The sequence below is a fragment of the Candidatus Accumulibacter contiguus genome, assembly GCF_012940005.1.
GTDB lineage: Bacteria > Pseudomonadota > Gammaproteobacteria > Burkholderiales > Rhodocyclaceae > Accumulibacter > Accumulibacter contiguus.
The window spans coordinates 1-46,420 of record NZ_SPMX01000058.1; the positions used below are offsets into that span (position 1 = coordinate 1).

Annotated in this window: 44 protein-coding genes and 2 pseudogenes; 15 read left to right on the forward strand and 31 right to left on the reverse strand. The window is 61.0% G+C overall.

Annotated elements, in window-relative coordinates; genetic code table 11:
* The first annotated feature begins 64 nt into the window (after positions 1-64).
* Positions 65-361: a DUF6399 domain-containing protein gene (locus tag E4Q08_RS24990; RefSeq protein ID WP_211203408.1), complete on the forward strand. Its 297-nt coding sequence runs from the start codon at positions 65-67 to the stop codon at positions 359-361.
* On the opposite strand, the gene E4Q08_RS17650 is transcribed toward E4Q08_RS24990, so the two are convergent.
* From E4Q08_RS17650 to E4Q08_RS17685, 9 genes are all read right to left on the reverse strand, one after another.
* A complete protein-coding gene (locus E4Q08_RS17650) occupies positions 341-1,030 on the reverse strand; it encodes an AAA family ATPase (protein WP_169071324.1) in 690 nt (229 codons plus the stop codon). The genes E4Q08_RS24990 and E4Q08_RS17650 overlap by 21 nt on opposite strands.
* A gap of 3 nt (positions 1,031-1,033) precedes the next feature.
* Positions 1,034-2,449, reverse strand: coding sequence for a restriction endonuclease subunit S (locus E4Q08_RS17655; RefSeq protein ID WP_169071325.1), 1,416 nt, complete (start codon positions 2,447-2,449; stop codon positions 1,034-1,036).
* On the reverse strand, positions 2,446-3,585 hold the full coding sequence (locus E4Q08_RS17660; RefSeq protein ID WP_169071326.1) for a PDDEXK nuclease domain-containing protein: 1,140 nt from the start codon (positions 3,583-3,585) through the stop codon (positions 2,446-2,448). The genes E4Q08_RS17655 and E4Q08_RS17660 overlap by 4 nt, the downstream gene beginning before the upstream one ends.
* Positions 3,582-5,885: a type I restriction-modification system subunit M gene (locus E4Q08_RS17665; protein ID WP_169071327.1), complete on the reverse strand. Its 2,304-nt coding sequence runs from the start codon at positions 5,883-5,885 to the stop codon at positions 3,582-3,584. The genes E4Q08_RS17660 and E4Q08_RS17665 overlap by 4 nt, the downstream gene beginning before the upstream one ends.
* Before the next feature lie 228 nt (positions 5,886-6,113).
* A complete protein-coding gene (locus E4Q08_RS25490; RefSeq protein ID WP_256436002.1) occupies positions 6,114-6,245 on the reverse strand; it encodes a hypothetical protein in 132 nt (43 codons plus the stop codon).
* Between the two features lie 86 nt (positions 6,246-6,331).
* A complete protein-coding gene (locus tag E4Q08_RS17670) occupies positions 6,332-6,661 on the reverse strand; it encodes a type II toxin-antitoxin system YafQ family toxin (protein ID WP_034915882.1) in 330 nt (109 codons plus the stop codon).
* Positions 6,633-6,911, reverse strand: coding sequence for a type II toxin-antitoxin system RelB/DinJ family antitoxin (locus tag E4Q08_RS17675; RefSeq protein WP_211203477.1), 279 nt, complete (start codon positions 6,909-6,911; stop codon positions 6,633-6,635). The genes E4Q08_RS17670 and E4Q08_RS17675 overlap by 29 nt, the downstream gene beginning before the upstream one ends.
* A gap of 59 nt (positions 6,912-6,970) precedes the next feature.
* On the reverse strand, positions 6,971-7,480 hold the full coding sequence (locus E4Q08_RS17680; protein ID WP_169071328.1) for a hypothetical protein: 510 nt from the start codon (positions 7,478-7,480) through the stop codon (positions 6,971-6,973).
* On the reverse strand, positions 7,477-8,028 hold the full coding sequence (locus E4Q08_RS17685; protein ID WP_169071329.1) for a nitrogen fixation protein NifQ: 552 nt from the start codon (positions 8,026-8,028) through the stop codon (positions 7,477-7,479). The genes E4Q08_RS17680 and E4Q08_RS17685 overlap by 4 nt, the downstream gene beginning before the upstream one ends.
* A 273-nt stretch (positions 8,029-8,301) precedes the next feature.
* Here E4Q08_RS17685 and nifE point away from each other — a divergent pair, with 273 nt between their 5' ends.
* Positions 8,302-9,522 (forward strand): nitrogenase iron-molybdenum cofactor biosynthesis protein NifE, encoded by a 1,221-nt coding sequence (nifE, locus tag E4Q08_RS17690; RefSeq protein ID WP_248594985.1) that lies wholly within the window; start codon positions 8,302-8,304, stop codon positions 9,520-9,522.
* On the opposite strand, the pseudogene E4Q08_RS17695 reads toward nifE, so the two are convergent.
* The 3 genes and pseudogenes from E4Q08_RS17695 to E4Q08_RS17705 all read right to left on the reverse strand — a co-directional run.
* Positions 9,414-9,758 (reverse strand): annotated as a pseudogene (locus E4Q08_RS17695) (type II toxin-antitoxin system VapC family toxin); the annotation flags it as partial. The gene nifE and the pseudogene E4Q08_RS17695 overlap by 109 nt on opposite strands.
* A 3-nt stretch (positions 9,759-9,761) precedes the next feature.
* Positions 9,762-9,995, reverse strand: coding sequence for a type II toxin-antitoxin system VapB family antitoxin (vapB, locus tag E4Q08_RS17700; RefSeq protein ID WP_169071330.1), 234 nt, complete (start codon positions 9,993-9,995; stop codon positions 9,762-9,764).
* 140 nt (positions 9,996-10,135) lie between these two features.
* A complete protein-coding gene (locus tag E4Q08_RS17705; protein WP_169071331.1) occupies positions 10,136-10,288 on the reverse strand; it encodes a hypothetical protein in 153 nt (50 codons plus the stop codon).
* A 2-nt stretch (positions 10,289-10,290) separates the two neighbouring features.
* Here E4Q08_RS17705 and E4Q08_RS17710 point away from each other — a divergent pair, with 2 nt between their 5' ends.
* On the forward strand, positions 10,291-11,085 hold the full coding sequence (locus E4Q08_RS17710) for a transposase (protein WP_169071332.1): 795 nt from the start codon (positions 10,291-10,293) through the stop codon (positions 11,083-11,085).
* A 315-nt stretch (positions 11,086-11,400) separates the two neighbouring features.
* Here the strand turns inward: E4Q08_RS17710 and E4Q08_RS17715 are convergent, their stop codons facing one another.
* From E4Q08_RS17715 to E4Q08_RS17725, 3 genes are all read right to left on the reverse strand, one after another.
* Positions 11,401-11,628: a hypothetical protein gene (locus tag E4Q08_RS17715; RefSeq protein WP_169071333.1), complete on the reverse strand. Its 228-nt coding sequence runs from the start codon at positions 11,626-11,628 to the stop codon at positions 11,401-11,403.
* Between the two features lie 187 nt (positions 11,629-11,815).
* Positions 11,816-12,220, reverse strand: coding sequence for a type II toxin-antitoxin system death-on-curing family toxin (locus E4Q08_RS17720; protein ID WP_034916807.1), 405 nt, complete (start codon positions 12,218-12,220; stop codon positions 11,816-11,818).
* Positions 12,217-12,444: an AbrB/MazE/SpoVT family DNA-binding domain-containing protein gene (locus tag E4Q08_RS17725; protein ID WP_034916808.1), complete on the reverse strand. Its 228-nt coding sequence runs from the start codon at positions 12,442-12,444 to the stop codon at positions 12,217-12,219. Before E4Q08_RS17725 ends, E4Q08_RS17720 begins: the two co-directional genes overlap by 4 nt.
* Positions 12,445-12,589: 145 nt before the next feature.
* Here E4Q08_RS17725 and E4Q08_RS17730 point away from each other — a divergent pair.
* Both E4Q08_RS17730 and E4Q08_RS17735 read left to right on the forward strand, forming a co-directional pair.
* Positions 12,590-12,886: pseudogene (locus E4Q08_RS17730) on the forward strand (DUF815 domain-containing protein); the annotation flags it as partial.
* 28 nt (positions 12,887-12,914) lie between these two features.
* Complete coding sequence (locus E4Q08_RS17735; protein ID WP_169071335.1) at positions 12,915-13,862, forward strand: Nudix family hydrolase; 948 nt, start codon at positions 12,915-12,917, stop codon at positions 13,860-13,862.
* A gap of 1 nt (position 13,863) precedes the next feature.
* On the opposite strand, the gene glgX is transcribed toward E4Q08_RS17735, so the two are convergent.
* The 5 genes from glgX to E4Q08_RS17760 all read right to left on the reverse strand — a co-directional run bounded on the left by glgX (position 13,864) and on the right by E4Q08_RS17760 (position 22,739).
* Positions 13,864-15,897 carry a glycogen debranching protein GlgX gene (gene glgX / locus E4Q08_RS17740; protein ID WP_372703793.1) on the reverse strand — a complete coding sequence of 678 codons (2,034 nt, stop codon included), beginning with the start codon at positions 15,895-15,897 and terminating at the stop codon, positions 13,864-13,866.
* On the reverse strand, positions 15,894-18,077 hold the full coding sequence (glgB, locus tag E4Q08_RS17745) for a 1,4-alpha-glucan branching protein GlgB (protein WP_169071337.1): 2,184 nt from the start codon (positions 18,075-18,077) through the stop codon (positions 15,894-15,896). The genes glgX and glgB overlap by 4 nt, the downstream gene beginning before the upstream one ends.
* 11 nt (positions 18,078-18,088) lie before the next feature.
* Entirely contained in the window at positions 18,089-20,539 is a 2,451-nt protein-coding gene (locus E4Q08_RS17750) for a glycogen/starch/alpha-glucan phosphorylase (protein ID WP_034912941.1), read from the reverse strand.
* 22 nt (positions 20,540-20,561) lie between these two features.
* A complete protein-coding gene (gene glk / locus E4Q08_RS17755; RefSeq protein ID WP_169071338.1) occupies positions 20,562-21,527 on the reverse strand; it encodes a glucokinase in 966 nt (321 codons plus the stop codon).
* Positions 21,528-21,971: 444 nt separating this feature from the next.
* Positions 21,972-22,739, reverse strand: a complete 768-nt coding sequence (locus E4Q08_RS17760) for a glycoside hydrolase family 19 protein (RefSeq protein WP_034912933.1) — start codon at positions 22,737-22,739, stop codon at positions 21,972-21,974.
* Between the two features lie 84 nt (positions 22,740-22,823).
* Between E4Q08_RS17760 and E4Q08_RS17765 the strand changes: the two genes are divergently transcribed.
* Positions 22,824-24,233: an FAD-binding oxidoreductase gene (locus tag E4Q08_RS17765; RefSeq protein WP_308240165.1), complete on the forward strand. Its 1,410-nt coding sequence runs from the start codon at positions 22,824-22,826 to the stop codon at positions 24,231-24,233.
* Between the two features lie 10 nt (positions 24,234-24,243).
* Here the strand turns inward: E4Q08_RS17765 and hslO are convergent, their stop codons facing one another.
* From hslO to E4Q08_RS17780, 3 genes are read right to left on the reverse strand one after another with little or no spacing between them, the layout of a single operon-like run.
* The gene (hslO, locus tag E4Q08_RS17770; RefSeq protein WP_034912931.1) at positions 24,244-25,113 is read right to left on the reverse strand and encodes an Hsp33 family molecular chaperone HslO; all 870 of its coding nucleotides are present in this window, start codon (positions 25,111-25,113) and stop codon (positions 24,244-24,246) included.
* Between the two features lie 16 nt (positions 25,114-25,129).
* Positions 25,130-26,227, reverse strand: coding sequence for a quinolinate synthase NadA (gene nadA, locus E4Q08_RS17775; protein WP_169071339.1), 1,098 nt, complete (start codon positions 26,225-26,227; stop codon positions 25,130-25,132).
* Between the two features lie 51 nt (positions 26,228-26,278).
* Positions 26,279-26,728, reverse strand: a complete 450-nt coding sequence (locus E4Q08_RS17780; protein WP_169071340.1) for a rhodanese-like domain-containing protein — start codon at positions 26,726-26,728, stop codon at positions 26,279-26,281.
* 302 nt (positions 26,729-27,030) lie between these two features.
* Here E4Q08_RS17780 and glnA point away from each other — a divergent pair, with 302 nt between their 5' ends.
* The 9 genes from glnA to E4Q08_RS17825 all read left to right on the forward strand — a co-directional run bounded on the left by glnA (position 27,031) and on the right by E4Q08_RS17825 (position 36,751).
* Positions 27,031-28,446, forward strand: coding sequence for a type I glutamate--ammonia ligase (gene glnA / locus E4Q08_RS17785; protein ID WP_169071341.1), 1,416 nt, complete (start codon positions 27,031-27,033; stop codon positions 28,444-28,446).
* Between the two features lie 172 nt (positions 28,447-28,618).
* On the forward strand, positions 28,619-29,110 hold the full coding sequence (locus tag E4Q08_RS17790; protein WP_034914681.1) for a DUF4124 domain-containing protein: 492 nt from the start codon (positions 28,619-28,621) through the stop codon (positions 29,108-29,110).
* 26 nt (positions 29,111-29,136) lie between these two features.
* The gene (glnL, locus tag E4Q08_RS17795; RefSeq protein WP_372703798.1) at positions 29,137-30,216 is read left to right on the forward strand and encodes a nitrogen regulation protein NR(II); all 1,080 of its coding nucleotides are present in this window, start codon (positions 29,137-29,139) and stop codon (positions 30,214-30,216) included.
* A 60-nt stretch (positions 30,217-30,276) separates the two neighbouring features.
* Positions 30,277-31,707, forward strand: coding sequence for a nitrogen regulation protein NR(I) (ntrC, locus tag E4Q08_RS17800; protein ID WP_169071342.1), 1,431 nt, complete (start codon positions 30,277-30,279; stop codon positions 31,705-31,707).
* A 38-nt stretch (positions 31,708-31,745) separates the two neighbouring features.
* The gene (locus E4Q08_RS17805; protein ID WP_169071343.1) at positions 31,746-32,561 is read left to right on the forward strand and encodes a biotin--[acetyl-CoA-carboxylase] ligase; all 816 of its coding nucleotides are present in this window, start codon (positions 31,746-31,748) and stop codon (positions 32,559-32,561) included.
* The gene (locus tag E4Q08_RS17810; protein WP_169071344.1) at positions 32,558-33,274 is read left to right on the forward strand and encodes a type III pantothenate kinase; all 717 of its coding nucleotides are present in this window, start codon (positions 32,558-32,560) and stop codon (positions 33,272-33,274) included. Before E4Q08_RS17805 ends, E4Q08_RS17810 begins: the two co-directional genes overlap by 4 nt.
* A gap of 30 nt (positions 33,275-33,304) precedes the next feature.
* Positions 33,305-33,709, forward strand: coding sequence for a DUF350 domain-containing protein (locus tag E4Q08_RS17815; protein ID WP_211203478.1), 405 nt, complete (start codon positions 33,305-33,307; stop codon positions 33,707-33,709).
* Positions 33,710-33,780: 71 nt separating this feature from the next.
* Positions 33,781-34,812 carry an SPFH domain-containing protein gene (locus E4Q08_RS17820; RefSeq protein WP_169071345.1) on the forward strand — a complete coding sequence of 344 codons (1,032 nt, stop codon included), beginning with the start codon at positions 33,781-33,783 and terminating at the stop codon, positions 34,810-34,812.
* Positions 34,813-34,846: 34 nt separating this feature from the next.
* On the forward strand, positions 34,847-36,751 hold the full coding sequence (locus tag E4Q08_RS17825; protein ID WP_169071346.1) for a DUF4178 domain-containing protein: 1,905 nt from the start codon (positions 34,847-34,849) through the stop codon (positions 36,749-36,751).
* 287 nt (positions 36,752-37,038) lie between these two features.
* Here E4Q08_RS17825 and E4Q08_RS24995 read toward each other — a convergent pair whose 3' ends face one another.
* From E4Q08_RS24995 to E4Q08_RS17865, 8 genes are all read right to left on the reverse strand, one after another.
* Positions 37,039-37,743 (reverse strand): PEP-CTERM sorting domain-containing protein, encoded by a 705-nt coding sequence (locus tag E4Q08_RS24995; RefSeq protein WP_308240166.1) that lies wholly within the window; start codon positions 37,741-37,743, stop codon positions 37,039-37,041.
* A 269-nt stretch (positions 37,744-38,012) separates the two neighbouring features.
* Positions 38,013-39,092 carry an MFS transporter gene (locus tag E4Q08_RS17835; RefSeq protein ID WP_169071347.1) on the reverse strand — a complete coding sequence of 360 codons (1,080 nt, stop codon included), beginning with the start codon at positions 39,090-39,092 and terminating at the stop codon, positions 38,013-38,015.
* Positions 39,093-39,172: 80 nt separating this feature from the next.
* Positions 39,173-39,514, reverse strand: coding sequence for a methyl-accepting chemotaxis protein (locus tag E4Q08_RS17840; protein WP_169071348.1), 342 nt, complete (start codon positions 39,512-39,514; stop codon positions 39,173-39,175).
* A 148-nt stretch (positions 39,515-39,662) separates the two neighbouring features.
* A complete protein-coding gene (locus E4Q08_RS17845) occupies positions 39,663-41,102 on the reverse strand; it encodes a lipopolysaccharide biosynthesis protein (protein ID WP_169071349.1) in 1,440 nt (479 codons plus the stop codon).
* 132 nt (positions 41,103-41,234) lie between these two features.
* Positions 41,235-42,008, reverse strand: a complete 774-nt coding sequence (locus E4Q08_RS17850) for a class I SAM-dependent methyltransferase (protein ID WP_169071350.1) — start codon at positions 42,006-42,008, stop codon at positions 41,235-41,237.
* A gap of 156 nt (positions 42,009-42,164) precedes the next feature.
* Positions 42,165-43,142: a polysaccharide deacetylase family protein gene (locus E4Q08_RS17855; RefSeq protein WP_169071351.1), complete on the reverse strand. Its 978-nt coding sequence runs from the start codon at positions 43,140-43,142 to the stop codon at positions 42,165-42,167.
* Positions 43,139-44,443, reverse strand: a complete 1,305-nt coding sequence (locus tag E4Q08_RS17860; protein ID WP_169071352.1) for a putative O-glycosylation ligase, exosortase A system-associated — start codon at positions 44,441-44,443, stop codon at positions 43,139-43,141. Before E4Q08_RS17860 ends, E4Q08_RS17855 begins: the two co-directional genes overlap by 4 nt.
* A 144-nt stretch (positions 44,444-44,587) precedes the next feature.
* Positions 44,588-45,712, reverse strand: coding sequence for a glycosyltransferase family 4 protein (locus tag E4Q08_RS17865; RefSeq protein ID WP_169071353.1), 1,125 nt, complete (start codon positions 45,710-45,712; stop codon positions 44,588-44,590).
* Between the last annotated feature and the right edge of the window lie 708 nt (positions 45,713-46,420).

Genomic DNA, 46,420 nt, shown 5'->3' on the forward strand with positions numbered 1-46,420 from the left:
GACCCGTTCCATTCGGGATTCTCCGAGAGTGAGTTGCAGCGCTGGCTAGAATGGGGGGGAATGGATGGTGCGACAGTTCCATCGCAGCTCCTCCGCCGTCGAAGGGCGCAATGGCCGCTTGTCCCAGTTGTATCATAACGGGCGAGGTCTGACGAAATGCCGCCTGGCTGCGCTAACGGTTATCCACAACTATGGGGTGAGACGTAGTGACGGCACTATCGCAGCCGAACGTCTGTTTAGCACCTCTTTCCCTGATCTTTTCGATTGGCTGCTCAACCAGATGGGGGAACTTCCCTTACCGAGGAAGTCCCGCCACCGGGTTGTGCATAACCCATTGAAGTTAGAGATTGTCCCGGCTTAAGTGGGAAGCCGAGAAATCTTCTTCGAGCACGTCGTTGCGATTGTCGGATCTTTGCGGTTCGCGGAATACTGCATTCCGCCCAAACGCCCATTCCCGGTAGATGCGCACGCGCTCGTAGTTTTGGGCCAGCCAGGCCAGTTCCGGATAGGCTTCGGGGTCGCGCCGTTGTGCCAGGATCGAGCGATCCGCTTCGATCGACGCCCTGGTCAGACCACGTTTGCCATGGCCACTTGTATTGACGACCGGCTGGCCGTGCTGGTAGCGGTAAAAGAAGTCAACGTCTGGCTGCCCCGCCTGCGGGCGCGCTCGCTCCACACGCTCGTCCTCAAGGGAAAATGCCTGCGCCACCGAACGGAACGAGAGCAGATGGCGCAGCGGTATCGAGTCTTTGGCGTCTCTCACGACGCAATCGACCGACGCCGGCTCTTTCGTCCCGCCCTTCCATATCCATTCCCCGACGCCGCCTCCCTTTCGAGTCACCTCCCGAAGTTCCTTCGGAGCCGAACGTATCAGGCTGATCGCTTCAAAAAGATTCGACTTGCCGCTGCCGTTGGGACCAATGAGGAGATTCAGCGCCTGGAGTTCAATGCCAGGATTGTCAGTGCCGAAAGACAGAAAATTTCTTGGCGCCAGATGGCGGATCAAAATGCAGTTGCTCGGGTCGGGCATGGTTCAAGTCTCCTCAGCGTCAACTTCATCCAGATTGCCAGCGTCGTTGAGCATTTCGCCAACGACTTCTGCAGATATGTCAGGCGCAACTTCGTCGGGCAGGCGCGTCGCCGCCTCGCGCACGTCGAGCTTGCCGGTCACGACGTCGGCGACGAGGCGAGTGCGGTATTCGCGGAGCAGGTCGATTTCGCGTTCGAGGCGATCTATCACCACCTCAATCGGATGGGTTTCGGCCCCAATACGCTCGACGACTGCTTCCTGCTCTCGCTTCGGGGGCAACGCCAGATAGTAGTTTCTTATCGTAGAGATGTTCACGTGGGGCGCGGTTGCGCCCATCACATCCTGAAGGGCCTGCCCGTATGTGGATCGACTATTCAACAGCCACATTACAAACTTGCTGCAGTGTTCGGTCGCAATCCTGAAGACCATCATGCGCTGTGATATGCACAATTGGGCGGCCGCCGGTACGCACGCCGCGATTCCGAAACGTTCGCCCTCTCTTGAATAGAGAATATCTCCTTCTTGAGGTTGTAGTCGCGTCGTCCAACGCGCGTAGTCGCGTGAAGAGACCTTCTTCGCTTGGTCGACAAGAACAACCCCAGCGACAATATCGGCAGTTCGGATCGCCGGATGCGTGCCGGCGTCTGAATACCTCGGCGTCGCATGGAGGCAGTCTACGATATTCAGGGCTACAAACTTCAGCCGCCATACCCGCCAATGCTGCGGAATGTCGCCGAGCCAGGGGATGCCGGAGGGTTTGAGGGGGACGGAGGGGTCGAGGCCGCGGGTGACGGCGCGGTGGATGATGGCCTGCTTCTGCTCGTTGAGCAGCGCGATCACCTTCCGCTTCGCCCGGATTGCCCGCTCCAACCGCCCGTTCGCCCAGTCCAAAAACCGCACGATCGCCGCCTGCTCTGCGGGTGGTGGGAGCGCGACGGGCATCCGCTTGAAGTGCGAGAAGTCCAAGCCCTGGCGAAGTCCCGAGCCGTAGCCGTAAATGGCCTTGCTCATATCCCAGACGTTGAGGAACTGAAAACCAAAGTCGGGACTGACACCTGTGTTCACTCGCAAGGCTAAGTAGGCTGATGTGATGATGCCACGATCGCGGACCATTCCTACACGGAGGCTGGTATGGTCATTCTGAAGATCGGTGGTGCGAAGGACGATGTCGCCCGGATTGACGATCTGATAGGTTTCGAACGATTCAGGTACTAGGCCGTGGAGTTTCTCCGCAGGCTTGATGACGATGCGACCATAGCTGAGAGAAAGCACGGTCTTCTCCTTCATGCCGTGGTTGCGTTCGCGATTGGGCACGAAAGCACCAAACGCGGGCCGGTTTTCCCAATGGCTCGGCACCTTCCCGAGCCACGGCAACCCGGACTCCTTGTACTCCGCATACGGCCTGAGGTCGGCGATCATGGATCCCCCACCACCGCTCGCCGGGCGGCGCTCTCGCGGGCGTGCTCGATCGCCTGGTGCAGCCGCGCACGCAGCAAAGGCAGCGGCGGCAACTCCGTCAGGTACTCGCTGACGCGGATCGATTTGGCATCGAGCTGCAGCAATTCCACCTGCTCGGCGTCTGCGGACGCGCACAGGATGAGTCCGATCGGGGCTTCCTCGCCGGGAGCGCGTTCGTGCTTGTCCAGCCAGCGCAGGTACAGTTCCATCTGCCCGACATGGCCCGGCTGGAAGGATTCCAGCTTCAGTTCGACGGCGATCAGCCGGCGCAGATGACGGTGGAAGAAAAGCAGGTCGAGATGAAAATCGTCCCTGCCGACGCTGATGCGCTTTTGCCGGGCGACGAAGGCGAAGCCGCTGCCCAGTTCCAGCAACACCCCCTCGATCTCGCGCAGGATGGCGCTCTCGAGGTCGCGTTCGCTGTAGGCGCCCTTGAGTCCCAGCAGGTCGAGCAGGTAGGGATCGCGAAAGACGATGTCGGGGCTCATCTGCCCGTCGCGAAGTCTGCCGATCTCCGCCGCGATGACGTCTTGCGGCTTCTTCGACAGCGCGGTGCGCTCGAACAACAGGCCGCCGATCTTCTGGCGCAGCGTGCGCACGTCCCAACGCTCGATGCGGCACATCTCCGCGTAAAAATCGCGGGCCAGCGGATCCTTGAGCGGCAACAGCTCGACGAAATGGCTCCAGCTCAATTGTGTCGACAGCGTCGACACAATCTCCTGGTTCGTGAAACCCTGACAGAACTGAATGGCGCGATAGAGCGAGCGGAGGGTAAAGGCCTGCCCGAATTCGACGGTCAATTCGCGTGACACGGTCGCGAGAATGCGTTTTCCGTACGGCGCCCGCTCATCCTGAAGACTCTCGGCGAGGAGTCGACGCCCGAGATGCCAGTACAGCAGCGTCGTGGTCGAATTCGCAACTGTGGCAATCCGCTGGCGGGCGGACTGGATCAGTTCTCTCAAGTCAGTGAGGAGCGCCGCCTCATCCACGACGACAGGCACCTGTGCCCTGGCGGTATGCCCGGCGTGCTCTTGCCTCCCGGTCTGTAGCGCAGAGGGCTTGAGTTCCTGGGGCAAAGTAGTGGACTTCTTCTTCATCGCTGACCGACCCTGAGCAGACCATCCAGCAAGCCCTCGGCCTCCTTCTCGATGGCCAGGATGTCGGCGCTGATCTCTTCGAGCGTGCGCAGCGGCGGCGGCTTGTAGAAGTGGCGCGTGAAGCTGATCTCGTAGCCGATCTTGGTGGCGTCGTCCCTGATCCACGCGTCGGGCGTGTACGGCAGCACCTCGCGGCGGATGAAGGCTTCGATGCCGCCGTCTTCGAGCAGCGGCACCTGCTCGGTATCGCGCAGGTCGGCATCGGGCTCGTACTCGACGATGGCGGGCCTGCCATCCACGCTCACCGCGTAGAGGCCGCGCAGCGGCTCGGCCCTGACCTTGCCGGGCTTGTGCACCCTGGAGATGACCGGCGGTGCGCTCTCGACGCGCCAGCTCACGGCTTTGAGGATCTGCTTGAGGTCGGCGGCGGCGAGTTTGATCCCGGCCGTCTTCAGCGCGGCGTCCACGCGGTCGCGGAAGACGTTGTGATCGTCGAAGAGCGCCTCGCCCAGCAGCACGCGCAGCCGGGTAGCCACGTCGACCAGGCGGCCGTCGCGTTCCCAGGTCCTGGCGTCGAGCAGCTTCTTCTTCTGTCGCTCGGGCAGGCCCCTCTTCGTGCCGCCTTCGTCGTCTTCGCCTTCGGGGTCGTCGCTGCTGCCCCAGTCGGCGAGGCGCTTCTCGAGCGCGACGGAAACCGCCGAGAAACGGCTGAACAGGTCGTCGCCGAACTCTTCGTAGAGCGCGGCGCGCAGGTCCTCGTCGCCGGAGTTGAAGCGCAGCGTTTCGATGGCCTTGAGCGAAAGCTGGCTGTGCAGGCGCAGCGGGCGCTCGACGGTGACCTTCCAGTAGCCGAAAGCGGCATTCGGGAAGATCTTCGACTCGGGCGTCTCCGCGAAGTCGAGGAAGCAGCGGCTGATGCGCTCGATGTCCTCAAGCGAGAGTTCGCAGTTCTTCTTGCCGAGGTTTTTGCGCAGCGGCTTGAACCACTGGCTGGCGTCAATGAGCTGCACCCGGCCCTGGCGGTGCGCAGGCTTGCGGTTGGACAGCACCCAGATGTAGGTGGCGATGCCGGTGTTGTAGAAGAGGTTGAGCGGCAGCGCGACGATGGCTTCGAGCCAGTCGTTCTCGATCAGCCAGCGGCGGATGTTGCTCTCGCCCTGGCCGGCATCGCCGGTGAACAGCGAACTGCCGTTATGCACCTCGGCGATGCGGCTGCCGAGGGCCGACTGGCCGTTCATCTTGGATGCCATGTTGGCGAGGAAGAGCATTTGCCCGTCGCTCGAACGCGTGACGAGCGACAGCTCCTCGCCCTGGTGCATGACCTTGAAGCGCGGGTCGCGCATGCCGTCCTTGCCGCCCATGGCTTCCAGGTCCTTCTTCCAGCTCTTGCCGTAGGGCAGGTTGGCGAGCATGAAATCGAACTCGCGGGCGGGGAAGGCGTCGTGCGCCAGCGTGGACCACTCGGCGCCGCCGACGATGTGCTCGGCGCTCTCGCCTTCGCCCTTCAGCAGCATGTCGGCCTTGCAGACGGCGTAGGTCTCGGGGTTGATCTCCTGGCCGTAGAGCAGGCACCTGACCTGCTGGCTGCGCGCGGCGGCGATCGCCGTCAGCGTCTCCTCGGCGACGGTGAGCATGCCGCCGGTGCCGCAGGCGCAATCGTAGAGCAGGTAGGTGCCGGACCGGATCGCGGACTCGATCGGCCGGAACACCAGATTCGCCATCAGGCGAACCGCGTCGCGCGGCGTCCAGTGCTCGCCCGCTTCTTCGTTGTTCTCCTCATTGAACTTGCGCACCAGTTCCTCGAAGACCGTTCCCATCGAGTGGTTGTCGATGCCGGCCGGCGAGAGGTCGATGTCGGGGTCGAGGAACTTGTTGATCAGCGTGCCGATGGCGTCAGCCCTCGACAGCGTCTGCAACTGGTTGCGGAATTTGAAGTTTTCGAGGATGTCCTGGACGTTGGGCGAGAAGCCGTTGAGGTAGTCCTCAAAGTCCGCCAGAAGCTGTTGCTGGCTTCCTCTGGACTTGAGATCACGCAGGGTGAACTTCGATGTGTTGTAGAACGCTTGACCCGCAGCATCACACAGCGCGGCGCGTTGCTCGGTGATATGCGCCTCGTCGAGCATTCTCTTGGTGGCGAGCACCTGCTCCTTGGCCGGCTCAAGCACCGCGTCCATGCGCCGGATGACGCACATCGGCAGGATCACGTCCGGGTACTTGCCGCGCTTGAAAAGATCGCGCAGGACGTCGTCAGCGATGCCCCAGATGAAGGAGACGATTTTGTTGTGCGTTGCCTGAGCCACTTTTGGGGCGCTCCTTGCATGTAACTGCGCAGCATATCATGGGCGACACGGTTGATCCCCTCGCCCCGTCCCAATCGCGGGAGCGGAATGGCCGCTCAAGTTTGCACACCGGCCATGCAGCATCGAAAGTCCGCCTCGTATCATGGGTCGGCTTCTGGCCGATTGTACTCATAGAGTATCGTTGCCGATAGCGGCCGCACACCGAAATCTCGTTGTCGCACAAGACCTTCAAGGCAGCAGCGCCAGCGCCAGATGGTCTTCGGCGGCATGGGCGATCACCGTCGCGGGCAGCAGGTTCATGATGCTCACGTCGTCGTGACGGCTGCACGCGATGTGCTCGCCGATGGCTTCGAAGGCCAACTTACTGGCCGGCACTGCAAGTCGACAGACAGAAGTGCATCGGCGCTTGCCCGTAAGCAAAACTACCGCACAGCCGACACGCTATTTCAATCGAACAACTCGGCGTGCGTGCCCGCACGCACAAAAACGACCAGACCGGTCTTGCCGCTGTCGTCGAGCTTGTAGGTGAGCAGGAAATCGCCACCAATATGGCATTCCCTGTGGCCTTCCCAATGACCGAGCAAGGGATGATCCTGCCATTCCGGTCCCAGGGGTGCCGTATTGGCAATCAAGAGAAGCATGGCCTCCTTGAGCCGATTCATGTCGTAACGGCCAGCCCTGGACAAGCGTTCCCAGTCTTTCAGAAAGGTCTTCGCATAGTCTGCCGCACGCGGCAACAGCGCGCGTTTACTCGCGGCTGTTCTTTTCGAGGTCATCAAACTGTTCGGTGGCCGTAGCAAAGCGTGCGCGGTGCGTGTGGGCAATTTCGTCGGCTTCGGCCATCGCACTGCACGTTTCGGCATTCGGTAGCTTGAGCGCGAACGGGAGTTGTTTCTCGGCCGCCACGCGGGTCAGAAACACGCGCACCGCGTCGGAAAGCGACAGTCCCATCGCGGCCAGCGTTTCCGTAGCCTGCGCCTTGATTTCTTCGCTCACGCGAACATGCACCATTGTCGTAGCAGCCATCATCGCCTCCGTCAATCAGTGAGATAGTGTCTGAACGAAAAGTCTAAAAAACGCCTTTACTACAAATGCTTAGGAACGTTCAAAAAAACAACCTGCGGAAATTCATTGCTGGACTGGGAAAACGGTGGGATTCCATTGATCAGCTTTCGCAAATTGTTATTGAAACGTTCCTTAGGTGCTACTTTACAAAACGAAGATTTTGGCATTTGAAGTTCATATGCATAAATATGACGAAGTTTGAGCCGTTTAACCCCAAATATCTCTAGTGCATAAAATATTCGTTTCTGAAAAACCCACTCAAAGCCTTGCGCGGCAAGGCTCTTGGAATTTCCGTTCAGACACGAGATACATTGTATTGCAATTGACCGCCCAGCGTAGCACGAAGCTGCCGCGGCTCGCGTTGGATCGCTGGATCGACCGAGCGACAGGGTGTTCGCCGAATGCAAAAGCCGCTCGGACGGCTCAGGCTGCTCATCCCGAAGCAATGCAGGTCGCCTCGCCACTGAACCGGGCATGACGCGTGCTGAACGCCTGCTACCCGACGGTAGCAAGAAAATAACCAGCATCATGGCGAGCCATCCTCGGGCCCGAAACACAGCGCACGATCGCAGCACTCGGCGCAATGCGGTGCCTTGCAGATCGGTACCCCGGCGCGCTCGCAGAGTTGCCGGTAGAAGAACTTCTTCCATTTCATGTCGCCGCTGTTCTTCGCCGCCAGGCCGGGGAAGTTCTCGCGCAGCAAATCCGACAAGGCCTGGCGGTTGGGCAGACCCATGTCCTGCCAGAGATGCTTCTCTCCCATCGCCGCCGTGGCGATCGCATGACACAGCCAGGCACCCGCCTCGTCGGGTCGGGCACGGGATTCCAGGAGCAGTTCGACGAGGTCGTGAAACTCGTCGTCGCCAGGTTCCGGGGCCGGAACACCGACAGCGGGTTCCCACACCGTGCCAGGGAAATACGTCGCCAGCAAAGCCCGCAGGCGATCTTCCGACAAGCCTCGCAGCAGCGGCTGGCGGCATGCTGCCAGAGACTGGCCAATGACGCCGACGAACGCGAGTGTGCACAGGTCTTGCTTGTGCGGCGTAGGCGGCCACGGATTCTTGGTCGGATCGAGCATATGGGATTTCCCGGCAGCAGATACACCACCCTACGCAAGAGCCGTGCCCATACGCTGGTGATGGCGCGTGCATCCCTGGAAAAGCGCTACCCATGCGGCTCTGCGGCCAGTCGTGGAGCAGCCGCGTAGCGGCAACTCTCCTGCCTCCTGACCATGTCGCAATGTCTCAATGTCGCAAACCCGACAATCGCACCCTCGCTGCAGTCATGCAGAATCAATCACTTGGCGCTGGCACGCGGATTGCACTAGCACAGTCAACCAAGGACCGATGCCATGAAGACTGCCGAAATCGCCGAGTTGCTGAACGAGCCCGCCTGTGCGCACAACAAGAACGAGAAATCCGGTTGTGCCCGGACCAAGCCGGGCGCGACGGCCGGCGGCTGTTCGTTTGACGGCGCACAGATCGCTCTGCTGCCGATTGCCGATGTCGCGCACATCGTGCACGGGCCGATCGCCTGTGCCGGCGCTTCCTGGGACAACCGCGGCGCGCGCTCTTCAGGCCCGACACTCTATCGAACAGGCATGACCACCGACCTCACCGAACAGGACGTGATCATGGGTCGCGGCGAAAAACGCCTGTTTCATGCCATCAAGCAGGCCATCGACGACTACTCGCCGAAAGCGGTATTCCTCTACTCGACCTGCGTGCCGGCCTTGATCGGCGACGATCTCGAAGCCGTCGCCAGGGCAGCCAGCGAGCGCTGGGGGGTGCCGGTGGTGCCGGTCGATTGCGCCGGCTTCTACGGCACCAAGAATCTGGGCAACCGCATTGCCGGCGAGGCCATGTTCAAGTACGTGATCGGCACCCGCGAGCCCGAGCCGGTACCCGCTGCGGCGCAGCGGCCGGGAATCCGCGTGCATGACGTGAACCTGATCGGCGAATACAACATCGCCGGCGAATTCTGGTATCTCGCGCCACTGTTCGACGAACTCGGCCTGCGCATTCTCTGCACGCTCTCGGGCGACGCACGCTTCCACGAGGTGCAGACCATGCACCGGGCGGAAGCGTCGATGGTGGTCTGCGCCAAGGCGCTGCTCAATGTGGCGCGCAAACTCGAAGGCGAATTCGGCGTACCCTTCTTCGAAGGCAGTTTCTACGGCATCACCGACACCTCGCAGGCCTTCCGCGACTTTGCGAGGCTGTTGGCCGACCCCGCTCTGAGCGCGCGCACCGAAGCCATGATCGCTCGCGAGGAAGCCAGGATTCGCGCCGCGCTCGAGCCCTGGCGGGCGCGCCTGGCGGGCAGGCGCGTGCTGCTGTACACCGGCGGCGTCAAGAGCTGGTCGGTGGTCTCGGCACTGCAGGATCTGGGCATGACGGTCGTCGCCACCGGCACCAACAAGTCGACCGAGGAAGACAAGGCGCGCATCCGCGAGATCATGGGCGACGAAACGCGGATGATCACCGACGGCAGCCCGAAAGCCGCAATATGCAGGTCGTTGACGCCGATGGGCTGGCCCAGCTTTTCCAGGGCGGCGCGGATGCTGCCGTAGTGGTAGGCCTCCCGCTCGCCATAGGGCAGGACGCTCAGGCGGCTGCAGAAATCCTCGACCACGGAAAGGTTGCGGGCGGGGTCGCTGCTTTTCTCGGCACCATGGACCAGCTCGGCGAGGGTGATGGCTGAGACGGCCAGGCGGCCGTAATGGCGGTTGAAGGACGCCAAAGCCTCGATCGGACGCCGCTTGACGACGTAGATGACGATGTTGGTATCGAGCAGGTGGGTCAGCACGGGTTAAAGGCATTCCCGATCCGGCTGCTCCTGGATGGCCCGTTCCGGCAGAAAATCGTCGGTCACGGTTTTTTCGCCCAGGAAAAAACTGTCCCACGCCGCTTCGGCGGGGGCAATGATGCGCTCCTGGCCGACGGCCCGCACATCGACCTTCTTGATTGAATCCGGAAAGCGCAGCTCGGCGGGCAGGCGAACCGCCTGGGTGCGATTGTTGGTGAAGACGGTGCTGGCAGGCATGGCTGGCTTCCGAAATGCTATATACACGAACAATATACATTATTCAGGGCCAAGGTCAAGATTCAAACACTGAATTTGCGGCGGTGTAGCCTTCCCTCTCTCAAGAAACACACTCCAAGTGACTGATTAAAGGCATGTTTTTAAGCGGCGTCGGGAATTGGAACGAGTTTCAGGCCGAGTTTCTGGGCGCGCCGGGCAAGGTGATGCATGGCGCGCTGGCGGTACCGCTCCTCGTAGTAATCCTGTCTCTTGTCCGTGTATTTCTCGCCCTTGGTCAGCAGCGTGTGGATCAAGCGTGCCAGCTGAGTATTTCCACTGCCTCGTCATCGAGGGTGTCTTCGAGGCGGACGCCTCGGGGGCGGCGACGTTTCACGAAAGCCGTGCCCCCGACCAGAAGTGGCTCAACGAAGTGCAGGCCAAGGTCCGCCGTCGTCTGCTGCGCGCGCTGGCCCGGCGCGGTGTGCTTGAGCCGGAAGACGCCGAAACGATGGCGAACTGGGAGCACGGGGGCGGCTTCTCGCTCGACGCCGGCGTGCGCCTCGAAGGGGCCGACCGCCAGGGCCTGGAACGGCTGTTGCGTTATTGCGCTCGACCTGCCTTTGGGCTGGAGCGCTTGCGTGAAATCGACGCCGAACACCGGGTCTATGAGAGCGTCAAGCCGGGTCCCGGCGGCAGCGTTCGCTGGATGCTCACGCCGCTCGAACGGTTCGAGCGTCTGGCGGCGCTGATTCCACCCCCGCGCCGTCATCGGCATCGGTACTACGGCGTACTGCGCCCAACGCACCGCTACGCGCACAGGTCACCGCGCTTGTCGGCGTGCCAGAGAGTCCGACCGCGCCGCTTCTTACAGCGACTGAGACGGAGACTGAGCCAATCGCGGCGCAAATCACCGCCCCAGGCGCGTCGTCCGACAGCGAGGAGCAGGCAAAGGAAGCGCTCCTGTGTCGCGCGGCCCGCTACGCCTGGGCGTTGCTGCTCGCGCGGATCGATGAGGTCTTTCCGCTCGTCTGCCCACGCTGTGGCGGCGAGAGGCGAATCATCGCCTTCCTCACCGACGCCTGCGCCGTGCGCGAGATCCTCTCGCACTTAGGCGAGCCGACGTCACCGCCGCCGATCGCGCCGGCCCGGGGCCCGCCGCTGTGGGAGATCACCGATGCCGAGCAGGGCGAGTTCGGCCCGCCCGCTCAACCGGCACCGGACGACCCATTCGATCAGCGCATCGCCTGGGAAAGGCCGCACGAAGACGATCCGATCGGGCTCGTCAGGGAGCGCTTGCACCATGGGTTGCCGCGGCGGCCTAGTCAGCCACCGCGGCGACCCATGGCCATCATGGCCATCCTGATGCTGCGGTTCTGGCGAGGTTTTCAGGCTCCGTCGGCACGCTTTCCCCGAATCACGACTGCTGTCAGGGCCTATCAGAGCCTGGAACACTGGCGGAAGTGGCGTTGGATATCCTATCCTTGCGAAGCGTCTTTCCGCTCACGCCCGCGAGCCGCTCGATCTCTTGATGGGCAAGACCTTGGCTTTTCAGCCACAAGGCTTCCATCTTGCGCCGCACATGGGGATGCGGATGGTGAAAGCGCTCGTGTGCCAAGACTCGCGCCTCTGCTTGCGAAAATGTCAATTTCAACATGGCCGCACGTCCCAAGAAGAAGTCATGCCCCCAATTCTACATCCCAGGAGACACGACAGTTAAAGTCGTTTATGACCGAGCTTGGTATAACGATCTCTTGCTGTGCGCCGCGAAACGCGGGGTGGCCGAAGACGGTGGTGAGCAAGGTGATTGCGCGGGTGCTGCCGGTGGTCATGGGCGGTCCCGTCTACTGCGAGGGAATCAGTGCGCGCAATCGGTCCGTAGTCTGCGTGCGATCCAATTGGGAGGAGGCGACATCCAGCAGCAACGCTTCCCACGCATCACTGTCGGGCGCGGGTTCGATGCCGTTTAGACGCAGAAACACGATGGCGGAGGCCATCGCAACACGCTTGTTTCCGTCGTTAAACGGATGATTGCGGCAGAGGTAAAAAAGATAAGCCGCCGCGACCTCGATCAAGTCAGCGAATGGCGAAGCGCCAAACGCGGTAGCTTGCGGCGCGGCAATCGCGGATTGCAGCAAGCCTGCATCGCGCACCCCCGCCAAGCCGCCGAACGCAGCGACGACTTGGTTGTGAATTTCGCAAACATCGGCTAGAGCAAGGTGGATGCAATCATCCGGCGTGTTGCTCACGCCAGCTTCCGCAGGGTTTTGGCGTAATCCTTGACGGTTTGGCGGATGGTGTTGTTCATCACCTCCGCGGGCGCGGCGTTGCGTATGGGCGTAATGACCACGGCGCCGCCGTCATGCACGGTCACGTTCACCTGATCCCCAGCTTTGAGGCCGGTAAGTTCGCACAGCGCGGTGTCAAGGATCAAGCCTTGTGAGTTTCCGACTTTGGTGATGGTTTTGAGCATGGTCAGCCCCTATAAAACAATGTTTAACGCAGGTATTCTACGATAGTTGTCGAACCCGCACAACGTAACATAACTATTTGTTTTTAAAAACGGTTATGTGGATCGAGCAAGCTATGCCGCCTGCCGCGGCAGACGCAACGCCGCGTCCGAGCGCTTCGGTCTGTGGATTTCCTTCTATCCATTCGACCAGGAGGCCTATCTCAAGATCGTGGCGCATTGGCTGCAGTCCTTTGGCTGCGCCCGCGACGAGATCGTTCGTGCCGAGCGCGATGCGCTCAACTGGGCGCTCGAACGCGGTTCGCGCAGCGGACGCGTCGCCTGGCAGTTCGCCAGGGACTGGGCCGGCCGGCAACTCGCTGTGCCGGATCGCCAGAGGCGACCGCGCAGCGCGCCGTCCACCTCGCCAACGACCGCGCGCAAGCGCTCGCGGAATGTCGCTTGAGCCGCCGCAGGGGGCGATTAAGCGCCCGATGACCCAGGTGACCGAAGTGGCGGCGGCAGTGATGCTGCGCGGCGATCCGGCGGCGCCCGAGTTTCTGCTGGCGCAACGTCCGCCCGGAAAGGTTTATGCCGGCTACTGGGAATTTCCGGGCGGCAAGATCGAGCCTGGCGAGACGGCGCGCGCGGCGCTGGTTCGTGAACTGCAAGAAGAACTCGGCATCACCGTCGAGCAAGCCTGGCCATGGGTCTGTTGCGAATTCAGCTATCCACACGCGACGGTTCGCCTGCGCTTCTTTCGCGTCAACACCTGGCACGGCGAACTGGCGGCGATCGAGCACAGCAACCTGGTCTGGTTGCCGGCCGGTGCGGCGGCGAGCGTCGCACCGATCCTGCCGGCCAACGCTCCAATCCTGCGCGCGCTGGCGCTGCCGTCGCTATACGCACTGAGCAATGCCGAGGAGTATGGCGTGGCGGCCGAACTGGCGCGGCTGCAGAACGCGCTGTCGAACGGACTGCGCCTGTTCCAGGTGCGCGACAAAACGCTGCCGCCAACGCAGCGGCACGCTTTTGCGCGCCAGGTCGTGGCGCTGGCGGCCAGGCATGCGCAGGTGGTGGTGCTGATCAACGACGACCAGGAACTCGCCCGTACGGTCGGCGCCGGGGGAGTGCACCTCTCGTCGCAGCAGCTCTGGCAGATCGAACGGCGCCCGGATTTCGCTCGCGTCGCCGCCTCGTGTCACGGCGCTGCCGACCTGGCACGCGCCGCCGGACTGGGACTGGACTTCGTCGTCCTCGGCCCCTTGCTGCCGACGGCCAGCCACCCCGGAACAGCCGGCATCGGTTGGTCAGCGTTCGCGCAGCTCGTCGAACGCTCGTCGTTACCGGTCTATGCGCTGGGCGGCTTGCAGCCCGAGATGCTCGAAACCGCGAGGAGCCGCGGCGGACACGGCATCGCGCTGCTGCGCGGCTGGCGGTAGATCAGTGGTAAAAGTCGCGCCAGCGAATCAAGAACGGCTGAGAATCTGCACGCTGCGCGCCGCCACGGGGGGTGCTGATCTCGCGCATGTGGGGAGCAAAGGGGGCCTGCGTGCTGCTGTCGCAGATCTGCTGCCAGACCCCTGCCGGCAGCAGGAAGGAAGCCTGGTTGTCGTCGCGGTTGATCAGGCATAGCAAGGTTTCGCCATCCTGTGCTTTGCCCACGGCTGGCCGGTCGGGGGCGAGTTGCAGACCGAAGGTGCCCAGTTTTTTCGACTCCCAGTCGGCGTGGCGCATCGGTCTGCCCGCAGGATGCCACCAGACCACATCGGGCTGCCCGTCGACCATCGCTTCGCCGGTCAGCCAGCGGTGTTGCCGCAATTGCGGGAAACGCCGGCGCAAGTCGATCAGCCCGGCGACAAAATCGATCAACTCGGCATCGGCGTTCTTCCAGTCGAGCCAGGTCATTGCATTGTCCTGGCAATAGGCGTTGTTGTTGCCGGCCTGTGTGCGTCCGATTTCGTCGCCACTCTGCAGCATCGGCACGCCCTGAGACAGCATCAGCGTGGCGAGGAGCGTGCGCTGCAGGCGCCGGCGCCTTTCGAGCACTACCGGATCAGTGCTTACGCCTTCCTCGCCGCAGTTCCACGCGTGGTTATGGCCGTGTCCGTCGCGATTCTCCTCGCCATTCAATTCATTGTGTTTCTTTTGATAGCTGACGAGATCGCGCAGGGTGAAACCGTCATGCGCGGTGATGAAATTGATTCCCGCCTGGGGCGCACGTCCGCTGCTACCGAAGACTTCTCGTGAGCCAGCGAGCCGTTGTGCCAGTTGTCCGGCGCCTGCCTCATGCGTCAGCCAGAATGCGCGTACGTCGTCGCGGAAGCGATCGTTCCATTCGCTCCAGCCCGGCAGAAAGCGGCCGAGGTGATAACCGTCCGGTCCGATGTCCCAGGGCTCGGCGATCAGCTTGACGCGCTGCAGCAAAGGATCCTGCCGGAGTGCGGCAAGAAACGCGCTGTCGCGTGTCAGCGTGGCTGCGAGGTCAAAGCGGAAGCCGTCAACGTGCATGACGCCGACCCAGTAGCGCAGCGCATCCATGACCATTTGCAGAACGCGTGGATGGGCGAGATTCAGGGTGTTACCGCAGCCCGTGAAATTTTCGTAGCGGTTGAGATGGTCGGGCGGCAGGCGGTAATAGCTCGAGTTGTCGATGCCGCGAAACGACAGGATCGGGCCCGCTTCGTCGGATTCGGCGGTATGGTTGAAGACCACGTCGAGAATGACTTCGAGGTGGGCGGCGTGCAAGGAACGGACCATCGTCTTGAATTCGGCAATCACCGACTGCCCACCGATCCGCGCTGCATAGCGCGGCTCGGGCGCGAAGAAAGCGAGCGAGTTGTAGCCCCAGTAATTGACAAGACCCTTTTCATCCAGGTGTCTCTCGTCGAGAAAGTGGCACACCGGCAGCAGGTTGATGGCAGTGACTCCGAGTCGCTGGAAATGCTCGATCATCGCCGGCGTGGCAAGACCGGCGTAGGTGCCGCGCAGAACCTCGGGAACGCCGGGGTGTTGCCGGCTGCTTCCCTTGACATGCGCTTCGTAAAGAACCGTGCTTGCCAGGGGTATCAGGGGTGGGGCGTCGTCGCCCCAGTCAAATCGTTCGTCGACGACACAAGCCGCCAGGCAGTCCGCCGGGTCATGATGCTTCCGCCAGGAAAAGCGGCCGACCACTTCGCGCGCGTAGGGATCGAGCAACAGGCGCCGGTGATCGAAACGCTGGCCGCGCTTGGGCGCATCCGGGCCATGCACCCGGTAGGCATAGCGCAGTCCGGGTTCAGCGCCGGCCAGGTAGCCATGCCAGACCTGGTCGGTACATTCGCGCAGCGGTAGCGTGCGCATTCGCTCGCCGTCGAAGACACACAACTCGACGCGCTCGGCGTGCGCTGAAAAGAGGGCGAAGTTGACGCCGTGTCCGTCCCAACAGGCGCCGAGCGGCCACGGCCGCCCGGCTTCGAGATCGGCGCGGTCGCTCACGCGATCCATTCGAGGTACAGCGCGGCGAGTGGCGGCAGCGTCAGATTCACCGACCATTCGCGGCCGTGCGCCGGCACCTGCTCGGCATATACCGGATCGAAGCCATTGCCAACGTTGCTGCCGCCGTAATACTCGGAGTCGGTGTTGATCCGTTCGAGATACCTCCCCGGCATCGGTACGCCGATCCGGTAGCCATGCCGAACGACCGGCGTGAAGTTGCCGACGTAGAGGATGGCACGGGAACGATCGCGCGACCAGCGGACGAAGGCGACCACCGAACACTCGGCATCGTCGGCGGCCATCCATTCGAAACCGGCCGGCTCGAAATCGACCTGGTGCAGTGCTGGATTGTTGCGGTAGATGCCGTTGAGATCGCGGATGAGATTGCGTATGCCGGCGTGCAGCGGAAAGTCGAGCAGCCCCCAGTCGAGCGAACGATCGTGATTCCACTCGTTCCACTGGCCGATCTCACCGCCCATGAACAACAGTTTCTTGCCCGGATGCGCCCACATGTAACCGTACAATGCACGCAGGTTGGCGAACTTCTGCCAGTAGTCGCCGGCCATCTTGCTGATCAGCGAGCCCTTGCCGTGCACCACTTCATCGTGCGACAGCGGCAGGATGAAGTTTTCGGTGTAGGCGTACATCATTCCGAAGCTGAGCTGATTGTGGTGATAGCGGCGATGCACCGGGTCCTTGGTCATGTAGTCGAGAACGTCGTGCATCCAGCCCATGTTCCATTTGTAGTGGAAGCCGAGTCCACCCATCGAGGGGGGACGGCTGACCATCGGCCAGGCGGTCGATTCCTCGGCGTAGGTGGAAGCGCTCGGGTGCTCCTGGCCAAGAACCTCATTCATGCGGCGCAGGAAAGCGACGGCCTCGAGGTTCTCGCGGCCGCCATGCACGTTCGGCAGCCATTGCCCCTCTTCGCGGCTGTAGTCGCGGTAGAGCATCGAGGCGACGGCATCCACGCGCAGGCCGTCGACGCCGTAGCGTTCGATCCAGAAGAGCGCGTTGCCGATCAGGTAGTTGCTGACTTCGCGGCGGCCAAAGTTGTAGATCAGGGTGCCCCAGTCCTGATGCATGCCCTCGCGTGGATCGGCATGCTCGTACAGCGCGGTGCCGTCGAAGCGGCCGAGACCGTGTTCGTCGGTCGGGAAATGCGCCGGCACCCAGTCGACGATCACGCGCAGTCCAGCGTCATGGCAGGAATGGACGAAGTTGCGGAAACCGGTCGGGTCGCCATGGCGGGCAGTGGGGGAGTACAGCCCCAGCGGCTGGTAGCCCCAGGAGCCATCGAAGGGGTGCTCGGAAATCGGCAGCAATTCGAGATGCGTGAAGCCGAGGTCGACCACATAAGGGATCAGGGTTTCGCTCAGCCGCCGCCAGTCCGGAAAGCCGCCATCGTCAGCCCGCCGCCAGGAGGCCAGATGCACCTCGTAGACCGACAACGGTGCGCCCAGTTCGTCTCCGGCCGCTGCCGGCGCGGGTTCCACGGGTTCGGGCAGGGCGCAGACCATCGACGCCGTCGACGGACGCATCTCGGCCTGAAAGCCGTAGGGGTCGGATTTGAGCGGCAGCAGATAGCCATCGCGCGCGCGAATTTCGTATTTGTAGTGCGCGCCGGCGCCTACTCCCGGCAGAAAGATTTCCCAGACCCCGCATTCCCGGCGCAGGCGCATCGGGTGGCGACGGCCGTCCCAGGTATTGAAATCGCCGACGACACTGACCCGTTGCGCGTCCGGTGCCCAGACCGCGAAGACCGTTCCGGCCACACCATCGATTTCGCACAGATGCGCACCGAGACGTTCGAAGGGCCGCAGGTGTGAGCCTTCGGCCAGCAGCCAGACGTCCATTTCTCCGAGCACCGTCGGGAAGCGATATGGGTCATCGGTTTCCTGGACCCCTTCTTTCCAGACGATCCGCAGGCGGTAGGGAAAACTGCCGCGACGGCGTGGCATCAGCCCTTCGAAGAAGCCTTCGACTTCCTCGATCTCGATGTGCTTCAGTTCAGCAACCTGCTTTCCGGTCTTGGCATCAAGGACGGTCACCGAGAGCGCTCCCGGTTGCAGACTGCGAACCCATAGCCCTCCGTCGGCGTCGGTGTGCATTCCGAGGACCGCATAAGGGTCACCGTGTTCTGCCCGGCAAAGGGCGATGATCTCAGCATGGTCAAGCATTTTCGACTTCCTTACTTATGTGTGTGAATCTTCCAGGTATCGTTGGCATAGTCAGCGATCGTTCGATCAGCCGAGAAGGGACCCATCCCGGCGACGTTGAGAATTGCTTTGCGCTGCCACTCGGCAGGCGTCAGATAGAGGGCATCGACGCGCGCCTGTGTGGCGATATAGTCCGCATAGTCGGCGAGCAACAGATAGTAATCCCCATAGTGAACCAGGCAGTTGAAAATGTCATGGTAGCGCGAGCGTTCGCCGGGGGAGAAAAAGCCGCTATCGATCCGGTCGAGCGCCTCCTTGAGGCCGGCATCATTCCGGTAAAGATCCGTCGGCTGATAGCCGGCCTGCCGGATGGCGCTGACCTGTGCCGTGTTGTTGCCGAAAATGAAAATGTTCTCGGCACCGACGTTGTCGCGAATCTCGATGTTGGCGCCATCCTCGGTGCCGATGGTCAGTGCGCCGTTGAGCGAGAGTTTCATGTTGCCGGTGCCCGAGGCCTCGGTGCCGGCCGTCGAAATCTGTTCGGAGAGATTGGCCGCCGGCATGATCAGTTCGGCAACGGAAACGCCATAATTGGGGATGAAGACGACCTGCAGCAGATCACGGGAGCGCGGATCGTTGTTGACCACCGCAGCGACGTCGTGAATCAGCCGGATCACCTGTTTGGCCATGTGATACGACGACGCCGCCTTGCCGGCGAAAATCACGCTGCGTGGTGCACACCCTTCGGTCATGCCGTTGAGAATCGCGTTATAGCGGGTGATCACGTGCAGCACGTTGAGCAACTGCCGCTTGTATTCGTGGATGCGTTTGACCTGCACGTCGAACAGGCTGTCGGGATTCAGGGTGACACCGACTTCACGGGCGACGTAGTTGGCCAGGCGTTGCTTGTTGCCGCGTTTGGCTTCTGCGAAGGCATTTCGGAAACCTGCATCGTCAGCGCTTGCCCGTAAATCGTGCAGGCGGTCCAGATGCAGGCGCCAGTCCCGGTTGCCAAGACGTTCGTCGAGCAGGGTGGATAGGGCAGGATTGGCTTGTGCCAGCCAGCGGCGTGGCGTGACGCCGTTGGTCTTGTTATGGAAGCGTTCGGGGTAGAGGCGGGCAAAGTCGGCAAAAATGGTCTGCACCATCAGGTCCGAGTGCAACTGCGAAACGCCATTGACCCGGTGACTGCCGACGATGCACAGGTTCGCCATGCGCACGCGCTTGTCCTTGTCATGGCCACCGCCGTCGTCGATCATCGAGACGCGCCGCATCAGGTCGATGTCTCCGGGGTAGAGACGAACCACTTCATCGAGAAATTCCTGGTTGATGCGGTAGATGATCAGCATATGGCGCGGCAACACGCGCTGCATCAGAGTCACCTTCCAGGTTTCCAGGGCCTCCGGCATCAGGGTGTGATTGGTGTAGGAGAAAATGCGTCGGCATTGATCCCAGGCGGTGGCCCAGGCCATCCCGTGCTCGTCGACCAGGAGACGCATCAACTCGGCAACGCTGATCGCCGGGTGGGTATCGTTGAGATGGATGGCCACCTGCTCGGCCAGATTGCAGAAGCTGCCGTGCTCGGCCAGATGGCGAACCAGGATGTCCTGCAGCGATGCGGAAACGAAAAAGTATTCCTGGCGCAGACGCAGTTCGCGACCAGCCGAAGTGCTGTCATTCGGGTAGAGGACCCAGGAGATGTTCTCGAAACGATTCTTGAACTCAGCGGCGCGCTGGTAGTCGCCGGTATTGAAGGCCCCGAGGTCGATATGCGACGGCGCTGCCGCTTTCCACAAGCGCAAGGTGCTGACCCGCTCGGTGCCGTGACCGGGGATGACGTAGTCGAAAGCCTTGGCTTCCACGGCATCGGCGGCATGCCATTCCGCCCATTCTCCGTGATGTTCGGCATAGCCTCCGAAGCGCACGGTATAATGCTTGTTGGCGCGCGGGAACTCCCATGGCGAACGATCCTGCAGCCAGGCTTCCGGCTGCTCGACCTGCTGGCCGTTGATAATCGACTGCGCAAACATGCCGTATTCATAGCGGACGCCATAGCCCCAGGAGGGCAGTCCCAGGGTGGCCATCGAATCGAGAAAGCAGGCCGCCAGCCTGCCCAGACCACCGTTGCCGAGCGCCGCGTCAGGCTCGCATTCGATCACCTCGTCGAGCGACGGGCCGGGTGGTGCGAACAACGCCGCTGCCGGATCACGCAGATCGAGTGCCGCTAGGGCATTGTTCATCGCGCGGCCGATCAGGAATTCCATCGACAGGTAATAGACGCGTCGTGCCTTGTTATTGCGATCGGTGTTCTGCGTGTTGACCCAACGTTGCGCCAACTGCTCGCGCGCCACCTGCGAAAGTGCCTGATAGAGGTCGGCCGTGCTGGCTCTGGAGGGCTCGGCAGCAACGGTGGATAGCAGTTTGTGCTCGATTTCAGTGCGCAGTTTTTCGCTTTCTGGATCGGTTTGAGCGGCATCGGACATCAGGCGGATACTCCAGTAAAGTTCATGGGCAAGCTTCGCTGTCGGCCAGGGCATGGGCAGCACCAAGCAGGGCCGGCGTTGGAGAAAGCATTACATAGGTTGGAATTGCGGCCAGATAGGCAGCGAATCGCCCTTTGGCCTCGAAACGGGCGCGAAATGGTGAGTGATCAAATAATTCCCCTAGTCTTGGGATGATACCACCACCGACATACATGCCACCCTGGGCGCCGAGCGTCAGCGCAAGATTTCCCGCAACGGAGCCCAGCATTGCGCAGAAAGTGTCGATCACCGCCCGGCACTGGAGATCGTTGCCGGCGACGGCACGCGCGACGATTTCAGCTGTCGACAAGGGTTCACCGCGGCGGCCGTCGACTTCAGCAACCAGACGATGCAGCAAAGGCAGGCCGCTGCCGGAAAGCAGGCGCTCGGCAGAGACATGGTCAAACTCAAGTCGGGCGAGGGCAAGGATCGTCGACTCGCGTGCGTCGGCAGGGGACAGTGAACAATGGCCGCCTTCGCCGGTCAGCGCCAGCCAGTGGCCACGATCGAAAAGCACCCCCGAGACACCAAGGCCGGTTCCGGGTCCAAGCACTGCTTTGGGGGCCAACTCGATCGGCTCGCCGCCGCCGACCTGATGCAGATCGGCGGCGTCAAGTTGCGGCAGCGACAGGGCCAGGGCAGTGAAGTCGTTGAGCAGCAGCAGGCGATTCAGCCCGAGTCTCGCCTTGAGGTCGGCGCGCGCGAAGGTCCAGGCGCCATTGGTCAATCCGACCACTTCATCATGAACCGGGCCGGCCAGCGCGATCGCCGCCGCCTGCAAACCTGGGCAGCCGACTTCAGTGAGGTAGGCCTGAATCGCTTCTGCCGGTCCGGCGAAGTCGGCCACCGCGAGTATGCGTACCCGCTCCGGTGAGCCGGATTCGTCGAGCAGCGCGAAGCGGGCACGCGTGCCACCGATGTCGGCGACCAGCATTGCATACGGCGTCATGGCAGTGCCTGCTCAGAGTCAATAGAGGGGAAAGGATCGGTGATTCTCATGTGGTTGAACAATGATGATGCAGCTGAGCCTGTCGTTTCGATCAGGCGGCTGCTGCAGGTTGAAGATGAATGCCAGGTCGAAGAGATGAGCACGCCCCGAATCTTCGCACCAAATACGGTATTTTTCAAAGACCCGGCCAGCCTCTGCGGCTCTCTCCCCGGTACCGGCATCCGTTGTCCGGGAGTCTCTCCGGTCCACACGGGTTCTGTCAAGCCGGGACTGGCCGAATCAGCACGCCACAGCCATTGGGCAGGCATGGCTTTCGTTTCTTGCAGAGCAAGCATTCCCCCAGGGTTCTGCCCTAACCGGCTGTCGCAACAGCTCGGGCAGACCCGGGGCTTCCGGCCCAGCCGTCAGCCGCCCGCTCTGGTGCTTGTGGCGGAGAATAATGGATCAGAGCGTGGCGAGATAGCTCCTTGCCATTTCCGCGATCGCCTGCGCCTTGTCCAGTCCGTTGATGCAGCGGCGAGCATTGACGAAATCCGTTTTATGGATATCGACGTAATCCGAGAGCTTCCGCCCGGAGAATGTCCCGGTCTTGAATCCGTGCACCAGAACGAACAGGGCGACTTCAGGTTTTGAGGCCAATTGCGGGTGATTGACCAGATCCAGACCCAACAACTGAGCGTATTTTTCGTAGTTATTCTTCCAGGTCAGCTGTACATAACCGCGACCATAATAAGGATAATATCTTGACGAGGGAAGGTGTGTTCTGAGGTAGGTATCCGGGTCCTTGAGCCAGAATGCCTCGCTGACCGGCTGGAAGCGATGCGCCGTTTCGTGATCGACTGTCGCCAGCACGTAGGCGATCTGGGTCTTGATGCCGAGACCCTGGTTTGCGCACTCGCTTTTGATGGCGGCTATCGTGCCCTCCTTGGTGGAAAAGTCATGCTGGGCATCGATTGGCGTGACTTGATCAAGGATCCCTTGCAGCTTTGCAACATCTCCCGCGTCGATCGTGAGCGGATCGCCCAGCTTGAAATCTTCCACGCATTCGGCCCAGGCATTGCGGGTTTTCGGCCCATACAATCCGTCGATATCCCCCAAGGGATAGCCAAGCTTGGTCAAGGCAGTCTGCAGTTCGCCAAGCCTGTCCTCGTCCAGATCGTGGATCGGGATCGAAGAGCCTGCGGGAAGGGTGGTCAGTTTCGTGAGTTTCATATCGGTTCTCCCTCAACCTGTTTGCTGCAGTTAATATAGACGCATTCTTCCTCAATATCATCCCAATCCGACTGCAGGCCCTCCGTGAATCACGCGCATCTGATCAGAAGCCTGAGCGAACTGCTCGGCGCCGAGAATGTGCTGACTGCCGCTGATAGCATGACTGCGTACCTCGGCGACTGGCGGGGTCGCTATCGCGGTGCGGCGCTCTGCGTCGTGCGGCCAGCGACTACCGCGGCAGTGGCGGCGGTGGTCCGGGTCTGTGCCGAGGCCGGCGTGGCGATGGTGCCGCAGGGCGGCAATACCAGTCTTTGCGGGGCGGCGACGCCGGGGTCTGACGGCCGGTCGGTGCTGATCAGCCTTTCCCGGATGCGGCGCGTGCGCGCGATCGACACCCTCAACAACACCATCACCGTCGAGGCCGGTTGCGTACTGCAGACGGTGCAGGAGGCGGCAGCCGAGGCAGGTCGGCTGTTTCCGCTGTCACTGGCGGCCGAGGGCAGTTGTCAGCTCGGCGGCAATCTGTCTACCAACGCCGGCGGCGTACAGGTGCTCCGCTACGGCAACACCCGCGAGCTGACGCTGGGCCTTGAAGTGGTGCTGCCGAGCGGCGAAGTCTGGGATGGCCTGCGCGCCCTGCGCAAGGACAATACTGGTTACGACCTGAAGCATCTGTTCATCGGCGCCGAGGGAACGCTGGGGATTATCACCGCGGCGGTGTTGAAGCTCTTTCCGAAGCCGCGGTCGACCGCCACCGCCTGGCTGGCGATCGCTTCGCCGGCGCTGGCGGTGCGCTTGCTGGCCGAACTGCAGGCACAATTCGGCGCATCGTTGACCGCCTGCGAACTGGTCTCGGAGCAGGCACTCGATCTGGTCCGCAAACACCTGCCGGGAGCGCATCCCAGTGTGTCGGCAAGCCCCTGGCATTTGTTGATCGAACTTTCCGGCAGCAGCGATGAGGCGGCGCTACGCGAAGCGCTGACCTCCTTTCTCGCCGCTGCGCTCGACCAGCGCATGCTCGGCGATGCGCTGCTGGCGCAGAGCATCGAGCAGGCCCGCTGTCTGTGGGCATTGCGCGAGAATATCGGCGAAGCGCAGAAAATCGAAGGCCAGAGCATCAAGCACGATGTTTCTCTACCGATTTCGCGCCTTCCGGAGTTTGTCGAGCGCGCCGACCGGGCGCTTCTGCTGGCTTATCCGGAAATTCGCATCGTCACCTTCGGACACATCGGCGACGGCAATCTGCACTACAACCAGTCGACATCGGCAGCCGGTGAGAACGCGGCTTTCCTGGCTGCGCAGCCCGAAGTCAACCGGATCGTCCATGACCTGGTGCATGAACTCGGCGGCAGCATCAGCGCCGAACACGGCATCGGCCAGTTGAAGCGCGTCGAACTGCTGCGCTACAAGAGCCCGGTCGAAATCGAGATGATGCGGGCGATCAAGCGCACCCTCGATCCGCAGGGCTTGATGAATCCTGGCAAGGTGCTGTGAGTTCCATTGGTCAATGCAGCGTCGGTGACGTCGTCTGCAACGCATCGCTGAAGAGGGAGTCGATGGCCGGCGCGTCGAAACGGTACTCCCGATTACAGATGTCGTCCTTGATGAGCACTTCGCCATGCTCCCGCAGGACGGCATAGACTTCAGCGGGGCCGAGCGAACGTAGCAGGAAACGCACTTTTTCCCAGTCCTCGGGGCAGTTGTGGACGACGATCCGCGCCGGAAAAAGGCGAACGGTTTCTTCCGGAAAGAGGCGGCGCAGCAGTTCCTCGGCAGGCAGCGACAAGAGTTCCGCAGTCTTTACCGTGGCTGCCAGCGCCTCGACGCGCGCCCAGCCGTCCGCGTCGCGCTGATCGGCAGATGGCAATTTCTGCAAGAAGAGTCCGGCCGCCGCGCTGGAAGAAGCAGCCAGAAAGAAGCGCGCAGGCAATTGTTCCGACTGCCCGAGGTAGTGCTCGAAGACCTCGGCGATGCTCTCGCCGTCGAGTGGCACGATGCTCTGATAGGGCTCACGCATCGACGGCATGTCGAGCGAGAGCAGCAACTGGCCGTCGCCGAGCAGTGCCGGAACGGAATGTTCCTCCGGTTGTGTTGCACACCTGGCCATGCCGCGAATCTGCAACTGCTCGTCGCAGTCGATGACCAGCAGCGACACCGGGCCGTTTCCACGCATCTGGATCGTCAACCGGCCAGGTTGCTTGAGCTTGTCGCCGAGCAGCAAAGTAGTGGCGCTCATTTCCCCGAGCAATCGGCGAACCGGCGCCGGGTAGTCGCGATTCTCGATCATTTTCCGCCACGCCGGTCCGAGGCGAACGACGGCGCCAAGGATGTCGAGATCGTCGAGCAGAAAGCGGCTCAGGTAGTCGTCGAGCATGTTTCCGGATCAGATCTCAAGAGACAGCGAGCATTCTTTCCAGCGCCAGCTTGGCGAGTGCCCGCTCATGCTCGGGCACCGTGATCTGGTTGACCACCTGGCCATCGGCCAGGTTCTCGAGCGTCCACGCCAGATGCTGCGGGTCGATGCGCTGCATCGTCGAGCACATGCACACCGTCGGCGCCATGAACTGCACGATCTTGCCCTCCTGCCGGACTTCTTCGGCGAGACGGTTGACCAGATTGAGTTCGGTGCCGACCAGCCAGCGCGTGTTTGGCCGGGCCTCCTTGACCGTTCTCACGATGTGTTCGGTCGAGCCGACGAAATCCGATTGCCGGCAGACCTCGAAGCTGCATTCCGGGTGGGCGATGACCAGGCCGTCGGGATGCTGATTGCGAAAACGCAGGATGTGCGCTGGCTGGAACATCTGATGGACCGAGCAATGGCCTTTCCAGAGCAGCAGTCTTGCTCGCCGGATCTGCTCGGCGGTGAGGCCGCCCATTTCGAGATCGGGGTCCCAGACCATCATCTCGTCGAGCGCGATACCCATCTGAAAGCCGGTCCAGCGCCCGAGGTGCTGGTCCGGAAAGAAGAGAATCTTCTCGCGACGCGCAAACGCCCAAGCCGCAATCGTGCCGGCATTCGACGAGGTGCACACGATGCCGCCGCGTGCGCCACAGAAGGCCTTGAGATCGGCCGCCGAGTTGATGTAGGTCACCGGCGTGACCTGTTGATCCACGTCGAGCACTTCGCCGAGCTCGCGCCAGCAGCGTTCGACCTTGGCCAGATTGGCCATGTCGGCCATCGAGCAGCCGGCTGCCAGGTCAGGCAGGATGGCGATCTGCTCGGGCTTCGACATGATGTCGGCGACTTCGGCCATGAAATGCACGCCGCAGAAAACGATGTAGCGGGAATCGGTCTGTGAGGCGAGGCGAGAGAGTTTCAGCGAGTCGCCGGTAAGGTCGGCGTATTGATAAACATCGGCGCGCTGATAGTGGTGACAGAGCAGCACGACTTCCTTGCCGAGGCGCGCGCGCGCGGCACGAATGCGCTGATGACAGGCATCGTCCTGCAACTGGTTGAATTTGTCGAAGTGGATGGTCGCGCTTTGCATGATGGTGGTACTCGAATCGATGTCAGGAAAGCCAGGCCGAGCTGGCAGCGTTCAGCTATGCCAGGGCAGGCCGGCGTGACGCCAGCCGCCGATCTTGCCCCGCTGGCCGCTGGCGTCCTTGTCCCCCTCGAAGCCCTCGAGCACATTGTAACAGTCGCGCGGCGTGGCCTGGCTGACCAGCGCGGCCGCTTGGTGCGAACGCGCGCCGCTGCGGCAGATGAACATCAGCAGGGCTTCGCGATCGGTCTGCTGCGTCAGTTGCGCCAGGAAATGACTGTTGGGCCGGTTCTCGGGGTAGCTCATCCACTCGATCTCGACGGCGCCGGGGATGCGTCCGACCCAATCCCATTCGGCACGCGTGCGCACGTCGACCAGTTTGGCGCCGGGCGCCAGTTGCCAGACCTTGTACGCCTCCTCCGGCGTCAGTGCACCCGCGTACGGGAGGCCAAGTTCGCGCCCGCGTTCGTGGGCGAGTTGCAGCAGATCGGTCAATTTTCCCATGGTGTCCGCTAAAGTATCTGTTGAAGGACGCCCGACAAGACGCCCGATAAAGCTCGGAGTATAAATCACTTGAATCGTTCGCAGGGCGGGCTGCTTTCTTCTGTAACGCACCGTTGCAGTGCGTGGATCGATTTGGCGCACCGCCGTGGTGCAATGAAAAAACCTCAAGAACGCGCCAGAACCTTGTGGCACAATGAAAATCCACCGGGACAGTGATTGGCACGTTTTTCTGCTAATCCCCCCCGCACCCCTATTTTTCTACTATCGCCGGCGAGCCCGGCACCTCTTCAGGAGATTTTGCAATGGCAAGCCCGCAAGATGTAATCAACATGGTCAAGGAAAACGAGGCGAAGTTCGTTGACTTCCGCTTCACCGATACGCGTGGCAAGGAGCAGCACGTGACGGTGCCGGTCAGCGCTTTTGGCGAGGACAAGTTCGAGAACGGCCACGCTTTCGATGGTTCGTCAATCGCTGGCTGGAAAGGGATTCAGGCTTCGGACATGCAGTTGATGCCCGATCCGAGCACCGCTTATGTCGACCCCTTTTTCGATGAGACCACCGTGGTCATCACCTGCGACGTGGTCGATCCGGCGGACGGCCGCGGTTACGACCGCGACCCACGTTCGATTGCCAAGCGCGCCGAAGCCTATCTCAAGTCCAGCGGCATTGGTGACACCGCCTACTTCGGACCCGAACCCGAGTTCTTCATTTTCGATTCGGTATCGTGGAGCGTCGACATGTCCGGTTGCACCCTGAAGATTTTCTCGCAGGAAGCGGCTTGGACGAGTGGCGAAAAGAGCGAGAGTGAGGGCGGCACGGGTCACCGTCCCGGGATCAAGGGCGGCTATTTTCCGGTGCCACCGGTCGACAGTCTGCACGACATCCGTTCGGCGATGGTGCTGACGCTCGAGTCGGTCGGGGTGCCGGTTGAAGTGCATCACCACGAAGTCGCGACCGCCGGCCAGTGCGAGATCGGCACCCTGTTCAGCACGCTGGTCAAGCGCGCCGACTGGACGCAGGTACTCAAGTACGTGGTTCATAATGTCGCGCATCAGTACGGCAAGACCGCGACCTTCATGCCGAAGCCAATCGTTGGCGACAATGGTTCGGGCATGCATGTCCATCAGTCGATCTGGAAGGATGGCAAGAACCTGTTTGCCGGCAACGGTTACGCCGGTCTGTCGGAAATGGCGCTGTTCTACATCGGCGGCATCGTCAAGCACGCCAAGGCACTGAACGCGATCACCAACCCCGGTACCAATTCGTACAAGCGCCTGGTGCCGCACTACGAAGCGCCAGTCAAGCTGGCTTACTCGGCCAAGAACCGTTCGGCTTCGATCCGCGTGCCGCATGTGGCCTCCGACAAGGCCAGACGTATCGAGACCCGCTTTCCGGACCCGATCGCCAACCCCTATCTGTGCTTTTCCGCCTTGTTGATGGCCGGTCTGGACGGTATTCAGAATCGTATTCACCCTGGCGATCCGGCAGACAAGAACCTCTACGATCTGCCGCCCGAAGAGGATGCCAAGATCCCGACCGTTTGCGCCAGCCTGGAAGAAGCGCTCGAATCGCTGGACAAGGATCGTGAATTCCTGACCCGTGGCGGAGTCTTTTCCGATGACTGGATCAGCGCCTTTATCGAACTCAAGATGGACGAGGTCAACAAGGTGCGCATGACCACTCACCCGGTCGAATTCGAACTGTACTACAGCTGCTGATCGGGCAGTGCAGGGAGGAGGACGGGCTTGCCCGTCCTTTTTTTGTCTACCGATCGTCCGCCCACCGCGTTAATATTGGCTCGATCCATCTCTTGCCGTCGCCTGATGTTCAGGATGAGGCTTGCCAGTTTTCCTTCGCGAGGGCTGGCTGCGACAAAGGAATACGACGACGATGAAACTGCCAGCCCTGTGTCTTTCGATTGCACTGCTCACGACAGTGTCGGCGTATGCGCAGGACATCTACAAATGTGCCGATCCCGACGGGCGGGTCACCTACTCGAACGTGCCGACCAGGAGTTGCCGGAAACTCGTCCTCGATCCGGTCAACCTGGCGCCGGCTCCGGCGGCCAGGCCGCCGGCTGCGGCAGCGAAAACGCCGACGCCAGGCAATTTCCCGAAGGTGGACGAGCAGACGCAGAAGTCGCGCGACGGCGATCGTCGACGCATCCTCGAGAATGAACTGGCGGCAGAGCTGAAGAATGCCGAACAGGCGAAGAAGGACCTTGCCGAACAGGAAGGCATCATTCTGCCGAGTGAACGCATGCAGGGTGGGGCGATCAGTGGTGGCAAGGTGCAGGAACGGCTGCAGGCCTACAAGGACAAGGTTGCCTTGCACCAGCGCAATGTCGAGGCCATCCAGAAAGAAATCACCAATCTGCGCTGATCGTCAGGGTCTGTTGCCGCCCCTCCATGCCGATGCCTGAAATTCAGGGACATCCCTTTGCCGGGCTGGATCTGCTGTCGTCGGCGGTGGTGCTGCTCGACGCGAGCCTGGCCATCCGCTACCTGAATCCGGCAGCCGAGAACCTGCTGGCGATCAGTAACAAGGTCTTTGCCGGCTGTCCGCTGGAAAACGTCATGGAGTGCCCGCCGAAACTGCTGGCAGCGCTCGACAGCGTTCTCAACCAGGGCTGGGGCTACACCGGGCAGAAAATCGGCTTGCGGCTGGTGGGTGGCGAGGTCTTGCAACTGAACTGCACGGTCAACCCGGTCGATTCCCCGGAAGCCAGCCTCCTGGTCGAATTGTGGCCAATCGATCAACAGTTGCGAGCGACGCGGGAAGAGCGCCTGGTCGAGCAGCAGCATGCCAATCGCGAGTTGATACGCAACCTGGTGCACGAAATCAAGAACCCGCTCGGCGGTATCCGTGGTGCGGCGCAACTGCTGGAGCGCGAACTCAACAATCCGGGTCTGCGCGAGTACACACAGGTGATCATCAAGGAGGCCGACCGCCTGCAGGATCTGATGCGGCGCCTGCTGTCGCCGCATCGCCCGATGCAGCCGGGACCGGTGAACATTCATGAAATCCTGGAACGTGTGCGCAGCCTGTTGACTGCCGAATTTCCGACCATCCTGAGCGTTTGTCGCGACTACGATACCAGCCTGCCGGAACTGGTCGGTGATCGGGAACAATTGATCCAGGTCTTCCTGAACATCGCCAGGAATGCAGCGCAGGCAATTCGCCGGCAAGCGGACGGGAGTGTCGCCGCACCGGGGCAGATCACGCTGCGTACCCGTGCCGCGCGCCAGGTCACTTTGTTCAAGCGCAGATACCGGCTGGCACTCGAAGTGCAGGTGGTCGACGATGGCCCGGGGATTTCCGAGGACATTCGCGAACGTATGTTCTATCCGCTGGTTTCCGGTCGCGAGGGCGGTAGCGGCCTCGGGCTGACACTGGCGCAGAGTTTTGTGCAACAACACCAGGGGACGATTGATTGTGAAAGCAAGCCGGGCCATACCTGTTTCACGATTCGCCTGCCGCTCGTCTGAACCGGCTGGCAGGTTTCTTGCTAGCAAGCAATGATAATTGACAAGCTGCCTGAGGAATCGATGAAACCGGTCTGGATCGTTGACGACGATAAATCAATTCGCTGGGTTCTCGAGAAGACCCTGGCGCGTGAAAAAATCGCTTTCCAGAGCTTTGCCTCGGCGACTGAAGCGCTGGCGCAACTAGACGCCGGCGGCGAAGCACCACAGGTGCTGGTTTCCGACATCCGCATGCCGGGTCAGTCGGGACTGGAATTGTTGCAGTTGTTCAAGGAACGCTTCCCGACTCTGCCAGTGATCATCATGACCGCTTACTCCGACCTGGAGAGTGCGGTGTCGGCGTTTCAGGGGGGGGCTTTCGAATACCTGCCGAAACCCTTCGACGTCGATCAGGCTCTGGAACTGATTCGGCGGGCGATTGGTGAAAGCATGCACCAGAGTGGTGCACCCAACGAGGAGGGATTGACGCCGGAAATTCTCGGCCAGGCACCGGCGATGCAGGAAGTCTTCCGCGCCATTGGTCGCCTGAGTCAATCGAGCGCGACCGTTCTGATTACCGGCGAGTCGGGTTCCGGCAAGGAACTGGTGGCGCGCGCAGTGCATCGCCACAGTCCGCGTGCCGACAAGCCCTTCATCGCCATCAATACCGCGGCGATTCCCCGCGACCTGCTCGAATCCGAACTCTTCGGTCATGAACGCGGCGCCTTTACTGGTGCGGCGGCGCAGCGACAGGGCCGTTTCGAGCAGGCCGAAGGGGGGACGCTGTTCCTCGATGAAATCGGTGACATGCCAGCAGAATTGCAGACACGGCTGTTGCGCGTGCTGTCGGACGGACATTACTATCGAGTCGGTGGCCATTCGCCGTTGAAAACCAGGGTTCGCATCATTGCCGCGACGCATCAGAACCTCGAAGCGAGAGTCAGCCAGGGACTTTTTCGCGAGGATCTCTTTCACCGCCTGAACGTGATCCGCGTGCGCCTGCCGAGCCTGCGCGAACGACGCGAAGACATTCCGATCCTGGCGCGCCACTTTCTGCACCGGAGCGCGCAGGAACTCGGCGTTGAAGGCAAGCGCTTTTCGGATGCTGCCCTGAAGCATCTGTGTTCGCTCGATTTTTCGGGGAACGTGCGGCAACTCGAGAATCTCTGTCACTGGCTCACGGTGATGGCGCCGGGGCAACTCCTGGAACTTGCCGATCTGCCGCCAGAACTGCGTGAGGCCGTGCCGGCGACGCCGGCCAACGACTGGGAAAGTGCGCTGGCGAACGAGGTTGAACGCCTGTTGGGCAGCGACCCGGGGCAGGTACATATGAAGTTGACGCACGCTTTCGAACGTGTCCTGATCAACCGTGCGCTGGCCCATACCGGTGGGCGGCGAATCGAGGCCGCGCAGGCACTCGGCATCGGCCGTAATACCATCACCCGCAAGATTCAGGAACTTGGCCTCGACAGCAGCGGCGCGAGCGAAGATCGGGAAGGTTCATCCGCACGATAATCGGCGATAATGGCGGCCTTGCCTGTGATGACGAAACCATGGACCATGCCTGCCGCCCTTGCCAGATCGATGCTGCCCGCCTGAGTCTGCTGCTCGGCCCGGCGCAGTGCCGCTTCACGGTCGAGACACTGCGCGAGTGCAGCTCGACCAGTACTTTGCTGCTCGAACGCGCCCGTCAAGGAGCCCCCAGTGGTGCGCTGCTGGTTGCCGATCAGCAGACGGCCGGACGTGGTCGCCGCGGTCGTAGCTGGCTGTCGTCTCCGGAAGCCGGTCTGACCTTCTCTCTTTTGTGGCATATCCCCGGGGACATGGCGCGGCTGGCGGGACTGTCGCTGGCGGTTGGCGTCGCTGTCGCACGTTCGCTCGAAGCCTGTGGCGTCGCCGGTGTCGGACTGAAATGGCCAAACGACATCCTCCTCGACGGCGGTAAGGTCGGCGGCATCCTGATCGAACTGGAGGCCACGCCGGGAGGCATGCTGGCGGTGATCGGCATCGGCCTCAATCTGCAAATGCCTGCCGTCGGCGCAGAGGAACTGCAGGAATTCCTGCATCGCCCGGCAGCACTGGCACAGCGCTTGTCGCCGGTGCCCGAGCGCCACCAATTGCTGGCGCAATTGCTGCTCGATCTTGCCGCCGTTCTCGACGACTTTTCCGCGACGGGTTTCCCCGCGCTGCGCAGCGAATGGCAGGCGCGTCATGTCTGGCAGGATCGTCAGGTGCGTCTGCTCAACGGCGGGCTGCTGGACCGCGAGGGGATCTGTCTCGGCGCCGATGCCGACGGCGCACTCCTGCTACTGACGGCGAACGGAGTCGAGCGCTGCCTGTCCGGCGATCTGTCGCTGCAGGTGGCATGAACATCGCCATCGACGCCGGCAATAGCCGCATCAAATGGGGCGTCCATGACGGCAGCCGGTGGCTGGACAACGGCGCGCTGGCGACCGCCGATGTCGCCTGGTTGAGCGAGGCCGCCGACGAATGGCCGGTGGCGCGGGTGGTGATCTGCAACGTCGCCGGCAGCGAGGTCGCTACAAGCATCACGGCTCTCCTCGCCGGGCGGCACTCCCAGGTCTCGTTCCTGCACGCCAGCGCCGAGGCCTGCGGCGTGCGCAATACTTACGAACATCCCCGGCAACTCGGTGCCGACCGCTGGGCGGCGCTGATCGGTGCGCGCGCCTTGCTCGGCAGCGCCTGCCTGGTGGTCTGTGCCGGAACGGCGACGACCGTCGACCGGCTAGATGCGGCCGGAGTGTTTCGCGGCGGGCTGATCCTGCCGGGTTACGACCTGATGCGGGCGGCGCTGGCGAGCAACACCGCGCAGTTGCCGCTCGCCGATGGCGTTTTTCGCAGCGAGCCACGCAACACCATGGACGCCATCGTCAGCGGCTGCCTGCAGGCGCAGCTCGGCGCCGTCGAGCGGATGTTTTCGGCAATCGCCACCGAGCCCGGCGCCCGCTGCCTGTTGACCGGTGGCGCCGCCGCGCGTCTCGCAGCACACCTGTGTATCCCCTTCCAGTTGATCGACCATCTGATCCTCAGCGGACTGGTGCGCTATGCCGAATCCCTTTGATCCCTTGCGCCTGTAGACAGGAGACGCCGCATGCCGACCCACCTCTTGACGACCCTGCCCGCCTTTCTCGCCTACTTCGCCGTGGCAATGGGTTTGCTGGCGCTGTTCCTGCTGATCTACCTGAATGTCACGCCGTACCACGAGGTGACGCTGATTCGCACCGGCAACGCCGCGGCAGCGGTCAGCCTGGCAGGTGCGCTGCTGGGTTTCGCGATGCCGGTGGCCAACGTCATTGCCCATAGCGATACCCTGGTCGACCTCGCCTGCTGGGGAGCGATCGCCGGCGTCATCCAGATCCTGGCCTATCTGGTGGCCCGTTTGACACTGCCGCAACTCCATCAGGACATCCCGGCCGGACGCATCGCACCGGCGATATTTCTGGCGGCCGTTTCGCTCAGCATCGGCCTGATCAACGCCGCCTGCATGACCTACTGACCGATCCACCCCATCCCCCGGTGCTCGCCAGCGCAGCGCCGGCTTGCCAACCTTGTGATCAGGAGATTGCCATGGCGCTCATGGACTTCATCAAGAAACAGTTCGTCGATGTCATTCACTGGACGGAAGACGGCGATGGCGTGCTCGCCATGCGCTACCCGATGCAGGACTTCGAAATCCAGTATGGGGCGCAGCTGACGGTACGCGAGTCGCAGATGGCCATCTTCGTCAATGAAGGGCAGATTGCCGACGTTTTCGGACCTGGTCGCTACCGATTGACGACCAGCACCCTGCCGCTGCTGACCAACCTCAAGAACTGGGACAAGCTCTTCGAATCGCCCTTCAAGTCGGACGTCTATTTCTTTTCGACCCGCCTGCAGCTCGACTGCAAATGGGGAACGCCGAATCCGATCACCATTCGCGACAAGGATTTCGGAATGGTGCGGATGCGCGCTTTCGGCATCTACTCGTACCAGCTGAGCGATGTGCGCAAGTTTCACAGCGAGATTTCCGGTACGCGTGCGCAATACACCGTCGTCGACCTCGATGGCCAGTTACGCAATCTGGTGATCAGCTCGATGACCGACCTGTTCGGCGAATCGGGCCTGCCTTTCATCGACATGGCCGCCAACCAGGACGAACTGAGCCGGACCCTCAAGGGCAAGCTGGCAAGCGTTTTCGAACGCTACGGGCTGACGCTCGACAGCTTTGTCGTCCAGAATGTATCGCTGCCCGAGGAACTGCAGAAGATCCTCGACAGCCGCATCGGCATGAACATGCTCGGCGACCTTGGGCGCTACACGCAATACCAGGTGGCCAACAGCATTCCGCTGGCGGCGCAGAACGAGGGAGGCATTGCCGGCATCGGTGCCGGTCTCGGTGCCGGACTCGGCATCGGCCAGACGATGACGGCGGTGATGGCGCAGACCATGCCGGCCGGGACCGCGCCGGCGGTGCAGCCGGCAGCATCGGCAAGCGCTGCCGGCAATGCCGACGAACTCGTCGCGACGCTCGAAAAGCTGCATGGCCTGGTCGCCAAGGGAATCCTTTCACAGGCCGAGTTCGACGCCAAGAAGGCCGAATTGCTCGGCAAGCTGGTGTGAGCGCCGGCTAGGAGCAGGTGCCGGCCGTTCGCTCATGAAGACCGCCCGCTGCCCGTCCTGCGGTGCACCGGTCGCTTTCCGGTCGGCGACCTCGATCTATGTCGTCTGTGAGTTCTGTCGCAGTACCCTGCTGCGCAGCGGCGAGGATCTGCAGAACCTCGGCCGCATGGCCGAACTGCTCGAAGATCGCTCGCCGATCCAGATCGGCAGCACCGGCACTTTCCGCAAGCACCCGTTCACGGTCATCGGCCGCATCCAGTTGCAATACGAAGCCGGGATCTGGAACGAATGGCACCTCCTCTTCGACGACGGGCGCACGGCATGGCTGGCCGAAGCCGCCGGCGAGTGGCTGGTCAGCGCGCAGGTCGCGGTCAGCGACCCGCTGCCGGCATTCGCGGCACTGGTGCCGGAGATGCCGGTCATCCTCGACGGACGCACCTTCACCGTCAGCAATCTCGTCACTGCCCGCTGCATCTCCGGGCAGGGCGAGCTGCCGTTCAAGGTCGCTGCCGGCTACGATGTCCATAGCGCCGACCTGCGCGGGAACAATCGCTTCCTGACCATCGACTACAGCGAGACCCCGCCACTGGTCTTCGTCGGCCAGGCCGTTGCCTTTGCCGATCTCCAGCTCGCAAACCTCAAGGAGCCGGACGATCAGGCTGCCGGCGCTGCGCCACAGGTCGCTGCGCGCGCCTTCAATTGCCCGCACTGTGCGGCGCCACTGTGCATCCATTCGCCAGCCATCGAAAGCGTCGCCTGCGACAGTTGTGGATCGATCATCGGCGTCGACAACGAAAACTTCAAACTCCTGGCCAAGGCCGCGCAGGCGCTGCGCGAAGTGCCCTGGCTGCCGCTCGGAAGCCGGGGCAAGCTGGGCGACAGCGAATGGGAAGTGATCGGTTTCATGCGCCGCAGCAGCAGCTCGCAGGGCAGCGATGCGGTGTGGTCGGAATACCTGTTGTTCGACGGGCAGCAGGGTTTCGCCTGGCTGATCGAAGATCAGGGACACTGGAACTATGCGCGCACACTTTCCAACCCACCCTCGGTCGGCAGCGGGCAGACGAAGTTCAAGTATCAAGGGAACGAGTTCAAGCGCTACAACCATGGCTCGGCCGAAGTGATCTATGTCGTCGGCGAGTTCTACTGGCGGGTTGCCGTCGGTGAGACCTGTACCGTCGACGATTATGTCTGTCCGCCGCGAATGTTGTCGCGCGAGGTGACGGCGAAGGAAGCGAACTGGTCGCAGGCCGAGTATCGGCCGGCCGACGAGATCCGTACTGCTTTCGGCGTCAAGGCGCCGCCACCCCGCCAGATCGGAGTCTATGCCAACCAGCCGAACCCGCTGCTGGAAACACATCGCCGCGCTTGCCGACTGTTCTGGCAACTGGCGCTGGCAGCGACCGTCGTGCAGCTCGTTTTCTTGCTGTTCTTCGCGTCACAATCGGTACTCAAGCAGCGCATCGTGCTTTCGCCACAGAACGAAGAGGCGACGCTGAGCAGCCAGGAATTTGTCCTCAAGAGCCGCGCACGCGCGCTGCAGGTCCGCCACAGCACCGATGTCGCCAACAACTGGCTGTCGGTGAACACCACCCTGGTCGAGAAGAACAGCGGCGAGGCCTACCAGGGAATGCAGGAAATCAGCCACTACCAGGGCGTCGATGACGGCGAGAGCTGGTCCGAGGGTTCGGCGTCCGACGAAATGGTGTTCACGGCCGTGCCGGCAGGCACCTACTACCTGGTCATCGAGTACGAACTCGGGAAAGACAATGTGTCGGCAGTGGTCGACACCCTGGAGGTCATCCGTGACCCGGTGGGCTGGTCGAACTATGTGCTGCTGCTGATCTTCCTGGTGATCTTCCCCTTGTGGTCGCGTTGGCGCAAGGGTTCCTTCGAGGCACGGCGCTGGAACGAGAGCGACCTGGGTGGCGAGGCAGACTGAGGTGCGATTGCCATGATCAGGAGCAACTGGATCGCCGGCCTGCTGGCATTGTTTTTTTTTCTCGTATGCCCAGTATCAGGGCTGGAGTCTCTTTGCCCAGGATGCCGCCACCCAGACCGCGCGCGTCGCCGGCGGCGGACGCAGCTATCACAAATAATAGGTGTTCTGTTTGCTGGTGTTGGATTTCCTATCCTTCAAGAACCCCTGACAATGCGCGAAGTCGACCACTGCAAATAGGAATCCCCATCATGAAAGGGCGGCACCCGCAGCCGCCCCGATTGATCCGTTCAGACTGCGCGCAACGGATATGCTGGCGTACGGCGTCGACGAAACAGACCCATTCCCGCGAGGCCGGTGCCCAGCAGTGCGAGAGATGCCGGTTCCGGAACTGCGATGCCATCGAAGGAGACTTCTCCCACCATGATCCAGGGGTAGTCCGAGGCCGCCTGCTGGAAGAACTGCAGGTCCACACTCGACCCGGTGATGCTCAGTCCCGAGAACGTGTAGGCACGCGGTGCCGGATTGCCATCCAGCGCAATCGCATAGTTGGTCGCATCCACCGAGATCGAGGAGGGATGCCAGACGCCACCCGCGCCTGCCGAGTTGTCCACCCAGACAGTAACCGAGTTGATCGTGACCATACCGCCAAAGTCGAACGTCACCACCGGGTTGTTTTGAGCAAAGGCCTGGCTACGGTCCCAGCCTACCCAGGGAGTTTGTTCGCCGTACTGATTCCAGTTGAGCGCGGGCGAGACGCCATCGGTGAGCTTGCCGGTACCGCCACTCAGGAGAGCATTGGTCGTGTCACAAACGCCGGCGCAGGACGAATAGGTGAAATCGCGATAGTTGTAGCTGCCGTGTGCACCGTTGTTCATCGAGTAGCTGGAGACCGTCAGTGGCGCAGCCACGGCTGCAGCCGGGATCAGTACAAGGGCGAAAATTGCGGAGCTGGCCGCCATGGCACGCAGGGTAGGATTCTCAAGGGGTTGCACGTTCGGTTCTCCCGGTCTCGTAGTTGATACCTTACGAATGGATTGTTGAATGGATACAAAATATTCAGGACGGCAACAGATGTTAAGCAAGAAACGCGCCTTTCTGGTAATTGTTATTTTCTACAACAACTTGCGCGCAATTCCGCGGCACGGCGAAGAACACGATGTAAGATTTTTCGACACCTCGCGGTTCGGCATTGGCAACGCAGGGGAATGCCGGCCTGAGCACACGGGGTTCCAGAGTCATTCGCCAGGCGCTTGGCGCAGATTCAGTTGAAATCCCGGATACGCACTTCTTCGCGAGGCGGCGCACCGCGCTCGACCGTCACGCGCAGAATGTCGATCGTCCGGCCGTCCTGGGTGGCGACGATGAAACGCCAGTCGCCGGGTGCTGGATTGAGTACCCATGAGTAGCCACGAAAGCCGCGATCGCGGCCGCCGGTGCTCTGGAAAGGCCGGCGGTAGACCAGCCGCCAGCCAGCGGCTGCATGGACTTCCCAGCGGTGTTCGAGGGCCGCCGTCACGCCGAGTGGAGCGAACACCGCCGATACGCCGTACAGACGGCCACCTTCCGGCACATGCACGGTGCTCGCCTGATCGCGCCACCATTGCCACCACGCCGCCCGCTCGATTTGCAGCGTGTAACTGCCGTCCGCCTGCACGAACTCCTGTCCGACCGCCATTTGCCGCTTGACCAGCGGCACCGGCGCAATCATGTCGAGGCTGAAGGCCAGCGTCAACAGTGCAGCCAGGCTCCAGGCCGGACCGCTGCGTCCCGGTCGTCCCGGCGCCAGCCAGCGCAGGAGCAGCGTCAGGAGCAGGCCGGCGGCTGTCGATGCGTAGAACCAGAGGGGATTCAGGCTGCCCAGGGCATGCGGCAGCGCGAAATTGAAGAGCAGGATCGCATTCAGCGCAAACAAGGCCCAGGTCAGCGTGAAGCGCTGCCCGTAGTGGTCGCCGGCAAACTCGTTGCCGATCAGGAGGGCACCGAGAAAGGCCGCGGTGAGCCAGGTGCCGAGGTGTCCGGAACTCTTGAAGTAGAGAATGAAAAGCGCCGAGAAAATCCCACCGAAAAAGAACTGCAGCAGGAGATAGGGTGCCTGCCAGATGAGCGAGCGGAAGCGGCCGCGCAGCGACTTCTCGGCCTCCGGTGCCGCGACCCCGCGCTCTTCCCGGCGCGCCAGCCAGAGCGTCAGCAGCGCGGCGCCGAACAGGAAGGCACCCAGGCGCCAGAAATCGACGACCCGGATGCGCTGGCCGATGGTCAGCGCATCCCAGACGAAACCGCCGAGAAAGGCGGCCACCGGATAGAATTGCCGCAGGAAATTCCAGACCTGGATCGAATTCATGGAACCCTTTGCCCATCGGCAGGCCGGCAATGCGCACGCTCCCGTTCGTTCACCGCTGCTCCACTCTTGCCGGACGCCGCCTACGTGACCCGGAAATAGGCAAGCTGAGCGCGCAAATCGCTGGCCATGGCGTCGAGTTCGGCGGCGCTGTCGGCGTTCACGTGCATGATCGCCGTCGTCTCTTCGGCCATCTGCGATACCTGTTCGACGTTGCGAGCGATATCGTTGGCAGCAATCGCCTGCTCGTGGGTCGCGTGCGCCACTTCGCCGGCACGGCTGCGCGATTCGGCGGCTTCCCCGCTGATCGACTGCAGCATCCCGGCGACCGCATGGACTTTGGTGAGGGCACGGTCGGTCTTCGGCGTCACTTCCTGCATGCCATCGACCGTCTGCCGGGTTTCACTCTGGATCTGCTCGATCACAGCGAATTGAAACCACGCACGGTGAACGAATCATTCATTCTGTTTTCTCTCCCTCGAAAAGTGGCAAAGTGTAGCTTGATCCTGCAATGGATAACGGTTACATCCAGTTTGCCGTGGAATACGCAGCTACAAAGGGGCGAAACCTTTTTCAGGTCGCACGGCGATGGAACAAGTTCTTGGCTTCGCTTATTCCTGCACGATTCATCGCGAAAGAAAAAACCACATAGGCGATAATCCCGACGGCAATCAGCACCATCAGATTGGCAAGTGCTGACCACGGGAGGATCTGGCGAACAAGCGCCACCGAGGCATACATCAGTCCGCACGCCATAGCTGGTCTGGCCAGTGTGCTCGCTATTTCCTTCCCTGTAAGATCCATGTACTTGCAGGCTCTCAGCAGATTGAAAAGGAATACCGCTGGGAACGTCAGCAGCCATGCCAGACTCAGGCCTGTCAGGCCGAACTGAGTTCCCAGCGCAAATGCGCCGCACATGACTGCCGCTGTGATGCAGGTAATTCTGAAACTAGCATCTGCACGCCCTACAGCCTGCAAGCCGGCATGCATGATCGGCGACAGAACACGCAACGGCATGATGAGACATAGCAGGGCAAGAGGGAAGGCAGCTTCCATCCATTTCTCGCCGAGTAGTGCCTGGACGAGTTCCGGAGAAATACTGGACATGCCCCACATCACAGGAAAAGATACGAAGCTGATGCCCCGCATCCCTTTCAGAAGATAGGGTCCCACAGATTCACCACCCCGTTTAACCTGTGATAAGGATGGGTAGACGATCTGGTTCAGGATTGCCGAGAGTCGAGAAGCAGGCAAAGAGGCCAGATCCATGGACACCGAATAAACTCCCAAATCGTGCTTTCCTAAAAACTTGCCGACAATGAACACATCCGCCTGTGAATACAATAACCAGACCAACTGGGTGCCGGCAACATTGAATCCGAAATTAAACATGCTGCCACAGCCGGAAAATCTGAAGACAGGCATTCCCGAAAATGGATGGGCAATATTCAGGCCGATTGCCCGGATTACGGTCTGAAAGACACTGCCCCACGCCAAAGCGAACACACCGTACCCCAGATAAGCCATGACCAGCGTGACTAGTGCACCCCCGATGGCTGAAACAAGATCGGTGATCGCCCTGCCGCGAAACTTCATTTCCCGGTTGAGCAACGCGGAGGGTACTACAACAAACGCTGCCGGAAGGAATTGCAGCGCAATGACCTGCACGACCAGTTGCAGCCGATCATCGCCGAAAAAACCTGCGGCAACGGGAGCAACCAACACCTCCATCAAGAGACACGCGACACTATTGGACAAAACGACAATGCCGAAAATCTGCCGAATCTGTAGCAGCGACAAGTCTTTGCTTTGCACCAGCGCTGGTCCGAGCCCGATTTCCGCAATCATCGCGAGCATAGTGCTAAAGATGCTCGCCAGTGCCATCAGTCCATAATCTTCTGGATTGAGGAGTCGTATGACAAATATCGTTATCGCCCAGGTAAACCCTTGCGAGGCCAGGCGCCCAAATACGGTCCATTTGAGTCCCGTCAGAACTTGCGTACGAAGGTTCACCACTTGCAATCTCCAGTGACTGGCATTCGCACATAGTCGAGTAGCATCAACATGACGAAACGGTCATGACTTTTCATGATCGGGGTGTCCGGAAAGGGTGTCCGGAAAAGTAACGACAGTTTGCGGGACTGGCTATCGGATTCGTTGCTGTTGTTCTAGCTTTCGTTTTTCAAACAGGACATGAACCCAGTTCGGATGTTGTTTCAGGAATGGAGCCTGCACGCTCCTTGCGTAAAAAGCAGCCCTTGCAAAAATCTTCTGCATCAGGCTCCGCTCAGTTGGCTCTTTGAGAGGGGCACCGCAATGCACACAGGGTTCAGCTTGCGAGTACGTTCCATATGGATTTCCAGCCATGTCCATCAGTAGGCATGCAACAAAATTCGTATCCGTATCAGCTACCCCGACAAAGGACATTTTTGCGACCTCGCACTCTGGGAACAGGCTTCGCAATCGACTTTCGTCAAATCTGTTGACATGGCCCCAGGGAGGATTTTTCTTGCCACAGACATGGCACGTTGTACGACCAAGCCGGATGTCTTGTTTGTAGGGAACGCCTATCAGCACGTACCGGTTTGAAGTGCGACTCAACTCGCTACAAGCCTTACCAAGCAAGTTCGTAGGTATGTGCTCGAGCACTTCAGCGCAGAAGACAAGATCGAAATAGGCATCTGGAAAACTCAAGCCGGTAACATCGCCAGCCACGCATTCAATTCTTTCGTCGTCTATCCGGGGTTGTTCCAGATCCAGCGCTGTGACCCGAGTCCCACGCTCTGCCAATAGCTTCGAAAGGAAACCGTCTCTCGCACCGATATCCAGAGTATTTGCGATGTTGCCTGGCAACAGTCCCATTAGATCAGCGACTCTTTCTTGCTCTCTATCCGTATTTCGATAATCAGTTAGATCCATTACAACCCCTATAGCCGGTGATCAGTGGTCCCAGATGAGTCCTCCCAAATTCATGCGGCGGAATTCCTCAGCGTGCTGCTGTTGAAATATCGGAAGACTTGTTCAAGGATGCTCATGAGCATTGGTAGCCGATAAGATCCTCTCCCGACTCCATTCTCAATCGGCGAGCTGTCCCGATCGCAATCGTGGATTTTGCCACAGATTCTTGACGAGTCTTGCTCCGAAGCGAAAGCGAGTCTGATCCCACGGGGTGAAACGCGGCAGTTGCATCCGATCGCTTGCCGCATCGGCAACTCCCCAAGCGGTTGTCAGTGCGGCGTCGAAATCCAGGCTGCGAATGATTTCTACATCCTCGGCCCTGTAATCGAGACTTGGCTTCCCATTGGGGTAGGCAAACAAACCCACTCGCTCCTGCAGTAAGGACTCCAGAAATCGCTTGCTCTCGATCATTTCGGTATAGACCTCGGCGGGTTTCTGCCTGGCGAGGATCGGGTGCGTGACGGTGTGCGCCCCAATCGACATGCCGGCTCGGCGCATCATCTTCACTTGTCGAGAGGTCAGCATCAGGTCCGATGGCAAGCTGCCGCCGGCCACTGATGCGAGGTAATCGACTGCCTTGAGGCGTTCTGGCGCTTCCCGATACTTGACGGCATTCAGGATGCTCATGATCGCCTGACGAACGGCGGCAGCGGAGTTCAACTCATGCACACCAAGGCCTTCTCCCGAAAGATCAAGCTTCGTTTTGCCGCAATGGCGAACAGTCTCGATGATCGAGTCATTCCACATCCGGCCACCATCGAGATAACCCGTGGCGATAAAGAAGGTGGCGGTCAAACCATGCGACTGGAGAACCGGCATTGCCACAGTGAAATTATCGGCGTACCCGTCATCGAAGGTAATCGCTGCAGCCCTCGGTGGCAGCGAGTGCTCATTCAAGCGAGTTATCGCCTGGTCGAGAGGAAGCACATTGAACCATTCCTTCAGCCACCTGATGATTTGCTCAAACTCTGCCGCATCAGGATCCCAGTTCAGAACCGGATCCCGGTGCGCGAGAACGCGATGAAAAATCAGGATCGACAGGCGTCCGCCTTGCCCGCCAGGCGATAGAACACGAGCCAGTGCTTTCACGATCATTTCAGTGCCTGCTGCGTCTCTACAGAAAGAGAAGAACTGGCAGACCCAAACACGCCTGCTGCCTGAGATCCACTTTCCCTCAGCCAGCGTTGAGTGACCACGAGGACGACCAGAATATTGTAAGGCAAGTCAAAATAGGCGAGGCTCAGGAATGTCCCTCCGACAAGGTAACCAACCAGGGCAACCTGACACATCCCGGCGAGTTGATAGACCCACAGCACCTCGGGTCGATTTCTGGTCTGCTTGCGCAGTTGCCCAGCGACGCGAAGAGTCAGCACCCAGATCAGAACGAACAGCGACAGGCCGATGTAGCCATGCTCTCCGAGGACGGAGAAATAGATACTGTGTGCGGCTCGGATCACGGTGACTCCCGGCTGGGCATACATCCCGCCGGTCGCCCAATCATACATCGCAAACCCAGCACCCGTTGGTCGATGGTTGGCCACATTGATGGCCGTCTGCCAGGCCTCCAGCCGTCCCATCGAAGACTCGTCTTGCTCATACGTTTGTATCGTCGCCATACGCCGTTCCCATGAGTCAGGCATGAAAACAAGCAGCGCAGTAGCGACAGCAAGGATCATCAAGCCACCCAGCATCTTTCGATCGGCGCGATACCATAACACCAGGCCCATGGCGGAAATCGCCAAGAGCCCTCCCCGCGATTGCGTCCCCAAGGCTGCGATCGCGCACAGCAACATCAGCACCAGCAGGCCGAAACGCACTTTGGGGTGGGTGGAAACCGTCCGCAAATAGTTCATCAGAGGAACGACCATGATTAGGGCGACAGCACATGCGTTGTTGTCCTCGAAAAACCCGCCTGGAGGCCCCCATACCCTCTGCGATCCCCCAGTCAGAATGGTAAAAATCCCGCCCTTGAAACCGAAAAAACCGACCGAGAGCACATTGACCCAGAGAAACAGCTCGATATGTTTCCGCTCGTGCAAGGCCATCAAGGCGATGCCAGTCATCAACTGGATTTTCAAGATTTTGTTGAGCTGAACCCAGGACCCTGCCGGATCGAATGCGAAAGCAGTAGTCAGACATATCCATATGACAAACGCAAACAGCACGCCCACCGGCGGACTCCACGCCATGCGCAGTTTATCGCGCGTAGTCAGCAACGAAATCAACACCGTACCCGCTGCTGCAGCGGCAAGCGGCAGTTCGGTGGCAAAGCCAAAAGCCAGCTTGTGCGGGTTCATCACACTGAGCCACGTCCACAACATCACGCCAACCCAGGTATGACGAAACACAAAGGGCAGGACTGCCAGGACGATGCTCACTACCAGCAAGTCACGCATGCGAGCTTTCCGAACGCCTGTCGGGGCGCGGCTCTGCCACGGCCTGACGTTCCACATTGGCCCGCCCATGATCCAGATGGGCGCTGGGAGAACTGTCCCCAGCCGCCCTTTCCTTCCTCTGCTTCACGATCCGGGGAGGCAAACTCAAGATTCCCTCCTCTCGCCAGCAACGCGGCGATACGTGTCCAGCCACTGGGCTCGTACCCGCGTCCAAGCAAATCGCTCGGCTTGTCTCAGGCCGGCCTGCCTCAGACCTGCGGCCAGAGAAGCGTCCTGTAAAACACGCAGAAGTTCTCGTGCCATGGCCTCGTGATCACCGATTGGGACCAGCAGGCCGGAAACGCCCTGCTCAATCATGTCCGGGATCCCGCCCGCACAGGTACTCACTACCGGAACACCACTTGCAAATGCCTCGAGGATCGAGATCGGCATGTTGTCTACGGTACTCGGATTGAGCAGGCAATCCGCAGTGGCGTACAGTGCCGGGATATCCGAGTTTTCAATGCGACCGGAAAAGCGCACACGCTCCTGCAGGCCCAACTCCGCAACCAGCGCCTGCAAGCGAAACAGTTCCGGGCCACTCCCGGCAACGGTCAGCCGGGCCCGCGGAAAGGTGGGCAGTATACGCGCGAAGGCACGTATTGCTGTCGGCATGTCGTACCAGGGTTCCAGATTACGGGTGACCACCAGATGCGGAGCATCACCGAAGGATCGCTGTGGAACCGGCGCAAAGCGCGAAAGATCAATGATGTTCGGGATTACTTCGGCAGTTAGTCCGTATCGGGAAAACACCCGCTGCAGGAATGCCGAAGGCGTGACTCGCAAGGATACCTTGGCCAGCATGCGGAGCACGTGTCGTGGCGCATGCGCCAAGAACTTGTCGGCATACCCACCCCGGTAGTTGATGATCACGGGAGTGTTGCGCAGATGCGCGATCCATATTGCCGGAGCTGCAATCAGATGCCATGCCCAGCCGGAATTGGCCAGAACATGCATCACCCCTGCTCGCCCGGCGGCCTGCCAGAGATGCAGCAGATATGGCAGAAGACGAAAGCCCGCGCGCACCACGGGCAGGCGGCCAATCCACTCAGGCCGATAGGGTGAATTGGTACGCACCAGCGCCACATCCAGGCCCTCGGCCCGCAGCAGGCGGACGAGCTGGTCGCATTGACCCGCCATGCCACCGGACGGCGGCGGTAGCGGTCCGACCACGCAAATCGCTGGCCAGCGTCCGTCGATGTCCAGAACCTGTCGCGTGTCACTAGCCATTGTCACATTCCCGACCCAGAAGCTGGTTGATGACAGAAGTTTTCAGTTTGCGTTCCTCTCTCTGACAACACATTGTGCGCACTCAGCCATGGAGTGAATTCCCTTAGAATATTCTGGCGAGGTATCTGCGACGAGGAAGTATGTCACGGGTCACGGGCAAGGGGTCAATGGGAACGTTATCGAAACAGCCTCTTGCTGCGCTTCTCGGGTCCATTTTTTGTATAGAATACACAGGCTTTGAAATTCATAGCAGTCAATCAACTGCAACCGATGAAGTTCCATGGGGCTCCATTTGTCCAGGGAAATGGGTACCGACGCAGTCGGTTTGCAAACCGTGTTGACGGTAGCCTGTATTTCGGGCTTGGGACCAGGACTACTCATTCCCAATAATCCCGTGTTACGCAAAGAGGCGCCAAGTCGCTTGGCCGCCACACGGTGACTGCGCTTCCGACCCCTTTGGCGCGTGCTGATCAGGTCTTCAACAACGCCACCGAACTGCAGCTGCAACTTTGGGTGAGTGCCTGATTGCACAAATATTAACAGGATAAGGCAGGTACTGAATGGCGAAGATTTGCGGCTTCATCAGCGATGACGTTCGACCCGAGGCGGTGGATGTGACGCTGCAGGCCATGCTGGGAACGATGAAACACGATGATCGGGAACATCGGGAGTTCTGTTTCCCGTTTGCGGGTGGCGGACTGGCCATAC

What these genes read in the sequence shown, in the direction of transcription:
- glnA (WP_169071341.1), top strand. Translation starts at nt 27,031, where the DNA reads ATGGCAAGCCCGCAAGATGTAATCAACATGGTCAAGGAAAACGAGGCG.
- E4Q08_RS17685 (WP_169071329.1), bottom strand. Translation starts at nt 8,028, where the DNA reads ATGCTCGATCCGACCAAGAATCCGTGGCCGCCTACGCCGCACAAGCAA.
- E4Q08_RS17820 (WP_169071345.1), top strand. Translation starts at nt 33,781, where the DNA reads ATGGCGCTCATGGACTTCATCAAGAAACAGTTCGTCGATGTCATTCAC.
- E4Q08_RS17815 (WP_211203478.1), top strand. Translation starts at nt 33,305, where the DNA reads ATGCCGACCCACCTCTTGACGACCCTGCCCGCCTTTCTCGCCTACTTC.
- E4Q08_RS17725 (WP_034916808.1), bottom strand. Translation starts at nt 12,444, where the DNA reads ATGCTCAAAACCATCACCAAAGTCGGAAACTCACAAGGCTTGATCCTT.
- nifE (WP_248594985.1), top strand. Translation starts at nt 8,302, where the DNA reads ATGAAGACTGCCGAAATCGCCGAGTTGCTGAACGAGCCCGCCTGTGCG.
- E4Q08_RS17650 (WP_169071324.1), bottom strand. Translation starts at nt 1,030, where the DNA reads ATGCCCGACCCGAGCAACTGCATTTTGATCCGCCATCTGGCGCCAAGA.
- glnL (WP_372703798.1), top strand. Translation starts at nt 29,137, where the DNA reads ATGCCGATGCCTGAAATTCAGGGACATCCCTTTGCCGGGCTGGATCTG.
- E4Q08_RS17760 (WP_034912933.1), bottom strand. Translation starts at nt 22,739, where the DNA reads ATGAAACTCACGAAACTGACCACCCTTCCCGCAGGCTCTTCGATCCCG.
- vapB (WP_169071330.1), bottom strand. Translation starts at nt 9,995, where the DNA reads ATGCCTGCCAGCACCGTCTTCACCAACAATCGCACCCAGGCGGTTCGC.
- E4Q08_RS17670 (WP_034915882.1), bottom strand. Translation starts at nt 6,661, where the DNA reads ATGACCTCGAAAAGAACAGCCGCGAGTAAACGCGCGCTGTTGCCGCGT.
- E4Q08_RS17780 (WP_169071340.1), bottom strand. Translation starts at nt 26,728, where the DNA reads ATGGGAAAATTGACCGATCTGCTGCAACTCGCCCACGAACGCGGGCGC.
- E4Q08_RS17790 (WP_034914681.1), top strand. Translation starts at nt 28,619, where the DNA reads ATGAAACTGCCAGCCCTGTGTCTTTCGATTGCACTGCTCACGACAGTG.
- E4Q08_RS17855 (WP_169071351.1), bottom strand. Translation starts at nt 43,142, where the DNA reads ATGATCGTGAAAGCACTGGCTCGTGTTCTATCGCCTGGCGGGCAAGGC.
- E4Q08_RS17735 (WP_169071335.1), top strand. Translation starts at nt 12,915, where the DNA reads ATGACCCAGGTGACCGAAGTGGCGGCGGCAGTGATGCTGCGCGGCGAT.
- E4Q08_RS17810 (WP_169071344.1), top strand. Translation starts at nt 32,558, where the DNA reads ATGAACATCGCCATCGACGCCGGCAATAGCCGCATCAAATGGGGCGTC.
- glgB (WP_169071337.1), bottom strand. Translation starts at nt 18,077, where the DNA reads ATGCTTGACCATGCTGAGATCATCGCCCTTTGCCGGGCAGAACACGGT.
- hslO (WP_034912931.1), bottom strand. Translation starts at nt 25,113, where the DNA reads ATGCTCGACGACTACCTGAGCCGCTTTCTGCTCGACGATCTCGACATC.
- E4Q08_RS17835 (WP_169071347.1), bottom strand. Translation starts at nt 39,092, where the DNA reads ATGAATTCGATCCAGGTCTGGAATTTCCTGCGGCAATTCTATCCGGTG.
- nadA (WP_169071339.1), bottom strand. Translation starts at nt 26,227, where the DNA reads ATGCAAAGCGCGACCATCCACTTCGACAAATTCAACCAGTTGCAGGAC.
- E4Q08_RS17675 (WP_211203477.1), bottom strand. Translation starts at nt 6,911, where the DNA reads ATGGCTGCTACGACAATGGTGCATGTTCGCGTGAGCGAAGAAATCAAG.
- E4Q08_RS17865 (WP_169071353.1), bottom strand. Translation starts at nt 45,712, where the DNA reads ATGGCTAGTGACACGCGACAGGTTCTGGACATCGACGGACGCTGGCCA.
- E4Q08_RS17860 (WP_169071352.1), bottom strand. Translation starts at nt 44,443, where the DNA reads ATGCGTGACTTGCTGGTAGTGAGCATCGTCCTGGCAGTCCTGCCCTTT.
- E4Q08_RS17850 (WP_169071350.1), bottom strand. Translation starts at nt 42,008, where the DNA reads ATGGATCTAACTGATTATCGAAATACGGATAGAGAGCAAGAAAGAGTC.
- E4Q08_RS17680 (WP_169071328.1), bottom strand. Translation starts at nt 7,480, where the DNA reads ATGATGCTGGTTATTTTCTTGCTACCGTCGGGTAGCAGGCGTTCAGCA.
- E4Q08_RS17825 (WP_169071346.1), top strand. Translation starts at nt 34,847, where the DNA reads ATGAAGACCGCCCGCTGCCCGTCCTGCGGTGCACCGGTCGCTTTCCGG.
- E4Q08_RS17750 (WP_034912941.1), bottom strand. Translation starts at nt 20,539, where the DNA reads ATGTCCGATGCCGCTCAAACCGATCCAGAAAGCGAAAAACTGCGCACT.
- ntrC (WP_169071342.1), top strand. Translation starts at nt 30,277, where the DNA reads ATGAAACCGGTCTGGATCGTTGACGACGATAAATCAATTCGCTGGGTT.
- E4Q08_RS24990 (WP_211203408.1), top strand. Translation starts at nt 65, where the DNA reads ATGGTGCGACAGTTCCATCGCAGCTCCTCCGCCGTCGAAGGGCGCAAT.
- E4Q08_RS17655 (WP_169071325.1), bottom strand. Translation starts at nt 2,449, where the DNA reads ATGATCGCCGACCTCAGGCCGTATGCGGAGTACAAGGAGTCCGGGTTG.
- E4Q08_RS17660 (WP_169071326.1), bottom strand. Translation starts at nt 3,585, where the DNA reads ATGAAGAAGAAGTCCACTACTTTGCCCCAGGAACTCAAGCCCTCTGCG.
- E4Q08_RS17715 (WP_169071333.1), bottom strand. Translation starts at nt 11,628, where the DNA reads ATGTTGAAATTGACATTTTCGCAAGCAGAGGCGCGAGTCTTGGCACAC.
- E4Q08_RS17805 (WP_169071343.1), top strand. Translation starts at nt 31,746, where the DNA reads ATGGACCATGCCTGCCGCCCTTGCCAGATCGATGCTGCCCGCCTGAGT.
- glk (WP_169071338.1), bottom strand. Translation starts at nt 21,527, where the DNA reads ATGACGCCGTATGCAATGCTGGTCGCCGACATCGGTGGCACGCGTGCC.